Origin of the sequence: Pseudonocardia tropica (genome assembly GCF_040105315.1) — a bacterium.
GTDB classification, from domain to species: Bacteria; Actinomycetota; Actinomycetes; order Mycobacteriales; family Pseudonocardiaceae; genus Pseudonocardia; species Pseudonocardia alni.
Genome location: NZ_JBEDNP010000002.1, coordinates 57672 through 114138 on the forward strand (window position 1 = coordinate 57672; position 56467 = coordinate 114138).

General features: G+C 74.4%; 55 protein-coding genes (2 of these 55 only partly in view). 26 read left to right on the forward strand and 29 right to left on the reverse strand.

Annotation, left to right across the window (positions count from 1 at the left end):
* The 3 genes in view from gap to tpiA are tightly spaced (each overlapping or abutting the next) and all read left to right on the forward strand, a layout consistent with a single transcriptional unit that may run on beyond the window.
* Positions 1-697, forward strand: the 3' portion of a protein-coding gene (gene gap, locus WHI96_RS03525; protein WP_345646985.1) for a type I glyceraldehyde-3-phosphate dehydrogenase. 317 nt of this gene lie to the left of the window's left edge; the window shows 697 of its 1014 coding nt (coding positions 318-1014); its start codon lies beyond the left edge, outside the window; its stop codon occupies positions 695-697.
* Entirely contained in the window at positions 694-1884 is a 1191-nt protein-coding gene (locus WHI96_RS03530; protein ID WP_345646988.1) for a phosphoglycerate kinase, read from the forward strand. Before gap ends, WHI96_RS03530 begins: the two co-directional genes overlap by 4 nt.
* Positions 1884-2672 carry a triose-phosphate isomerase gene (gene tpiA / locus WHI96_RS03535; protein WP_345646991.1) on the forward strand — a complete coding sequence of 263 codons (789 nt, stop codon included), beginning with the start codon at positions 1884-1886 and terminating at the stop codon, positions 2670-2672. The genes WHI96_RS03530 and tpiA overlap by 1 nt, the downstream gene beginning before the upstream one ends.
* 79 nt (positions 2673-2751) lie before the next feature.
* On the opposite strand, the gene WHI96_RS03540 is transcribed toward tpiA, so the two are convergent.
* On the reverse strand, positions 2752-3162 hold the full coding sequence (locus WHI96_RS03540) for a hypothetical protein (RefSeq protein ID WP_345646994.1): 411 nt from the start codon (positions 3160-3162) through the stop codon (positions 2752-2754).
* Positions 3163-3498: 336 nt separating this feature from the next.
* Between WHI96_RS03540 and secG the strand changes: the two genes are divergently transcribed.
* The 3 genes from secG to WHI96_RS03555 all read left to right on the forward strand — a co-directional run bounded on the left by secG (position 3499) and on the right by WHI96_RS03555 (position 5420).
* The gene (secG, locus tag WHI96_RS03545; protein WP_020627703.1) at positions 3499-3732 is read left to right on the forward strand and encodes a preprotein translocase subunit SecG; all 234 of its coding nucleotides are present in this window, start codon (positions 3499-3501) and stop codon (positions 3730-3732) included.
* A 28-nt stretch (positions 3733-3760) separates the two neighbouring features.
* A complete protein-coding gene (locus tag WHI96_RS03550; protein WP_020627702.1) occupies positions 3761-4102 on the forward strand; it encodes an RNA polymerase-binding protein RbpA in 342 nt (113 codons plus the stop codon).
* A 61-nt stretch (positions 4103-4163) separates the two neighbouring features.
* Positions 4164-5420, forward strand: coding sequence for a TrpB-like pyridoxal phosphate-dependent enzyme (locus tag WHI96_RS03555; protein ID WP_345646999.1), 1257 nt, complete (start codon positions 4164-4166; stop codon positions 5418-5420).
* A 65-nt stretch (positions 5421-5485) separates the two neighbouring features.
* Here the strand turns inward: WHI96_RS03555 and WHI96_RS03560 are convergent, their stop codons facing one another.
* Positions 5486-5911, reverse strand: a complete 426-nt coding sequence (locus WHI96_RS03560) for a DoxX family protein (protein WP_345647002.1) — start codon at positions 5909-5911, stop codon at positions 5486-5488.
* Between the two features lie 321 nt (positions 5912-6232).
* Between WHI96_RS03560 and WHI96_RS03565 the strand changes: the two genes are divergently transcribed.
* Both WHI96_RS03565 and WHI96_RS03570 read left to right on the forward strand, forming a co-directional pair.
* Positions 6233-7552 (forward strand): ammonium transporter, encoded by a 1320-nt coding sequence (locus WHI96_RS03565; protein ID WP_425571629.1) that lies wholly within the window; start codon positions 6233-6235, stop codon positions 7550-7552.
* Complete coding sequence (locus WHI96_RS03570) at positions 7549-7887, forward strand: P-II family nitrogen regulator (RefSeq protein ID WP_345647007.1); 339 nt, start codon at positions 7549-7551, stop codon at positions 7885-7887. Before WHI96_RS03565 ends, WHI96_RS03570 begins: the two co-directional genes overlap by 4 nt.
* 4 nt (positions 7888-7891) lie before the next feature.
* Here WHI96_RS03570 and WHI96_RS03575 read toward each other — a convergent pair whose 3' ends face one another.
* From WHI96_RS03575 to tkt, 9 genes are all read right to left on the reverse strand, one after another.
* Positions 7892-9121, reverse strand: a complete 1230-nt coding sequence (locus tag WHI96_RS03575; RefSeq protein WP_345647010.1) for a patatin-like phospholipase family protein — start codon at positions 9119-9121, stop codon at positions 7892-7894.
* 9 nt (positions 9122-9130) lie between these two features.
* On the reverse strand, positions 9131-9604 hold the full coding sequence (locus WHI96_RS03580; RefSeq protein ID WP_345647013.1) for a VOC family protein: 474 nt from the start codon (positions 9602-9604) through the stop codon (positions 9131-9133).
* A 111-nt stretch (positions 9605-9715) separates the two neighbouring features.
* Positions 9716-10897: a formate-dependent phosphoribosylglycinamide formyltransferase gene (purT, locus tag WHI96_RS03585; protein ID WP_345647016.1), complete on the reverse strand. Its 1182-nt coding sequence runs from the start codon at positions 10895-10897 to the stop codon at positions 9716-9718.
* Between the two features lie 75 nt (positions 10898-10972).
* The gene (gene pgl, locus WHI96_RS03590) at positions 10973-11764 is read right to left on the reverse strand and encodes a 6-phosphogluconolactonase (protein WP_345647019.1); all 792 of its coding nucleotides are present in this window, start codon (positions 11762-11764) and stop codon (positions 10973-10975) included.
* A complete protein-coding gene (gene opcA, locus WHI96_RS03595) occupies positions 11761-12711 on the reverse strand; it encodes a glucose-6-phosphate dehydrogenase assembly protein OpcA (protein ID WP_345647021.1) in 951 nt (316 codons plus the stop codon). Before opcA ends, pgl begins: the two co-directional genes overlap by 4 nt.
* A 40-nt stretch (positions 12712-12751) precedes the next feature.
* On the reverse strand, positions 12752-14296 hold the full coding sequence (gene zwf / locus WHI96_RS03600; protein WP_345647024.1) for a glucose-6-phosphate dehydrogenase: 1545 nt from the start codon (positions 14294-14296) through the stop codon (positions 12752-12754).
* Between the two features lie 44 nt (positions 14297-14340).
* Positions 14341-16029, reverse strand: coding sequence for a hypothetical protein (locus WHI96_RS03605; protein ID WP_345647027.1), 1689 nt, complete (start codon positions 16027-16029; stop codon positions 14341-14343).
* Positions 16030-17139: a transaldolase gene (gene tal, locus WHI96_RS03610; protein ID WP_345647030.1), complete on the reverse strand. Its 1110-nt coding sequence runs from the start codon at positions 17137-17139 to the stop codon at positions 16030-16032.
* Between the two features lie 31 nt (positions 17140-17170).
* Positions 17171-19297: a transketolase gene (tkt, locus tag WHI96_RS03615; protein WP_345647033.1), complete on the reverse strand. Its 2127-nt coding sequence runs from the start codon at positions 19295-19297 to the stop codon at positions 17171-17173.
* A 512-nt stretch (positions 19298-19809) separates the two neighbouring features.
* Here tkt and WHI96_RS03620 point away from each other — a divergent pair.
* A complete protein-coding gene (locus tag WHI96_RS03620; protein WP_345647287.1) occupies positions 19810-20730 on the forward strand; it encodes a heme o synthase in 921 nt (306 codons plus the stop codon).
* A gap of 30 nt (positions 20731-20760) precedes the next feature.
* Here WHI96_RS03620 and WHI96_RS03625 read toward each other — a convergent pair whose 3' ends face one another.
* The 9 genes from WHI96_RS03625 to mptB are packed head-to-tail and all read right to left on the reverse strand — an operon-like array spanning position 20761 to position 31175.
* Entirely contained in the window at positions 20761-22785 is a 2025-nt protein-coding gene (locus WHI96_RS03625; protein WP_345647036.1) for a S9 family peptidase, read from the reverse strand.
* Positions 22786-22837: 52 nt separating this feature from the next.
* Positions 22838-23809 carry a quinone oxidoreductase family protein gene (locus WHI96_RS03630; RefSeq protein WP_345647039.1) on the reverse strand — a complete coding sequence of 324 codons (972 nt, stop codon included), beginning with the start codon at positions 23807-23809 and terminating at the stop codon, positions 22838-22840.
* A 45-nt stretch (positions 23810-23854) separates the two neighbouring features.
* Complete coding sequence (locus WHI96_RS03635) at positions 23855-24703, reverse strand: ABC transporter permease (protein ID WP_345647042.1); 849 nt, start codon at positions 24701-24703, stop codon at positions 23855-23857.
* Positions 24700-25668 carry an ABC transporter ATP-binding protein gene (locus WHI96_RS03640; protein WP_425571624.1) on the reverse strand — a complete coding sequence of 323 codons (969 nt, stop codon included), beginning with the start codon at positions 25666-25668 and terminating at the stop codon, positions 24700-24702. Before WHI96_RS03640 ends, WHI96_RS03635 begins: the two co-directional genes overlap by 4 nt.
* The gene (locus tag WHI96_RS03645; protein ID WP_345647046.1) at positions 25665-26723 is read right to left on the reverse strand and encodes a LolA family protein; all 1059 of its coding nucleotides are present in this window, start codon (positions 26721-26723) and stop codon (positions 25665-25667) included. Before WHI96_RS03645 ends, WHI96_RS03640 begins: the two co-directional genes overlap by 4 nt.
* A 53-nt stretch (positions 26724-26776) precedes the next feature.
* On the reverse strand, positions 26777-27763 hold the full coding sequence (locus WHI96_RS03650; protein ID WP_425571625.1) for a COX15/CtaA family protein: 987 nt from the start codon (positions 27761-27763) through the stop codon (positions 26777-26779).
* Between the two features lie 15 nt (positions 27764-27778).
* Positions 27779-28534 (reverse strand): ABC transporter permease, encoded by a 756-nt coding sequence (locus WHI96_RS03655; RefSeq protein ID WP_345647293.1) that lies wholly within the window; start codon positions 28532-28534, stop codon positions 27779-27781.
* Between the two features lie 35 nt (positions 28535-28569).
* Entirely contained in the window at positions 28570-29481 is a 912-nt protein-coding gene (locus WHI96_RS03660) for an ABC transporter ATP-binding protein (RefSeq protein ID WP_345647052.1), read from the reverse strand.
* Positions 29478-31175, reverse strand: coding sequence for a polyprenol phosphomannose-dependent alpha 1,6 mannosyltransferase MptB (gene mptB / locus WHI96_RS03665; protein ID WP_345647055.1), 1698 nt, complete (start codon positions 31173-31175; stop codon positions 29478-29480). Before mptB ends, WHI96_RS03660 begins: the two co-directional genes overlap by 4 nt.
* Positions 31176-31376: 201 nt before the next feature.
* Between mptB and WHI96_RS03670 the strand changes: the two genes are divergently transcribed.
* From WHI96_RS03670 to WHI96_RS03700, 7 genes are read left to right on the forward strand one after another with little or no spacing between them, the layout of a single operon-like run.
* Positions 31377-32198 carry a helix-turn-helix transcriptional regulator gene (locus WHI96_RS03670; RefSeq protein ID WP_345647296.1) on the forward strand — a complete coding sequence of 274 codons (822 nt, stop codon included), beginning with the start codon at positions 31377-31379 and terminating at the stop codon, positions 32196-32198.
* Positions 32182-33618: a Fe-S cluster assembly protein SufB gene (sufB, locus tag WHI96_RS03675; protein WP_062395386.1), complete on the forward strand. Its 1437-nt coding sequence runs from the start codon at positions 32182-32184 to the stop codon at positions 33616-33618. Before WHI96_RS03670 ends, sufB begins: the two co-directional genes overlap by 17 nt.
* Entirely contained in the window at positions 33615-34805 is a 1191-nt protein-coding gene (gene sufD, locus WHI96_RS03680; protein WP_224402333.1) for a Fe-S cluster assembly protein SufD, read from the forward strand. Before sufB ends, sufD begins: the two co-directional genes overlap by 4 nt.
* Before the next feature lie 54 nt (positions 34806-34859).
* Entirely contained in the window at positions 34860-35645 is a 786-nt protein-coding gene (sufC, locus tag WHI96_RS03685) for a Fe-S cluster assembly ATPase SufC (RefSeq protein ID WP_251782405.1), read from the forward strand.
* A 2-nt stretch (positions 35646-35647) separates the two neighbouring features.
* A complete protein-coding gene (locus WHI96_RS03690; RefSeq protein WP_345647060.1) occupies positions 35648-36985 on the forward strand; it encodes a cysteine desulfurase in 1338 nt (445 codons plus the stop codon).
* Position 36986: 1 nt separating this feature from the next.
* Positions 36987-37451, forward strand: a complete 465-nt coding sequence (gene sufU, locus WHI96_RS03695) for a Fe-S cluster assembly sulfur transfer protein SufU (RefSeq protein WP_062395379.1) — start codon at positions 36987-36989, stop codon at positions 37449-37451.
* Positions 37448-37861 (forward strand): metal-sulfur cluster assembly factor, encoded by a 414-nt coding sequence (locus tag WHI96_RS03700; RefSeq protein WP_020624271.1) that lies wholly within the window; start codon positions 37448-37450, stop codon positions 37859-37861. The genes sufU and WHI96_RS03700 overlap by 4 nt, the downstream gene beginning before the upstream one ends.
* Positions 37862-37921: 60 nt before the next feature.
* Here WHI96_RS03700 and WHI96_RS03705 read toward each other — a convergent pair whose 3' ends face one another.
* The 5 genes from WHI96_RS03705 to WHI96_RS03725 all read right to left on the reverse strand — a co-directional run bounded on the left by WHI96_RS03705 (position 37922) and on the right by WHI96_RS03725 (position 42484).
* The gene (locus tag WHI96_RS03705) at positions 37922-38749 is read right to left on the reverse strand and encodes an arylamine N-acetyltransferase family protein (RefSeq protein ID WP_345647064.1); all 828 of its coding nucleotides are present in this window, start codon (positions 38747-38749) and stop codon (positions 37922-37924) included.
* Between the two features lie 42 nt (positions 38750-38791).
* Positions 38792-39802, reverse strand: a complete 1011-nt coding sequence (locus WHI96_RS03710; protein WP_349302342.1) for an adenylate/guanylate cyclase domain-containing protein — start codon at positions 39800-39802, stop codon at positions 38792-38794.
* Positions 39803-39836: 34 nt separating this feature from the next.
* Positions 39837-40286, reverse strand: a complete 450-nt coding sequence (locus WHI96_RS03715) for a universal stress protein (RefSeq protein ID WP_345647068.1) — start codon at positions 40284-40286, stop codon at positions 39837-39839.
* Positions 40287-40394: 108 nt separating this feature from the next.
* A complete protein-coding gene (locus tag WHI96_RS03720) occupies positions 40395-41696 on the reverse strand; it encodes a lycopene cyclase family protein (protein WP_345647071.1) in 1302 nt (433 codons plus the stop codon).
* The gene (locus WHI96_RS03725) at positions 41693-42484 is read right to left on the reverse strand and encodes an SDR family oxidoreductase (RefSeq protein WP_345647074.1); all 792 of its coding nucleotides are present in this window, start codon (positions 42482-42484) and stop codon (positions 41693-41695) included. The genes WHI96_RS03720 and WHI96_RS03725 overlap by 4 nt, the downstream gene beginning before the upstream one ends.
* A 148-nt stretch (positions 42485-42632) precedes the next feature.
* On the opposite strand from WHI96_RS03725, the gene WHI96_RS03730 reads away from it, so the two are divergent.
* The 3 genes from WHI96_RS03730 to WHI96_RS03740 all read left to right on the forward strand — a co-directional run bounded on the left by WHI96_RS03730 (position 42633) and on the right by WHI96_RS03740 (position 46825).
* Complete coding sequence (locus WHI96_RS03730) at positions 42633-44255, forward strand: ABC-F family ATP-binding cassette domain-containing protein (protein WP_345647077.1); 1623 nt, start codon at positions 42633-42635, stop codon at positions 44253-44255.
* A gap of 302 nt (positions 44256-44557) precedes the next feature.
* A complete protein-coding gene (locus WHI96_RS03735) occupies positions 44558-44767 on the forward strand; it encodes a helix-turn-helix domain-containing protein (protein ID WP_010240451.1) in 210 nt (69 codons plus the stop codon).
* Positions 44768-44932: 165 nt separating this feature from the next.
* The gene (locus WHI96_RS03740; RefSeq protein WP_425571626.1) at positions 44933-46825 is read left to right on the forward strand and encodes an ABC transporter ATP-binding protein; all 1893 of its coding nucleotides are present in this window, start codon (positions 44933-44935) and stop codon (positions 46823-46825) included.
* Positions 46826-46844: 19 nt separating this feature from the next.
* On the opposite strand, the gene WHI96_RS03745 is transcribed toward WHI96_RS03740, so the two are convergent.
* The 3 genes from WHI96_RS03745 to WHI96_RS03755 are packed head-to-tail and all read right to left on the reverse strand — an operon-like array spanning position 46845 to position 49072.
* Entirely contained in the window at positions 46845-47471 is a 627-nt protein-coding gene (locus WHI96_RS03745) for a DAK2 domain-containing protein (RefSeq protein WP_345647080.1), read from the reverse strand.
* Positions 47468-48472 (reverse strand): dihydroxyacetone kinase subunit DhaK, encoded by a 1005-nt coding sequence (locus tag WHI96_RS03750; protein WP_345647083.1) that lies wholly within the window; start codon positions 48470-48472, stop codon positions 47468-47470. The genes WHI96_RS03745 and WHI96_RS03750 overlap by 4 nt, the downstream gene beginning before the upstream one ends.
* A 27-nt stretch (positions 48473-48499) precedes the next feature.
* The gene (locus WHI96_RS03755) at positions 48500-49072 is read right to left on the reverse strand and encodes a TetR/AcrR family transcriptional regulator (RefSeq protein ID WP_345647088.1); all 573 of its coding nucleotides are present in this window, start codon (positions 49070-49072) and stop codon (positions 48500-48502) included.
* 124 nt (positions 49073-49196) lie between these two features.
* On the opposite strand from WHI96_RS03755, the gene egtA reads away from it, so the two are divergent.
* The 6 genes from egtA (at position 49197) to WHI96_RS03785 (ending at position 55233) form a co-directional block, all read left to right on the forward strand.
* Positions 49197-50624 (forward strand): ergothioneine biosynthesis glutamate--cysteine ligase EgtA, encoded by a 1428-nt coding sequence (gene egtA, locus WHI96_RS03760; protein WP_345647091.1) that lies wholly within the window; start codon positions 49197-49199, stop codon positions 50622-50624.
* A 68-nt stretch (positions 50625-50692) separates the two neighbouring features.
* Positions 50693-51982 carry an ergothioneine biosynthesis protein EgtB gene (gene egtB, locus WHI96_RS03765; RefSeq protein ID WP_425571630.1) on the forward strand — a complete coding sequence of 430 codons (1290 nt, stop codon included), beginning with the start codon at positions 50693-50695 and terminating at the stop codon, positions 51980-51982.
* The gene (gene egtC, locus WHI96_RS03770; protein WP_345647097.1) at positions 51975-52724 is read left to right on the forward strand and encodes an ergothioneine biosynthesis protein EgtC; all 750 of its coding nucleotides are present in this window, start codon (positions 51975-51977) and stop codon (positions 52722-52724) included. Before egtB ends, egtC begins: the two co-directional genes overlap by 8 nt.
* A complete protein-coding gene (gene egtD, locus WHI96_RS03775) occupies positions 52721-53710 on the forward strand; it encodes an L-histidine N(alpha)-methyltransferase (protein WP_345647100.1) in 990 nt (329 codons plus the stop codon). The genes egtC and egtD overlap by 4 nt, the downstream gene beginning before the upstream one ends.
* A gap of 387 nt (positions 53711-54097) precedes the next feature.
* Entirely contained in the window at positions 54098-54670 is a 573-nt protein-coding gene (locus WHI96_RS03780; RefSeq protein WP_345647103.1) for a class I SAM-dependent methyltransferase, read from the forward strand.
* Positions 54671-54729: 59 nt separating this feature from the next.
* Positions 54730-55233: a cupin domain-containing protein gene (locus tag WHI96_RS03785; protein ID WP_345647106.1), complete on the forward strand. Its 504-nt coding sequence runs from the start codon at positions 54730-54732 to the stop codon at positions 55231-55233.
* Here WHI96_RS03785 and WHI96_RS03790 read toward each other — a convergent pair.
* Positions 55192-55581, reverse strand: coding sequence for a hypothetical protein (locus tag WHI96_RS03790; RefSeq protein ID WP_345647110.1), 390 nt, complete (start codon positions 55579-55581; stop codon positions 55192-55194). The genes WHI96_RS03785 and WHI96_RS03790 overlap by 42 nt on opposite strands.
* Before the next feature lie 314 nt (positions 55582-55895).
* On the opposite strand from WHI96_RS03790, the gene WHI96_RS03795 reads away from it, so the two are divergent.
* Positions 55896-56467, forward strand: the start of a protein-coding gene (locus tag WHI96_RS03795; RefSeq protein ID WP_345647113.1) for a reverse transcriptase family protein. Its footprint extends 700 nt past the window's final position; only the first 572 of its 1272 coding nucleotides appear in the window; it begins with the start codon at positions 55896-55898; its stop codon lies beyond the right edge, outside the window.

Here is a 56467-nt window from a genome sequence, read left to right on the forward strand (position 1 = left end):
CAAGCGCGACGCCGCGGCCAAGCACCTCGACGCCGGCGCCAAGAAGGTCGTCATCTCCGCCCCGGCGACCGACGAGGACATCACCATCGTCAAGGGCGTCAACGACGGCGACTACGACGGCTCGCAGAACGTGATCTCGAACGCGTCCTGCACGACGAACTGCCTCGCGCCGCTGGCCAAGGTCCTCGACGACCTGCTGGGGATCGAGAAGGGTCTGATGACCACGATCCACGCCTACACCCAGGACCAGAACCTGCAGGACGGTCCGCACAAGGACCTGCGCCGGGCCCGCGCGGCCGCGCTGAACGTCGTCCCCACCTCGACCGGCGCCGCCAAGGCGATCTCGCTGGTCATGCCGCACCTCAAGGGCAAGCTCGACGGCTACGCGCTGCGGGTGCCGATCCCCACCGGCTCGGCCACCGACCTCACCGTCGAGGTCCGCAAGGAGGCGACGGTCGAGGAGATCAACGCCGCGTTCAGGGCGGCCGCCGAGGGCCCGCTCAAGGGGATCCTGTCCTACACCGAGGACCCGATCGTCTCCTCCGACATCGTGACCGACCCGCACTCGACGATCTTCGACTCGGGTCTGACGAAGGTCATCGGCAACCAGGTCAAGGTCGTCGGCTGGTACGACAACGAGTGGGGCTACTCCAACCGCCTGGTCGACATCACCGGTCTGGTGGCGTCGACGCTGTGAGGACCCTCGACGACCTCCTGAACGAGGGGGCCGAGGGCGTGCAGGGCCGGACCGTGCTGGTCCGCTCCGATCTGAACGTTCCCCTCGACGACGACCGGAACATCACCGACGACGGCCGCATCCGCGCCTCGGTGCCGACGATCCGGGCGCTGTCCGGTGCGGGCGCGCAGGTCGTCGTCACCGCGCACCTCGGTCGTCCGAAGAACGGGCCGGAGGAGAGGTTCTCCCTGGCCCCGGCGGCCCAGCGGCTCGGCGAGCTGCTCGGCGCCCCGGTGCGCCTGGTCGAGCTCGGCACGCCGCTGCCGTCGATGGCCGCCGGTGACGTCGTGATGCTGGAGAACATCCGGTTCGACGCCCGCGAGACCAGCTCCGACGACGCCGAGCGCGGCGCGTTCGCCGACGAGCTCGTCGCCCTGGTCGGCGACGACGCGGCGTTCGTCTCCGACGGGTTCGGCGTGGTGCACCGCGAGCAGGCGTCGGTCTACGACGTCGCGCAGCGGCTCGACGCCTACGCCGGCGGGCTCGTCCTGTCCGAGGTCGAGGTGCTGCGCACACTCACCGGGAACCCGGAGCGGCCCTACGCGGTCGTGCTCGGCGGGTCCAAGGTCTCGGACAAGCTGGCCGTGATCGAGGCGCTGCTGCCCAAGGTCGACACGCTGCTCGTCGGCGGCGGGATGTGCTTCACGTTCCTGGCCGCCCAGGGCCACGGCGTCGGCTCCTCGCTGCTGGAGTCCGACCAGGTCGAGACCTGCCGGAAGCTCCTGGAGTCCGGCAAGATCGTCCTGCCGACCGACGTCGTCGTCGCCGACGCGTTCTCCGCGGACGCGACCACCCGGACCGTCGCCGTCGACGGCATCGACGACGGCTGGCTGGGCCTCGACATCGGGCCCGAGTCGGTCCGCGAGTTCGCCGCCCGCATCGAGGACGCGAAGACGATCTTCTGGAACGGCCCGATGGGCGTGTTCGAGCTGGCGCCGTTCGCCGAGGGCACCCGCGGTGTCGCGCAGGCGATCGCCGACGGTGACGCCTTCTCGGTCGTCGGTGGCGGGGACTCCGCCGCCGCGGTCCGGGCGCTCGGCATCGCCGAGGACGCGTTCTCCCACATCTCCACCGGGGGCGGCGCGTCCCTGGAGTTCCTGGAGGGCGCGACCCTGCCGGGCGTCGCCGTGCTGGAGGAGGACGCCTGATGGCCACCCGCAAGCCCCTCATCGCGGGCAACTGGAAGATGAACCTCCACCACCTCGAGGCCATCGCGGTGGTGCAGAAGCTCGCCTTCGCCCTGCCCGACCGGTACCTCGACAAGGTCGAGGTGGCCGTCCTGCCGCCGTTCACCGACATCCGCAGCGTGCAGACGCTGATCGACGGCGACAAGCTGCGCCTCGTGCACGGCGCCCAGGACCTGTCCCCGCACGACTCCGGTGCCTACACCGGGGACGTGTCGGGCGGCATGCTGGCCAAGCTGGGCTGCACCTACGTCGCCGTCGGGCACTCCGAGCGCCGCGAGATCCACGGCGAGGACGACGCGGTCGTCAACGCCAAGGTGCTCGCGGCGCTCAGGCACGGGATCACCCCGATCCTGTGCGTCGGCGAGGGCCTGGACGTCCGCGAGGCGGGCACCCACGTGCAGCACTGCACCGACCAGCTGCGCGCGGCCCTGAAGGGTGTCACCGCCGAGCAGGCGGCCGGTCTCGTGCTCGCCTACGAGCCGGTCTGGGCCATCGGCACCGGCAAGGTGGCGGGCCCGGCCGACGCGCAGGAGGTCTGCGCCGCGCTGCGTGCGACGCTGGCCGAGCTGTACTCCGACGACGTCGCAGGGACGGTCCGCGTCCTCTACGGCGGCTCGGTGAAGTCGTCGAACGTGGGCGAGATCGTGGCCGGGACCGACGTCGACGGCGCGCTCGTCGGCGGCGCCAGCCTGGACGCCGAGGAGTTCGCGAAGCTGTCGGCGGTCGCCGCGGGTGGTCCGTTGCCGTGAGGTAGTGCGACGAGCCCTCGCATCGGGCCCGGTCCGAGTCGACTCGGACCGGGCCCGACGTCGTCCCGAGCCCGAGCGCTCAGAACCAGCCCAGCATCAGCACCGCAGGGAACACGAAGACGAGGACCACCCCGGTGGGTGCGACCGTGGACGAGGTGAGCCGAGCCGCGAGAGCGAGAGCAACGAGCAGCGCCGCCGCGGAGATCCCCGCTGCCGACGCCCCGGTCACCGGACCACCTGGTCCCCCGATCAGCCCGCGAACCGATGCGAACAAGCCGAGCAGGCTGAAGCCGAGAAGGGGCAGGATCAGCACCTGGTCGAGTCCGTCCTGCCACATCGGACGATGGGGGAGAAACGCCTCCAGAACCACGGCGATGATCAGTGTGGCGATGATCTGCGATGTGGTCGCGTAGAAGTCCGACTCGGGACGCGGCCAACGCTGTCCGGCCGACACCCCGATCAGCAGGGGGATCGACAACAGGAGAACCACGGTGATCTGCGGTGTGTGTCGTACGATCAGCCGCCCCGGCCGTCGTGGAGGCGGTTCCGGTCTAGTTGCTCCGGATGATGAATCCAATGACCACTCCTACCGCCATCACGATGAGCCCGAGAATCCCCCATCCGGCAAACGCCTCGGCGTTCTCGATGATCACGCGCACCATTGCGACCTCCCCGAAGCAGTCCGACGGATTCCGGTCCGACTCGCCCCGTCGCACCTCCGCGTTACCGAACGGCGTCGTAGCGCGGATGCCCCGCTCCGGGACATCGGGCGAGACGGGGGTATCGTCGGCGCTTCCGGCGAGCGACCACTGATGGGGAAGCGCACGTGATCCTGACCCTCCAGATCATCCTGATCGTGACCAGCCTCCTGCTGATCGCGATGGTCCTGCTGCAGCGCAGCAAGGGTGGTGGTCTGACCAGTCTCTTCGGTGGCGGCGTGCAGTCGAGCCTCTCGGGCTCGGCGGCGGCGGACCGCAACATCGCTCGCTACACGGTCTTCGTCGGCCTCATCTGGCTCATCGCGGTGGTCGGCAACGGCCTGCTGCTGGCCACCGGCTGACGGTCGGACGGACGAGAGGGAGCGGGACATGGCAGGCGGCAACGCGATCCGCGGTACTCGGGTCGGTGCGGGACCGATGGGCGAGAACGAGCGGGGCGAGACCGCCCCGCGCGAGCGCATCCCGTTCTACTGCGCGAACGGGCACGTCAACAACACCTGGTTCGCCGCGGAGGCCGAGGTCCCCGAGACCTGGGACTGCCCGCGCTGCGGGCTGCCGGGCGGACGCGACGCGGAGAACCCGCCCGCCGCGCCCCGCACCGAGCCGTACAAGACGCATCTGGCGTACGTGAAGGAGCGGCGCAGCGACGCCGACGGCGAGGCCATCCTCGAGGAGGCCCTGGGTCGGCTGCGGGCCTCCCGGGAGCTCTGACCCGGTCCCACGGCGCGCCCGGGTCGTGACCGGGCGCACGTGCGGGTTAGATTCGGTGGTCATGAGCCGCTGGACGCTGCCCCCGGACCGGATCCCCTCGGCATGGTTCAACGTCGTGCCGCACCTGCCGACGCCGCCGCAGCCGCCCCTGCACCCCGGGACCCGCGAGCCGGTCGTCCCCGAGGACCTGGCGCCGCTGTTCCCGACCGCCCTGATCGAGCAGGAGGTCAGCGCCGAGCCGTGGGTCGACGTCCCCGGCGAGGTCCTCGACATCCTGAGGCTGTGGCGGCCCACGCCGCTGGTCCGCGCGACCCGGCTGGAGAAGGCGCTCGGCACCCCGGCGCGGATCTACTTCAAGGACGAGTCGATCTCGCCCTCGGGCAGCCACAAGACCAACACGGCCGTGGCCCAGGCGTTCTACAACGCCCGGGAGGGCACCACCCGGCTCACCACCGAGACCGGCGCCGGCCAGTGGGGGACCGCGTTGTCGTTCGCCGCGGCCCAGTTCGACCTGGACCTGAAGGTCTACATGGTGCGGGCGTCCTACGGGCAGAAGCCCTACCGGCGGATCGCGATCGAGACCTGGGGCGGCGAGGTCGTGCCGTCCCCGGTCGACGAGCCCGACCACCCCGGCTCACTGGGCTCGGCCATCTCCGACGCGGTGCGCGACTGCGTCGGCCGCTCCGACACCCACTACGCGCTCGGCTCGGTGCTCAACCACGTGCTGCTGCACCAGACCATGATCGGCCTGGAAGCCAAGGAGCAGCTGGCGCTGGCGGGGGAGCGGCTGCCCGACGTCGTCATCGCGCCGTGCGGGGGCGGCTCGAACCTGGGCGGGATCGCCTTCCCGTTCGTGCCGGACTCCGGCGTGCGGCTGCTCGCCGTCGAGCCGCTGTCGTGCCCGACGCTGACCCAGGGCCGCTACGACTACGACTTCGGCGACACGGCGGGTCTCACCCCGCTGATGCCGATGTACACCCTGGGCCACGACTTCGTGCCGCCGTCGATCCACGCCGGCGGGCTGCGCTACCACGGTGACTCGCCGCTGGTGTCCTCACTGGTCAAGGACGAGCGGATGGAGGCCGTCGCCTACCCGCAGGGGAAGGTGTTCGAGGCCGCCATCCAGTTCGCGCGGACCGAGGGCAAGATCCCGGCGCCGGAGTGCGGGCACGCCATCGCGGCCACCATCGACGAGGCGCTCGCCGCGAAGGAGACGGGGGAGGAGAAGGTGATCCTGTTCAACTACTGCGGTCACGGCTTCCTCGACCTCGCCGCCTACGACGACTACACGAACGGCCGGCTCGACGAGATCGGCTGAGCCCCGCCCGCACCACGACGGCCCGTCCCCCGGACCATGTGGACGGGCCGTCGTCGTGCGGGCGGTCAGCGGCGCAGGCCGCGCAGCAGGGCCGCGGTGTCGCGGCGGCGGGCCCACGCGACCACACAGACCGCCACCAGGGTCAGCGCCGGGAAGGCGACCATCGCGGGCATCAGCACCACGGTGACCGCGGTGGCCCCGACCATCAGCGCGACCTGGCAGACGGCGGCGAGCCCGCACAGCCGCGGGACCAGCAGGGCGACCGCGCCGGCCAGCTCCAGCCAGCCGACCACGACCATGCCGACGGTCCCCAGGCCCAGCAGGTCGAACCCGGCGACCGCGACCGGGTCGGCGGTCACCTTCGGCACCGCCGCCATCACGAAGACCCCCGCCAGCAGCACCTGCAGCACCCACAGGCCGACGGTGGCGGCACGCGGGCGACGGGTGGCGGAGGTGGCGGACGCGGTCCCGGTACGGGTGGTGCTGGTCATGGCGGGCTCCCTCGGTGCTCGCGGTCCCGGGTCGGGGCCGCCGTTGCAGGGGAGACCCGGGCCGTCGCCGGAACTCATCGGTGCGCCCCGGTCCGGGTTCGGACCGTCGGTCCCGGCTGCGTCGTTTGTCGCGTCGGGGGCGTCTGCGCGGGGCCGTGCCGGATGCCCGGACCCGACACCCACCGGAAACCACACCCGGTTGCTCCACGAAACACCGCGGGCGAACCATCCCTGCCGGGGTCGGGGAACTGCGACGACGGAGGACGCGTGGGCGTGAATGCGGGAGACACCGCGTGGGTGCTGGTCAGCGCCGCGCTGGTGATGTTGATGACGCCGGGACTGGCGTTCTTCTACGGCGGGATGACCCGCAGCAAGTCCGTGCTCAACATGCTGATGATGAGCACCATCTGCCTGGCCGTGGTCAGCGTCCTGTGGGCGCTGTACGGCTACAGCTGGGCCTTCGGCGACGACGTGGGCGGTGGCCTGCTCGGCGGCGGGGAGTTCGCCGGGCTGGCGAACACCGTCGGCGCGATGGTCGGTGTCGGCAGCGACGCGGCCCCGTGGCCGGGCACCGACGCCCTGCCCGCGCCGGCGTTCGTGATGTTCCAGCTCATGTTCGCGGTCATCACCCCGGCGCTGATCTCCGGCGCCGTCGCGGACCGCACGAAGTTCTGGGGCTGGACCGCGTTCGTCGTGCTGTGGGTGAGCATCGTGTACTTCCCGGTCGCGCACTGGGTGTTCGCCTTCGACGGCTTCACCGGCCCGGACAACGTCGGCGGCTGGATCGCCAACACCCTCAAGGCCGAGGACTTCGCCGGCGGCACCGCGGTGCACATCAACGCCGGTGCCGCGGCGCTCGCGCTGGCGATCGTGCTCGGCAAGCGGCGCGGCTGGCCGCGCGAACCGATGCGCCCGCACAACCTGCCCTTCGTGCTGCTGGGCATGGCGCTGCTGTGGTTCGGCTGGTTCGGCTTCAACGCCGGTTCCGCGCTCGCCGCCGGTGACCTCGCCGCGACGGCGTTCACCAACACCATGCTCGCCACCGCCACCGCGCTGATCGGGTGGCTGCTCGTGGAGCAGTTCCGCGACGGCCACCCCACCACCCTCGGCGCGGCCTCCGGTGCCGTCGCCGGGCTGGTCGCGATCACCCCGGCCTGCGGGTTCGTGCAGCCGGTCGGGGCGCTGGCCGTCGGGCTCATCGTCGGCGTGGTGTGCGCGCTGGCCGTCGGGCTGAAGTTCCGCTTCGGCCTCGACGACTCCCTCGACGTCGTCGGCGTCCACCTCGTCGGCGGCATCGTGGGCACCCTGCTCATCGGCTTCTTCGGCGACAACAGCGTCAACTCCGCCGCCGTCGGCGACAACGGACTGTTCTACGGCGGCGGTCTGGTCCAGCTGGGTCGCCAGGCCCTCGCCGCGGGCGCGGTGCTGCTGTACTCCTTCGTCGTCGCACTGGTCCTCGGCTACCTGATCAAGGTGACCATCGGGTTCCGCGTCGACGAGGAGAACGAGGCGACCGGCGTCGACGAGACCGAGCACGCCGAGACCGCCTACGACTTCTCGTCGCTGGGCACCCGCGCGCTCGCCGGGGCCTCCCGTCCCGCGACGCCGGCCACCCGCGAGTCCGTGGGGGAGACCCGATGAAGCTCGTCACCGCCGTCGTCAAGCCGTTCGCGCTGGAGGACGTCCGCGGTGCGCTCGAACACCTCGCCGTGCTCGGGCTGACCGTCGGGGAGGTCCGCGGGCACGGCAGGCAGAAGGGGCACACCGAGATCTACCGCGGCGCGGAGTACTCGGTGGACTACGTGCCGAAGGTGCGCATCGAGACCGTCGTCGACGACGAGATCGCCGACAAGGTCGTCGACGCCATCGTCGAGGCGTCCCGCACCGGCAAGATCGGCGACGGGAAGATCTGGGTGCAGCCGGTCGAGACCATCGTGCGGGTCCGCACGGGCGAACGCGGAACCGACGCCGTCTGAGCCGTCAGCGCGTCGCCGGACGGGCCGTCCGGCGGCGCGCCGCCCCGCCCTCGGGGGCGACGGCACCCGCGGCGTGCGCCGCACCCAGCTCCGCCGCCGCGGCGGCGAACACCGGGTCGAAGAACAGGAAGCTGAGCAGCTCCGCGCCGTGGGTGGTGTCGGCATCCGGCACCGCGCCGCCCACCAGCCGTTCCAGCACCGCCAGCGACGGGTTCCGCAGCGCGCGCAGCCCGCCGTACTCGCGGCGGCGCACCGCGTCGGCCAGCTCCGCCAGCTCGGTGGCCCGGTCGCCGGGCGGTCCGGCGAACCAGGTGTCGATCCGGCGGTGCCGCCGGTCCTCGCCGCGGTCGACCAACACGTTGACCGCACGCAGGGTCCGCAGGTCCTCGGTCACCCCGGCGCCCAGCACGATGCGCAGCGCCAGCGCGGCGACCGCGTACACGTCGGGGACCCGGTCGGCCGGGGACAGCGCCGCGGCCGACTCGCCGAACGGGACGTCCGGAGTCGTCGCGACGACACCGACCCGGTCCGCGCCCAGGCGCAGCGCGGGCTTGAGCGGGGTGTTGAGCCGGACACCGCCGTCGAGGTACCAGCCGGGCGCCTCGCCCTCGATCCGGCGCGGCGCGAACAGCACCGGCACCGAGGCCGAGGCCAGCAGGTGGTCCGGGCCCAGCCGGGCGTCGACGTAGCGGATGTCGCGCCCCGGGTCGTACGGCGGCAGCGCCACGTCCGGCCCGCGCTCGACGAACACGGTGGTCCCGCCGGTCCCGGCCGCGGTGCACGCCACCCCGACGGCGTCGACCCGGCCGCGGGCGACGGCGTCGTGCAGCCGGTCCCAGTCGACGACCCGGTCCACCACCGGTCGCAGCCGGTCGGCGTCGAGGAGGCGGGTCACCCGGTCCGGCACCAGCAGCAGCCTGCGCAGCCACGACGGGACCCCGGCGAGGTCCCCCAGGTAGGCCGCCGTCACCTCCACCGCCGACGACGGCAGCGCCACGACCTCGTCGGTGCGCACCGAGGACCAGCGGGCGACGAGCTCGGCGGCCGCGGCGTCCGGGGCGACGTCGGACAGCCCGGCCAGCGCGGCCACGTTCAGCGCCCCCGCACTCGTACCGACCAGCACCGACGGCGCCGACCACCGCCGCGCCATCCGCGGCAGGAGCTCGGTCAGCGTGCCCGCCTCGTAGGCCCCGCGCGCCCCGGCGCCGGCCACGACGAGTCCGGTCCGAGCCACGCGGCCAGGCTACCCGCGGTAGGCCTTCTCCAGGACGACGGCGTCGAGCTTGCCGTGGGTGGCGTACACGGCCCGTGCGACCCGGGACCGGGCGTCGGTGTCCGGCGAGGTCAGCCACTCCCGCACGCCGGGCGGGATCACCTGCCAGGACACCCCGAAGCGGTCCTTGAGCCACCCGCACGGCTGCTCGACACCGCCGTCGACGAGGGCGTCCCAGTAGCGGTCGACCTCCTCGACGGACTCGCAGTGCACCTCCATCGAGATCGCCTCCGACAGGGTGAACACCGGACCGCCGTTCAGCGCGGTGTAGGGCTGGCCGTTGATCCGGAACCCCACGGTCAGGACCCGGCCCTCCTGGTCGGGGACCTCCGGGCCGTAGTGCACGACGGTGTCGATGCCCGAGTCCGGGAAGATGCCGGTGTAGAACCGTGCCGCCTCCTCGGCGACGCCGTCGAACCACAGGCACGGCGTGATCGGCTTCATGGGGGTCTCCTCTCCGTGCCACCCCGGGCGGAGGCGGCGTGTCAGAGAAGACCGGCCGGGCGCGCCGTTCTCATCGCACCGTCGGGGCCGGCACCGTCGGGACCTGCGCCGTCAGGACCGCGGCACCGGCCGGACGTGACCGGCGGCGCGGGTCGCGCGCTCCCGGGCCGTGTCGACGTCGTCGGCGTAGGCGACCGCGACGCCCATCCGGCGCCGCTCGGTCGCGGTCGGCTTGCCGAACAGCCGCAGGTCCGCGCCCTCGACCGCGAGCGCCTCGGCCACGCCTTCGTAGGCCGGGGCGTCCAGCTCCTTGCCGCCGTAGACCACCGCCGACGCACCGGAGGTGCGCAGCGTGGTGTCCACCGGCAGACCCAGCACCGCACGGGCGTGCAGCTCGAACTCCGAGAGCCGCTGGGTCGCCAGGGTGACCAGGCCGGTGTCGTGCGGGCGCGGGCTGACCTCGGAGAACAGCACCTCGTCGCCGCGGACGAACAGCTCCACCCCGAACAGCCCCCACCCGCCGAGCGCCTCGGTGATCCGGGCGGAGACGTCCCGGGCGGCGGCCAGCGCGGCGTCGGACATGGGCTGGGGCTGCCAGGACTCGACGTAGTCGCCGTTCTCCTGGCGGTGCCCGATCGGCTCGCAGAACGCGGTGCCGCCGGCGTGCCGGACGGTGAGCTGGGTGATCTCGTAGTCGAACTCGACGAAGCCCTCGACGATCACCCGCGGGTTCGACACCCGGGCTCCGGTGCGGGCGTACTCCCAGGCCGCCTCGGCGTCGTCGGCGCTCGTGAGCACCGACTGCCCCTTGCCCGACGACGACATCACCGGCTTGAGCACGCACGGCAGCCCGACCGTCGCGACGGCCTCGCGGACCTCGTCGAGGGTGTCGGCGAAGACGTACGGGGAGGTGGGCAGGCCCAGCTCCTCGGCGGCGAGGCGCCGGATGCCCTCACGGTCCATGGTCAGCTTCGCGGCCCGCGCGGTGGGCACCACGGTCGTCCCGGCCGCCTCGATCTGCAGCAGGGCGCCGGTGGCGATGGCCTCGATCTCGGGGATGACGAGGTCGGGCGCCTCCTGCTCGATGAGCGTCGCCAGCGTCACCGGGTCGGTCATGTCGATCGCGTGCCAGCGGTGCGCCACCTGGTGGGCGGGGGCGTGCGGGTAGCGGTCGACGGCGACGACCTCCACGCCCAGGCGTTGGAACGCGATCGCGACCTCCTTGCCCAGCTCACCCGAGCCGAGCAGCAGCACGCGGGTGGGGTCCGGGCCGAGCGGGGTGCCGATACGCATGACGGGGACCCTAACCGCAGGTCCACGCGCGACACCCCGCCCGGGCGCGGCATCTCACATCCGCGGGGCCACCCGTCAGGAGACCCGGGCGACGAACCCGTCGGGCAGGTCCGCGGCGGCCTCGGTGTCGAGCAGCCAGCGGGTCGTGACGGTGCCGCGGGCCCCACCGACCGGCAGCTCGGTCTCCGGCGTGCCGGTCAGCGCGCCCGCGACGGCCGGGGCCTTGCCCGCGCCCGCGGCCACCACCCAGACCTCCCGGGAGCGGCGCGCCGCGGCCAGGGTCAGCGAGATCCGGGTCGGCGGCGGCTTCGGGCAGTCGAACACCGCGACGACCGTCGCCGCCTGCTCGTGCACGGCGGGGGAGTCGGGGAACACCGACAGGGTGTGGCCCTCCTCGCCCATCCCGACCAGGGTGACGTCGAACGCGGGGACGCCGTCGTCGTCGGGACCGGCCAGGTCGTCGAGCAGCCGGGAGTAGTCGGCGGCCGCGGCGAGGGCGTCGTCACGGGTGCCGCCGCCCGCCGGGGCCGCGGGCATCGGGTGCACCCGCGCCGGGTCCAGCGCCACCGCGTCGAGCAGGGCCTCGCGGGCCTGCCGGTCGTTGCGCTCGTCGTCGTCGGCGGGGACGAAGCGCTCGTCGCCCCAGAACAGGTCCACCCGGGCCCAGTCGACGGCGTCGCGCGCCGGGGAGGCGGCGACGTCGCGCAGCAGCTGGATCCCGACCCCGCCGCCGGTGAGCACCAGCCGCGGGACGGTGCCCGCGGCCTGCAGGTCCACCAGCGCGGTGACCAGCCGGGCCGCGGTCGCCGCGGCGAGTGCATCCTTGTCCGGGTGCACCGCGACCTGCACCTGCGTCGCGGCGCTCACGCGCGCACCTTCACCGGGGTACGGCCGCGGGTCACCTTCGCCACCCCGGCGAGGGCCTCGGCGTAGACCTCGTCCGGGTCGAGCCTGCGCAGCTCCTCGGCGAGACAGTCCGACACGTGCCGACGGGCCAGCGCGATCAGCCGTTCCGGCTGGCCGGGCTGGGTCAGCCGGGCGGTCTTGCCGTCCGGGCGGGCCAGCTCGACGTCACCGGACGGGCGCGTCAGCCGGACCAGCGAGAGCCCGTTGTCCCTCTCCGACGGAGAGCGCTTCACCTTCACCCCCAGGCTCGCGGCGAGCCAGCCCGCGATCAGCTCGGTGGACGGCGACACCGCCTCCCCGGCGACGACCGCGGCGCTGATGTTCTCGTACGGCGGCACGTCCAGCGCGGCCGCCAGCTGGGCCCGCCACTGCGTGAGCCGGGTCCAGGTCAGGTCGGTGTCGCCGGGCGCGTAGTCCTTGCGGCGCGCCTCGAACGCCTTCACCGGGTTCTTCGACGACAGCGCGTCGGTGATGCGGCGCTGCGCGAGGCGGCCCACCGCGTCCTCCGACGGCGAGGCGGGCGCCTCGTTCGGCCACCACGCGACGACCGGGGCGTCCGGCAGCAGCAGCGGCATGACCATGCCCGCGCCCGCCTCCTCGGCCGCCAGCGGGCCGTAGCCGCGCAGCACGATGACCTCGCTGGCGCCGGCGTCGCCGCCCACCCGGATCTGGGCGTCGAGCCGCGGCGAGGCCCGCCGCTGCCCGCGGGCCAGGACGATCACCCGGCACGGGTGCTCGCGGCTGGCCGCGTTGGCGGCGTCGACGGCGCGCTCCAGCTCGGGCCCGTCGTCGGTGACGACGACCAGGGTCAGCACCCGGCCCAGCGCGAACACCCCGCCGGACTCGCGGAGCTCGACGAGCTTGCGGTTGACCGCCGAGGTGGTGCTCGACGGGAGATCGATGATCACGATGGGGTCTCCGTCTTCTCCGCGACTGCCGTCCGTGCGCTCACGGCCGCCTCCAGTGGCGCCCGGTGCGGGCCAGCATCTCCTCGGCCGACACCGGGCCCCAGGACCCGGCGGGGTAGGAGTCCGGGCCGCGCGCGGCGCCGGCCCAGTGCTCCAGGACCGGGTCGAGGATCTCCCAGGACCGCTCGACCTCCTCGTTCACCGGGAACAACGACGGCTCGCCGAGCAGCACGTCGAGGATGAGCCGCTCGTAGGCCTCGGGGGAGGCCTCGGTGAAGGCGTTGCCGTAGCCGAAGTCCATCGTGACGTCGCGGACCTCCATCTGGCTGCCCGGCACCTTGGACCCGAAGCGCATGGTGACGCCCTCGTCCGGCTGCACCCGGATGACCAGGGCGTTCTGGCCCAGCTCCTCGGTCATGGTCGCGTCGAAGGGCAGGTGCGGGGCCCGCTTGAACACCACGGCGATCTCGGTGACGCGGCGGCCCAGGCGCTTGCCGGTGCGCAGGTAGAACGGCACCCCGGCCCAGCGGCGGTTCTCGACCTCGCAGGTGATCGCGGCGAAGGTCTCGGTGGTCGAGTCCGGGTCGAAGCCCTCCTCCTGGGCCAGGCCGGGCACCTCCTCCCCGCCCTGCCAGCCGCCCTCGTACTGGCCGCGGGCGGTGGTGGCGTCGAGCGGGTGCGCGAGCCTGACCGCCTTGAGGACCTTGATCTTCTCGGCGCGCAGCTCGTCGGAGGAGAACGACGTGGGCTCCTCCATCGCGGTGAACGCCAGCAGCTGCAGCAGGTGGTTCTGGATGACGTCGCGGGCGGCGCCGATGCCGTCGTAGTAGCCGGCACGACCGCCCAGACCGATGTCCTCGGCCATGGTGATCTGGACGTGGTCGACGTAGTTGGCGTTCCAGATCGGCTCGAACAGCTGGTTGGCGAACCGCAGCGCGAGCACGTTCTGGACGGTCTCCTTGCCGAGGTAGTGGTCGATGCGGAACACCGAGTCCTCGGGGAAGACGTCGTTGACGATCGCGTTCAGCTCGACGGCCGAGGCGAGGTCGTGGCCGAACGGCTTCTCGATGACGACCCGGCGCCACACGTCCGGGTCCTCCTGCGCGGACAGCCCCGAGCGGGCGAGCTGCTTGCAGACCACCGGGAACGCGCCGGGCGGGATCGACAGGTAGAACGCGTGGTTGCCGCCGGTCCCGCGCTTCTCGTCCAGCTCGCGGACGGTGCGCTCCAGCTCGTCGAAGGCGGCGTCGTCGTCGAAGGAGCCCTGGACGAACCGCAGCCCCTCGGCGAGGCGGTCCCACACCTCCTGCCGGAACGGGGTCCGGGCGTGCTCGCGCACGGCCTCGTAGACGACCTGGCCGAAGTCCTCGCTGTCCCAGTCGCGGCGGGCGAACCCGGTGAGGGCGAAGCCCGGCGGCAGCAGCCCCCGGTTGGCGAGGTCGTAGATCGCGGGCATGAGCTTCTTGCGGGACAGGTCCCCGGTCACTCCGAAGATCACCAGTCCGCAGGGGCCGGCGATCCGGGGGAGCCGCTTGTCACGGGGGTCGCGCAGCGGGTTGGTCCGTCCGCCGTTCGCGGTGGGCATCGCCCCTCCTAGTACTGGTGTTCTCGTGATCGGGGCACCGGGGGTCACGGCTCTGTCGAGGGCCCTGTCGACGTCTGTGTCGATGTCACCGCCCTGGCCAGGGTGACCAGCCCGGCGAGCCGGTCGGTCAGGTGCAGCCGGAGCACCGGACGTCCCCGGCGTCGCTGGTCGTCGACTACCGCCCGGGCCTGTGCCGCGTGCAGGCTATCCAGTCCCGGCCCGGGCGGCACGGTGCCCGCGCCGACGGACCCCGGGAGGTCGGCGCCTGGTCCGTCCCCGGTCAGGTGACAGTGCACCGCCACGTCCGGTGCGCCGGTGTCGCCGCTGCGGCACGCCGGGGCCCAGCCGAACGCGACGGGCAGCCCGAGCCGGGCCACCAGCGGCCCGCGCAGCACCGCGACCGAGGCGTCGGACTCCGGGTCCAGCCAGGCCGAGACGACCGCCGGGGCCCCGTCGGCGACGGCGGCCAGCGCGTCGAGCGCACCGGCGACCGTGCGGGTGCCGGGCGGCAGCCAGTCCCCGGCGTGCACGGCGATCCCGCCGTCGACGAACGACGGCTCGGGGTCGGGACCGTCGGCGGGCGCGGGCGGCGCGGGCGCGAACGGGTCGGTGTCGAGGACCCGCCCGGCCAGCGCCGCGGCGGCCTGCCACAGCACCACCGCGGCACCCGGGCCCGCGTCGAGGCGCACCGCGCCGTGGCCCGGTCCGGGCCGCGGACCGGTGCCGTCGGCGTGCACGTCCACGACGCCCGCGGGTGCGGTGGGCTCCTGCGGGCCGGGGCCCGCGCCGACCGGCTCGTCGGGCGGCACCGGCACGACGGTGAGCCCGGCGGCGGTGAGCAGCGGGGCCAGCCAGCCGGTGAGGGCGGGCGAGCGCTCGGCGTCGCGCAGGGCCAGCAGCGAGCCACGGCCCGCGGCCAGCGCGCCGGCCAGCAGCAGCGCCGGGTTGTCCGGGTCGTCGGCGGCCAGCGCGCGCTCGGCGGCCACGGCGTCACCCAGGACGGCGGGCACGTCCGCCCCGGCGAGCCCCGCGGGGACCAGCCCGAGCGGGCCCAGCACGCCGAAGCGGCCCGGCACGTCGGCGTCGAGGGTGACCACGACCGGGCCGGGGTCGCCGGGGACGTCCAGCGGCGAGCCGGGCTCGGTCAGGTGCACGGTGCGCGCGGCGAGGGCGTCGGCACCGACCTCCTCGGCGATCGCGGCGGCGACCACCCGGGTCACGGCCGCGACGACCGGGTCGGTGCCCGCCGCGTCGGCGACGACGAGGACGGTCTCGGCGAGCTCCCCGGACAGCGCCTCCGCGACCTGCACCGGGTCCGCGGAGTCCAGCGCGGTCAGCCGGGTCCCGCCCGGGTCGGTGCCGGCGACGACGCGGGCCGCGGCGACCGCGTCGGGCGTGCCGACGAGCAGCACCCGGTGCGCACCGGCGACGGCGAACCGCTCGCGCAGCGCGGCGACCTGCCCGGCGAGGGGCCGGCTGCGGGCGGCGAGCCCGGTCCAGCCGGTACGGGGCGGGGCCCCCGCGGCGCGGGTCCCCCAGACGCTGGGGTCGGCGTCGGCGAGCCGGGAGGCGACGGTCTCGCCGGCCAGCTCGGCGGCGATCCGCCGGGCCGCTCCGGCGAACGGCTCACCGGCGAGCCGCACCCGCACCGGGGACGGTGCGGGTGCGGACGGGCCGCCGGTGGCGGCGGAGCCGAGGTCGGCCCCGTCGCCACCGGGAGTGGCCTCGTTCAACTACTTCGCGGAGTCGAGCTGGCCGCGGACGGTGTCCTGCAGCTCGGTCCAGGACTTCTCGAACTTCTCGACGCCCTCGTTCTCCAGGGTGAGGAACACGTCGTCGAGGTCGATGCCGAGGTCCTCCAGGTCGGTGAACACCGTCTGGGAGGCGCCCGCGGTGTCGCTGACCTTGTCCCCGTCGACCTCACCGTGGTCGGCGAAGGCCGTCAGGGTCTTCTCCGGCATGGTGTTGACGGTGTTGTCCACGACCAGCTCGGACACGTACAGCGTGTCGGGGTAGTCCGGGTTCTTCACCCCGGTGGAGGCCCACAGCGGGCGCTGGGCGCGCGCACCGTGAGCCGCGAGGGCGTCCCAGCGGGCGCCGGAGAACGCGTCGCGGTAGGCGGCGTAGGCCAGCCGCGAGTTCGCCACCGCCGCCCTGCCGCGCAGGCCGAGCGCGGCGTCGCCACCGATCTCCTCGAGCCTGCCGTCGATCTCGGCGTCCACCCGGGACACGAAGAACGAGCCGACGGAGTGGATGCGGGACAGGTCCTGCCCGTTCTCCCTCGCCTGCTCCAGGCCGGTCAGGTAGGCGTCCATGACGAGCTTGTAGCGCTCGACGGAGAAGATCAGCGTCACGTTCACGCTGATGCCCTCGGCGGTCGCCCGGGTGATGGCCGGCAGGCCCTCCTCGGTCGCCGGGATCTTCACCAGCAGGTTGGGCCGGTCGACGGCCTTCCACAGGTCCTGGGCCTGCGCGACGGTGCCCTCGGTGTCGTGCGCGAGGCGCGGGTCCACCTCCAGGGAGACCCGGCCGTCGACACCGCCGGTGCGCTCCCAGACCCCGGAGAACACGTCGCAGGCGTGCTGCACGTCGGCGACGGTGATCTCGCGGATCGCGGTGTCGATGTCGGCATCGCGGGCGGCCAGCTCACGGACCTGCTCGTCGTAGGCGGCGCCGTCGGCCAACGCACCGGCGAAGATCGTCGGGTTGGTGGTCACCCCGACGACGTGCTTGTCCTCGATCAGCTCGGCGAGGTTCCCGCTGGCCAGGCGCTCCCGGGACAGGTCGTCGAGCCAGATGGACACCCCGGCCGCGGACAGTGCGGCCAGTCGATCGTTGCTCATGGTTCTCTCCTTGCGATCGGGTGCCGTCGGTTCAGGAGGACTTCTCGGTCGCGGCGAGGGTCTCCCGCGCGGCCGTGGCGACGGTGTCGGCGGTGAAGCCGAACTTCTCGAACAGGGTGGCCTGGTCGGCGCTGGCACCGAAGTGCTCGATCGAGACCGACCGGCCGAGCTCGCCGACGTAGCGGTACCAGGGCATCGCGATGCCGGCCTCGACCGAGACACGGGCCCTGACCGCGGTCGGCAGCACCGACTCGCGGTACTGCTCGTCCTGGGCCTCGAACCACTCGACGCACGGCATCGAGACCACCCGGGTGCCGACGCCCTCGCCCTCGAGCTGCTCGCGGGCGGCCAGCGCCAGGTGCAGCTCGGAGCCGGTGGCGATGATGATCACCTGCGGGACGCCGGACGCGGCCTCGGCGATCACGTAGCCACCGCGGGCGACGCCCTCGGCGGAGGTACCGGCGACGGTCGGGACGTTCTGCCGGGTCAGCGCGAAGCCGATCGGGCCGCCGTCGGGCCGCTCCAGGGCGGCCTTCCAGGCGTGGGCGGTCTCGTTGGCGTCACCGGGGCGCACCATCGACAGGCCGGGGATGGCCCGCAGCGCGGCGAGGTGCTCGATCGGCTGGTGGGTGGGGCCGTCCTCGCCCAGGCCGATCGAGTCGTGCGTCCACACGTAGATCGGGTTCGTCCTCATCAGCGCGGCCAGCCGCACGGCCGGGCGCATGTAGTCGGAGAAGACCAGGAAGGTACCGCCGTAGACCCGGGTCGGGCCGTGCAGCGAGATGCCGTTGAGCACCGCGCCCATGGCGTGCTCGCGGACACCGAAGTGCAGCGTGCGGCCGTAGGGGGAGGTGGTCCACATGCTCGTCGACGCCGACTTGGGCCCGAACGAGTCGACGCCCTTCATCGTGGTGTTGTTCGACTCGGCCAGGTCGGCCGAGCCGCCCCACAGCTCGGGCAGCACCTCGGCCAGCGCACCGAGCACGGCGCCGGAGGCCTTGCGGGTCGCCATGCCCTTCTCGTCGATGTCCCAGTGCGGGAGGGACGCCTCCCAGCCGTCGGGCAGCCGGCCGGCCTGCAGCCGCTCCAGGAGCTCCTTGCGCGCGGGCTCACGCTGCTCCCACTCGTCGAAGGTGCCCTGCCAGGAGTCGTGCCGGGCGCGGGAACGCTCACCGATGGCGCGGGTGTGGGCCAGCACCTCGGCGTCGACGTCGAACTCCTTGTCCGGGTCGAAGCCCAGGACCCGCTTGACCTCGCGCACCTCGTCGTCGCCCAGCGCGGAGCCGTGCGAGGCCCCGGTGTTCATCTTGTTCGGTGACGGGTAGCCGATCACCGTCCGCAGGATGATGATCGACGGGCGCTCGGTCTCGGCCCTGGCGGCCTCCAGCGCGGCGAGGATGCCGGTGACGTTCTCGCCGCCCTCGACGACCTGGACGTGCCAGTTGTAGGCCTCGTAGCGCTTGGCCGTGTCCTCGTTGAGGGCGATGTTGGTGTCGTCCTCGATGGAGATCTCGTTCGCGTCGTAGATCACCGTGAGGTTGCCCAGCTCCTGGCGACCGGCCAGCGACGACGCCTCGGAGGTGACGCCCTCCTCGATGTCGCCGTCGGAGGCGATCACGTAGATCTGGTGGTCGAACGGCGAGGAACCCTCGGGGGCGTCCGGGTCGAACAGGCCGCGCTCGCGGCGGGCCGCGATCGCCATGCCGACCGCCGAGGACAGACCCTGGCCCAGGGGCCCGGTGGTCATCTCGACGCCGCGGGTGTGGCCCCACTCCGGGTGGCCCGGGGTCAGCGAGCCCCACGTCCGCAGCTGCTCCAGGTCCTCGCGCTCCAGGCCGTAGCCAGCGAGGTAGAGCTGGATGTAAAGGGTGAGGCTGGAGTGCCCGGCCGAGAGCACGAACCGGTCACGGCCCATCCAGTCCGGGTCGGCCGGGTCGTGGCGCATGACGCGCTGGAACAGCGTGTAGGCCAGCGGGGCGAGGCTCATCGCGGTGCCGGGGTGTCCGCTGCCGCACTTCTGGACCGCGTCCGCGGCCAGAACTCGGACGGTGTCCACGGCCTTGCGGTCGAGGTCGGTCCAGTCGTCGGGGACGTGCGCGCGGGTGAGCGCGGCGACGGCGCTGTCCCCGGCGTGGGGGGACGTAGCGGTCTCGGACAAGGCGATGGCTCCTGTACTCGCGTCGACGAAGGTCGGTCTGCCGGTCGTGGATCCGGATGCCCGCCCGGTGGTCGCGGCCACTCCGGTGGCGGCGACGTCGGCGGGTGTCGTGGTGCGACCCGGATCACCTGGCGGCGCCGTCGCCGCCCCGACGCGGGACACCCTACTGCTCACGCCCGCGGCCTGCGGCTTTGCGCCTCCCGGCGATCGGCGGCCGGGACCGCCGGGGGCCGTGTACCCGGCGGGCCCGCGACGCATGCCACCGGTTAGCATCGACGCGCTGTAGAACTAGGGTGGTCGTCACCGCGGCGACCACCCCGTGTCCACGGCACCGAGCCGGTGCGGCCCCTCGGGCGGCGCGGCACGGGATCACTACGTCGAACCGAGCGAGGTACGGACAGGTGAGCGCACCCGCGTCAGGGCGGAGCCGGGCCGACGAGGCCGGGGTCCCGGCCGAGCACGTCCCGGCCGGACCGGACGCCGCGCCGGCGGCGACGCCCCCCGCGACGACCGTGGTGGTGCCTGCGGCACCGACCGGGCGTCTCGCCCGCGTCCGCGCCACGGTGGCGGCCTATCTGGGCCTCACCAAGACGCGGATCATCGAGCAGCTGCTCGTGGTCACCGTGCCCGCGATGTTCCTCGCCCAGCGCGGCGTGCCCTCGCTGTGGCTGATCGCGGCCACCCTGGTCGGCGGTGCCACCGCCGCGGCCGCGGCGCACGCGCTGAACTGCGTCGTCGACGCCGACATCGACCAGAAGATGGCGCGCACCGCGCGCCGTCCGCTGGCCAAGGGGCAGGTCCCCACCCGCAACGCGCTGGTGTTCGGCCTGGTCCTGTCCGCGTTGAGCTCGGTGTGGCTGGGGCTGACCACCAACTGGCTGGCCGCCGCGCTGTCGCTGGCCGCGATCGCGTTCTACGTGCTCGTGTACACGATGCTGCTCAAGCGGCGGACCTCGCAGAACATCGTCTGGGGCGGGGCCGCGGGCTGCATGCCGGTGGTGATCGGCTGGGCCGCGGTGACCGGCACCGTCGAGTGGCCCGCGCTGGTCATGTTCGGTGTGATCTTCTTCTGGACGCCGCCGCACTTCTGGGCGCTGGCGATGCGCTACCGCGAGGACTACGCCGCCGCCGGGGTGCCGATGCTCCCGGTCGTCGCGCCCGCGCCCGCGGTGTCGGTGCGGATCGTGGTCTACAGCTGGGTGATGGTGGCGTGGAGCCTGCTCCTGCTGCCGGCGACGTCGTGGGTGTACCTGGCGGTGGCGCTGCTCGGCGGGGCGTACTTCGTGTTCCGGGCGCACCGGCTGCACCACCAGGTGAAGGAGCGCGGCGAGGTCTCCCCGATGCCGCTGTTCCACCTGTCGAACATCTACCTGTGCGTGCTGTTCGCGGCGATCGCCGTCGACGCCGCGCTGGGGCTGCCGGTCCTGTTCTGAACCCGGCACCGGCAGCCCCGGTGGCCGCGCTCAGCGCAACAGGTGCGGGGTCTCCCACTGCGCGTCCAGCACGTGGTGGTCCAGGAACGCCCAGACCGTGCGGTACCAGATCTTCGCGTGGTTCGGCGCGAGGACCCAGTGGTTCTCGTCGGGGAAGTACAGGAACCGGTGCGGGTTGGCCCCCGGGTCGGCCTGCCGGGACACCAGGTCCCACCACAGCCGCAGCCCCTCGCCGATCGGGACCCGGTGGTCGCGGTCGCCGTGGATCACCAGCATCGGGGTGACGATCGCGTCGGCGTGGTGGTGCGGGCTGTTGGCCTGCGCCATCGCCGGGGTCATCTCGGTGAGCCAGTACTCGGCGTGGTCGGTCGTCGGCCCGAACTGGTCGAGCGCCCACAGGCTCGCGTGGGTGACCACGGCGGCGAACCGGTCGGTGTGCCCGGCCACCCAGTTGGCCATGTAGCCGCCGAAGGAGCCGCCCATCGCCGCGGTGCGGGTCCCGTCGATCTCCGCCCGGGCGACGGCGGCGTCGGTGGCGGCCATCAGGTCGGTGAACGGCGCGCCGCCCCAGGCACCCCAGCCGCGCTGGACGAAGTCCTGGCCGTAGCCGGTCGACAGCGCCGGGTCGGGCAGCAGCACGGCCCAGCCCCGCGCGGCCATCAGCCACGGGTTCCACCGCCACGACCAGGCGTTCCAGCTGGCCAGCGGGCCGCCGTGGATCCACAGCAGCAGCGGCGCCGGGTGCTCGGCGTCGGCGCCGTCGGGCAGGACCAGCCAGGCGCGGACCCGGGTGCCGTCGACCGCGGTGGTCTCCAGCTCGGTGAGCGTGCCGGGCAGCACGGGCGCCGCGGCCGGGGCGGGCAGGAGCTCGGGGTCGGCGTCGCGGCCGTCGGCGGGGACGCGGACCGGGGCCGGGGGCGCGTCGTAGGCGTGGCGCAGCGCGTAGACCCACCGCCCGTCCGGCGACGGGCACGGGTCGGCGTAGGTGCCGTGGTCGCCGGTGAGCCGGGTGACGGTGTCGTCCTCCGGGGTCGCACCCAGGTCGATCCGGAACAGCGGGCCGCGGCCGTTCTCGTCGGCGGTCACCACCAGCGCCGACCCGTCGCGCGTCCAGCGGGCCGCGGTCGGCCAGCGGTCCCAGCCCGGTGCCACCGGGCGTGGCGCGCCACCGGCGAGCGGCACCAGGACCAGGTCGATCCGCGGCGCCACCTCCGGGGTGGAGACGCGTTCGCGCAGCGCGACGACCCTCCGCCCGTCCGGGCTGATCCGGGGCGCGCCGTACTCGTGGCCGTCGTCGTCGGTCAGGTCGCGGTGCTCCCCGGTCGCGGTGTCGACCACGACCAGGCCGGGCCGCCAGGTTCCGTGGCCGTGCGCGCGGTACCAGCCGGTCACCACCGAGCCGCCGTCGGGGGAGACGTCGAACGCGGTCTCGTCCAGCGCGCGGCCGGGCGCCGGCGTGAGGTCCGTCCACGGGTCCGTGTCCTCCGGACGGGCCAGGAGCAGCCGTTCCTCGGCCGGTCCGAGGTCGTGGTCCCAGTGCCGCACCGGGTAGCCGGTGTGCAGGATCGCGGTGACCTTGCCCTCGGTGCGCGCGGTGCGGCGCTGCTCGTCGTCGTCGGTCGTCACCGCGCCGGGCAGCGTGGGGGAGGACACGACGACCGTCCCCGCGTCGGCGGCGACGGCGACCGCGGAGATCCCGCCGGGCCGCGACCCGGCGGGCTCGGCCTCACCGCCGGCCGCGGGCAGCCGCCACAGCGCGGTCGGCGGCTCGGTCTCCCCGCCGGCGTCGGGGTCCGGGCGGGCCGACCGGAACAGCAGATCGCCGTCGGGGGTGAAGACCGGCCCCGACTCGCCGGCCGCGCCCCGGGTCAGCCGCCGCGCCGGGGCCTCGCCCGCGGGGTCGACCTCCCACAGCGCGGTCCGGTAGCGGGTGCCGTCGGCGTCGAGCTCGGCGACCCCGGTGACCAGGCGCCTGCCGTCGGGGGACAGGGCGAGCCCGCCGAGGCGGGGGAGTGCGACGTAGACGTCGAGGTCGTGGAACGGGGTGTCGGTCACGCCGTCGGTTCTACCGCACCCCGCGCGGCGGACCGACCCCGTTCCGGAGCCCTCAGGGGACGAGCAGCACCTTGCCGGTGGTGCGGCGGCCCTGCAGGTCGTCGTGCGCGGTGCGGGCGTCCGCCAGGTCGTAGCGGTGCCCGATCCGCACGTCGAGGCGGCCCGCGGCGACCTCGCCGTAGACGGCGGCGGCGCGGGTGCGGAGCTCGTCGGTGGTGGCGATGTAGTCGAACAGCTTCGGGCGGGTCAGATACAGCGACCCGGCCGCGTTGAGCCGCTGCGGGTCGAACGGCTCGACCGGGCCGGACGCGGCGCCGTAGAGCACCAGCGTGCCGCGCGGGCGCACCGAGGCGAGGCTCGCGTCGAAGGTGCTGCGCCCGACCGAGTCGAACGCGGCGTGCACGCCCGCGCCGCCGGTGAGGTCGCGGACGGCGGCGGCCAGGTCGTCGACGGCGGTGTAGTCGATCACCTCGTCGGCGCCGGCGCCGCGGGCCAGCTCGGCCTTCTCCGGCGTCGACGTCGTCGCGATCACCCGGGCGCCCTTCGCGACGGCCAGCTGGGTGAGCAGCAGCCCGACGCCACCGGCGGCGGCGTGCAGCAGGATCGTCTCCCCGCCGCGCAGGGCGACACAGTCGTTGACCAGGAAGTGCGCGGTCATGCCCTGCAGCGCCGCACCGACCGCGACGTCGTCGGCGACGCCCTCGGGCACCGGGACGGCCTTCGCCCAGGGCACGGCGACCTGCTCGGCGTAGCTGCCCAGGGTGTTGGCCCAGGCGATCCGGTCCCCGACCGCGACACCGTCGACGTCCGCGCCCAGGGCGGTGACCCGGCCCGCACCCTCCAGCCCGGCGACGTAGGGCGTCTCCATCGGGTAGACGCCCTCGCGCTGGTAGGTGTCGATGAAGTTCACCCCGGCCGCGGCGACCTCCACCAGCACCTCGCCCGGACCCGGGACCGGGGCGTCGGTGTCGACGACCTCCAGCACCTCGGACCCGCCGGGCCTGCTCACCCGTACCGCACGCATGTGTCCTCCTCGTCGCTCGCCGCTGCTGACGGGCCGATCATGCCCTCACGCGTCGCGGCGGAGCATCCGGGAGACGAGCACGACCGCGGCGACGGCGAACCAGCCCGCCGCGAGCCCGGTGCTCGACACGAGCCCGTCGGTCGGGAGCGGGTCGCGCAGCACGTCGACCCCGGCGGCCCAGCCGTCGGTGAGCAGGAACGGGCGGATCGGCTCCAGCGCGGGGATCGCCCCCAGCACCCCGGACAAGATGATCCCGCCGAGCACCGAGGACAGCACGACCAGCGGGTGCTCGGTGAACGACGACACCGCCAGCGCCACCGCGCCGACCGCGGCGAGCTGCCCCAGCGTCCACAGCGCGACCAGGGCGATCCGGCCGGCCGCGGAGGTCAGGTCCAGCACCGAGCCGGACATCGTCAGCAGCGCGCCGCCGTCGCCGACCACGGCGGGGGGCCCGATCAGCGCCCACCCCGCCACCAGCCCGACCACGCAGACCACCGCGACCGCGACCGCGGCCACCACCAGCACCCCGAACGCCTTCATGGCGACCAGCCGCAGCCGCCCCACCGGGGCCAGCAGCAGCCCGCGCAGGGTGCCGTGCTGGGCCTCCCCGGCGATCGCGTCCGCCGCCGCGACGGTGACCACCAGCGGCAGCAGCAGCGCCATCAGCAGGGTCAGCGCCGCGACGGGCAGGGTCAGCCCGTTGCCGACGACCTCGGAGAGCAGGCCGCGGCGCGGCCCCTCGGCCAGGACCAGCCCGACCGCCATCAGGACCGGCACCGCGCCGAGCAGGGCGACCATCACCCAGGTCCGGGGCCTGCGCAGCACCCAGCGCAGCTCGGCGCCCAGCAGCCGCCGCCACGACACCGGCCGGGGCGGGGCGGGCGGGGCGCTCACGCGTCGCCCTCGGTGATCCGGGTGAACAGCTCCTCCAGGCCGGTGCGTCGCCGGGCCAGCCCGTGCACCGCCACCCCGGCCCCGACGAGGCCGGCGAACAGCCGCGGCCCGTCGGCGTCGGCGGCCAGGACGACGGCCGCGCCCTCGGCCCGGGCGTCGGCGCCCGCGGCCCCGAGCTCCCGCAGCGCCGCCGCCGGGTCGGTGGTCGCGATCTCCCAGTCGCCGTCGGCCGCGCCGAGCAGCCGGTCCAGCGGTCCCGCCGCGAGCAGCGTGCCCTGCTTGAGCACGGCCACGTGCGTGCACACCGCCTCGACCTCCGACAGCAGGTGCGACGACAGCAGCACCGTCGCCCCGCCCGCCCGCAGCTCGGCGACGATCGTCCGGATCTCCCGCGTCCCGGCCGGGTCGAGGCCGTTGGTGGGTTCGTCGAGCACGACGAGCCGCCGCGGGACGAGCAGCGCCGCGGCCAGCCCGAGGCGCTGCTTCATCCCGAGGGAGTAGCCGCGGAACCGGCGCCCGGCGGCCGCGTCCAGACCGACCCGCTCCAGGGCCGCCTCCACCGCGGGCCGCACCTCGCCCGGCGCGAGCCGCGGCTCGGTCGCGGCGACCCGGCGCAGGTTCTCCCGCCCGGACAGGAAGGGGTGGAACCCCGGCCCCTCGACCAGCGCGCCGACGTCGGGCAGCGTCGTGGCGAGCCCGCCCGGCACCGGGAGCCCGAGCAGCTCGACGCCGCCCGAGGTCGGCGTGGTCAGCCCGAGCAGCATCCGGATCAGCGTCGTCTTGCCCGACCCGTTGGGGCCGAGCATCCCGAACACCGACCCGGCCGGGACGTCGAGGTCCACGCCGTCGACGGCGGTGACCCGCCCGAACACCTTGCGCAGGTCCCGGACGCGGGCGGCCGGGAGCTGCTCGTCCGCGGCCCCGTCCGCCACGTGGCCGGCGGGGGCGGAGCGGGTGGTCGTCACCGGGCCAGGGCCTCGCCGAGGACGTCCGGGCCGACGGCACCGGCGGCGACGCGGCCGTCGTCGCTCAGGATCGCCGAGCCCGCGTTCGTGGTGATCTCGCGGCCGGCGCCCCACGGTCCGGACACCGGGATGCCGAGCGCGGACAGGTCCGGGCCCCGCTGGTCGCCGGAGCGCTGCGGGACGCGGCCGACGACCACGGTGTCCCAGCCCTCGCCGACGACGGTCGGCGCGGCGGCCCGTGGGGGCGTGCCGCCGGGACCCCCGGGGCCGGGCTGCTCCACCGTCCCGGCGGTGCCGTCGCGGACGGTGGCACCGGGCGGCGGGGTGAAGGTGAACAGGGCCGGGTCCTGCGGGCCGAACGTGACGTCGTCGAAGCCGATCCGCAGCACCGGGTCGGCGCCGGCGCCGAGGACGGTCAGCTCCAGCGGGGTCCGGGTCTGCGCGTCGACGGCGGCGCGGACCTCGCGCAGCACGGTGCGCTCACCGGGCTTCGGCGCCAGGACCAGGGTGTACGCGGGGCGGCCGGCGACCTCGGTGGTGCCGTCGACCCGCAGCACGCTGGTGGCGCTCAGCCGCGCGACGACCGTCCGGGCGACCTCGGCCGGGTCCTTCGCGGCGTCGGCGTCGGGGGCGTGCCCCCGACTCGGGAACCGGGTCGCGGTGCGGTCGGTGGAGTCGTAGGCCCAGGTCGTGGCGCCGTCGCGGACGTAGGTGCGCTCGCCGTCGTCGCTCGGGACGGCGAGGCGGCCGTCGCCCTTCCCGTCGGACCAGACCCGCGCGGTGGAGGTGCCGTCGGTCAGCCCCTCGGCGGGCACGCCCGGCACGGCGGGTAGCCCGAGCCGGTTGTCGACGGCGACGGTGCCGGCCAGCGCGACCGGCTCCGCCGCGACGACCGACGCGACGAGCTGCTCCGGGGTGACGGGCGGCAGCTCGGGGGCGGCGGAGGCCCGCGTGGTGAGCAGGCCCACCGACAGCGACACGATGAGGGCGACGGCGAGGGCGGCCGCGAGGACCACGGCGATCCCGCCGCGTCGCAACCGGGATGCGGAGGTCATGGCTCCAGAGTGCCCGAGTGTCACCCGATCGTGCAGCGGCCGGTCGGACCGACTCAGACCGACGCGGCGGCGGGCTCCGGCGCGGCGGTGTCCGCCGGGTCGCCGGTCGGTGTGGCGCGGGGGTCGACGGCGGCCGGGCGGGTCGCGGTCCCGGCCCACACCCAGGCGGCCGCGGCGGCGGTCAGACCGGCGCCGAGCACGTGCAGCGACACCAGCAGCTCCGGGACCCCGAGGGCGTACTGGACCCCGCCGAGCGCGCCCTGGGCGAGAACGACCACGACGAGCACCCGGAAGCGGCGCAGCAGCGACCGCGGGGCGGACACCGCGTGCAGCAGGAACCCGAGCCCGACCAGGGTGCCGAGGTAGAGGAACAGGGTGTCGACGTGCAGCTGTGCGAGCGCGGGGATCGGCACGTCCAGGCGCGGGGTCTCCGGGTCGCCGCCGTGCGGACCCGCCGCGGTGACCAGGGTCCCCGCGACGAGCAGGACGCCCAGCACGGCGGTGGAGAACAGCACCAGGCCACGCCCGGCGACGGGCACGGTGCGGGTGACCGGGCCGTCGGCCTCGCCGGCGGCGCCGACGAGCAGCACCGCGAACCAGACCAGCACCATCGAGGCCAGGAAGTGCAGCATCACCGTCCACCAGGCCAGCCCGAGCAGCACGGTGATCCCGCCGATGACGGCCTGCGCGACGACGCCGAGCGGCATCGCCAGCGCCAGCCCGGTGAGCCGGCGACGCCGCGGCCGGGTGTACAGCGCGCCGAGCAGCGCCGCGCCCGCGGTGAGCACCACCAGGATGCCGAGCAGCCGGTTGGAGAACTCGATCCACATGTGCAGCGGCGCGATCTCGGCGTGGTCGACCGGGATCATGCTGCCCGGCTCGCACTGCGGCCAGGTCGAGCAGCCGAGGCCGGAGCCGGTCACCCGGACCACCGAGCCGGTCACCCCGATCCCGATCTGGGCGACGAGGTTCGCGATCGCCAGCCGGCGCATCAGCACCGGCGGGGTGGAGGGCACGCGCGACAGCAGCACACTACGCATCGTAGAAGACGGGGCTCAGGTCCAGCGCACCAGCCGCGACGCCGCCACCCCGGCGACGACGGCCCAGCCGGTCAGCACCAGCAGCGGCCCGGCCGGGGGGAACTCGCCCGCGCCGAGGGCCGAGCGCAGTGCCTCGGCCAGCGCCCCGGAGGGCAGCCACGGCGCGAGCGCCGCCAGCGGCCCCGGCAGGTCGGCCACCGGCACGACGATCCCGCCGGCCAGCAGCAGCGCGAACCACACCAGGTTGGCGACGGCGAGCACGATCTCCGCGCGCAGCGTCCCGCCCAGCAGGATGCCCAGCGCCCCGAACGCCGCCGCACCCAGCAGTACCGCCAGCACGGCGCCGTCGAGCCGGGCACCGGCGGGGGACCAGCCCAGCAGCGCCGCCAGCACGCCGAGCAGCACCACCTGGATCACGACGACGGCGGCGACCGCGGCCAGCCGCCCGCACACCAGCAGCCAGCGGGGCAGCGCCGTCGCGGCCAGCCTGCGCAGCGCGCCGTAGCGGCGGTCGAAGCCGAGCGCGATGGCCTGGCTGGTGAACGCCGAGCTCATCACGGCCAGTGCCAGCATGGAGGCGAACAGCCACGCCACCCGCGGCTCCGGGGCGGGCACCGCGGGCACGAGCGTGAGCCCGGCCAGCAGGGCCGCCGGGATGAGCAGGGTCAGCAGCACCTGCTCGGCGTTGCGCAGCGCGAGCCGGGTCTCCAGGCCGCCCTGGGCCCGCAGCATCCTCAGCACCCGGCCGCGGCCGGGTGCGGGGGTGAACATGCCGTCGGGGAACGGCGGGGTCGTCCGCGGGGTCGTCACGGTCGCAGCTCCCGTCCGGTGAGGTCGAGGAAGACGTCCTCCAGGCTGCGGCGCACGACCTGGACGTCGTCGGCGAGCACGCCCTGGTCGGCGCACCACGAGGTGATGGCGGCGAGCGCGCCCGGGTCGATCCGGCCGCGGACCCGGTAGCGGCCGGGGGAGGTCTCGCAGCTGGTGTAGCCGGCGGGCAGCCGGGCGTCGAGACCGGCGACGTCCATCCCGGGCCGGGCGCGGAAGCGCAGCTCGGTCTGGTCGCCCGCGGTGAGCTGGGCGGGCGAGCCGTGCGCGACGACACGGCCGTGGTCGATGATCACGACGTCGTCGGCGAGCTGCTCGGCCTCGTCCATCAGGTGGGTGGTCAGCAGCACCCCGACGCCGTCGCGGCGCAGCGCCCGGACCAGGTCCCACACCAGGTGGCGGGCCTGCGGGTCCAGACCGGCGGTCGGCTCGTCGAGGAACACCAGCTCCGGGCGCCCGACCACGGCGCACGCCAGCGCCAGGCGCTGCTGCTCCCCGCCGGACAGCCGCTTGTACGGGGTGCCCGCCCGCGGGCGCAGGCCGAGCACGTCGATGAGCATGTCCACGTCGAGCGGGTGCGCGGCGCAGTCGGCGACCAGGTGCAGCATCTCCCCGGTCCGCACGGCCGGGTAGGCGCCGCCGCCCTGCGGCATGACGCCCACCCGGGGGCGGACGGCCTCGTCGGCCGGGTCGTGGCCGAGGACCCGCACCCGTCCGGCCGAGGGCGCCCGGAACCCGGTGCACACCTCGACCGTCGAGGACTTCCCGGCGCCGTTCGGGCCGAGCAGGGCGAGCACCTCGCCGCGGGCGAGGTCGAGGTCGATCCCGTCGACGGCGGTCGTGGCGCCGTAGCGCACGACGAGGCCGCGGATCTCCAGGGCGGCGCTCACCGGGCGGGCTCCGGGTCCGACGGCGCGCGGGTCCCGGCGCCGGCGTCGCCCGGGGTGCCGGTTCCGTCCGTGCCGTCGTCCGGGCGGATCGGGTCACCGGCGTCGACGGTGTCGCCGGGGGACCGGATCAGCCGGGCGACCACGTACAGCGCGAGGGTGTACATGGCGGCGCCCGCGGTGATGGCCAGCGGCAGCTGGAACCCGCGGAAGAAGAAGTCGGCGCCGGTGGGCGGCACGACCAGCGCGAGCACGACCGACAGCAGCAGCAGGCCACGGCGGTAGAACGGCATCGCCCGGGTCGCGACCAGCGGCAGCAGCGCCCAGAACAGGTACCAGGGGTGCACGACGGGGCCGAGCAGCACGACGGCGCCGAGCCCGAGGCCGGTGCCGGTGACCGGGTCGACCCTCCCGCGCAGGCAGCCGAGCAGCAGCACGACCACGATCACCGCGATCGGCAGCACGAACAGGCTGCGCATCAGGCCCATCGTGGTCTCGGTGTGGTCGCCGAGCCCGGCGAGCCTGCCGACCTGCCCGGCGAGCAGCCCCAGGTTGGTGCTGATCGACATGGGCGAGATGAGCACGCTGGGCGCGGAGAGCCCGCGCACCCAGTTGAAGCCCAGCCCGGTGGCCAGGCTGAAGAAGGTGAGCACGGCCGCGGCGATCGCGGACAGCCAGGCCGTCATCACGGCCCAGTCGACGAGCCTGCCGCCGCGCCTGCGGACCAGGTACACGCCGACGAAGCCCAGGGCGAGCAGCGCCGGGAGCTTCACCGAGGCCGCGGCGACGACCAGCGCGGCACCGCCGGTGATCCGCCACCACGGCTGGACGGTGTCGTCGCGCCCGAGCATCACCCAGAGCCCGAGCAGCAGCAGCGGCAGCATGATCGATTCGTTGTGGATGCCGCTGACCATGTGGAACAGCACCAGCGGGTTCGCCGCGCCGAGCCACAGGACCAGGCCGGCGTCGAGGTCGAACCGGGAGGCCAGCCGGGGCAGCACCCACACCATCAGCGCGACGCCGACCAGCGCGAGCAGCCGGTGCTCGAGGATGCCGAGTACCACGTTCTCCCCGGACAGCGCGGTGATCCCGCGCCCGAGGCCGAGGAACAGCGGACCGTAGGGCGCCGGGGTGTCGCGCCAGACCGTCGGGATGCCGCGGACCAGCGGGTCGTCGATGCCGAGCGCCTGCGCGGGGCCGATCGAGTACGGGTCGATCCTGCGGGCGAGCGTCGCGCTCTGGGCGAGGTAGCTGTAGATGTCCTTGGAGAACATCGGCGGCGCCAGCGCCAGCGGCACCCCCCACAGGATCGCGGTGCGGCCGAGCTCGCGGCGCTCGGGCGCGGGGTGGTGGGCCCCGCGGGTGGTGAGCATCCGGGCGATCCACAGCCAGGCCGTGACCACCATGAGCATGCCCGCGTAGGTGACGGCGATCGCGAGGGTGACGTTGCGCGAGGGCAGCCCGATCACGCGCAGCCCGTTGAGCGGGTTCGGCACCGGGAAGGCCCCGGAGCCCAGCGCGCTGATCCCCATCAGGAGCGCGCCGGTCAGGCCGAGGATCCGCGCGATCCGGGCCTGTTCGCGCAGGCCGCGCCGTGCCCGGTGCCCGGTCGACGGCGGTGCGGCGGGGGGATCGGACGGCGCCGCACGCGTCGGGGGGTCGTCGCGCCCGGGCGGGGCGACCTCGGGCGTCACCATGGGAGAAGAGGCTAATGGTGCGGCCACGGGGGGGCCGGAACCGGCCCTCACCTGCGTGTGGAGTGAGCCCGGTCACCACGGTGGGGGGTCTGTTTTGCCGTACCGACCGATATACGCAACACTGATGTTGTGAAAACGGACCGGACAGCGCCGCGGCGCCTCGACGACCCTGCCTGTGGGCACGGCGTCGGCGGCGACGTCGTGGTGCCCGCCGGTTCCGCGACGGGTACCCGCGCCCTCGTGGCGCGGGTGCTCATGGAGCAGGGTCCGGTCACGGCCGCCGTCGTGGCGGCCGAGCTGGAGCTCACCGAGGCCGCCGTGCGCCGGCATCTCGACGCGCTGATCGCCGACGGCGAGGCGGAGGTCCGGGCCCCGGTCCGGTCCGCCCGTCCGCGCGGCCGCGGCCGTCCGGCCCGGGAGTACCTGCTCACCGACACGGGCCGGGTCCGGTTCGGGCACGGGTACGACGACCTGGCCACCCAGGCACTGCGCTTCCTCGCCGAGACGGCGGGGGAGGAGGCGGTCGACGCCTTCGCGCGGCACCGGGTGCGCGAGCTGCTCGGGTCCGACCTCGATGCGGTGACCGCCCCGGCGGAGCCCGCAGAACGCGTCGAAGCGCTGGCCCGGGTGCTCAGTGCCCGCGGCTACGCTGCGCAGGCCCGCCACGGCGGCTTCGGGGTGCAGCTGTGCCAGCACCACTGCCCGGTGGCCCACGTGGCCACCGAGTTCCCGGAACTCTGCGAGGCCGAGACGCGTGCGTTCGCCGAGCTGCTGGGTACGCACGTGCAGCGGCTGGCCACCATCGCCCGCGGCGACGCCGCGTGCACCACACACGTCCCGCTCGAGGATCCCGAACTCCTCGCGCGGGCGAGAGGTAAGAAGCAAGGCCGTTCCGTCACCGTGAGTGGGAGACCCACTGCGCAGGTGCGGCAGGTGCAAGAAGAAGGGGGCTCCGCCGACGGCGGGACCCTCTCCCACCACGGTCCCCGAAAGGGAGGCAGTCCTTATGACGACCACTCCTGATGTGCGCACCGAGCTCACGCAGGAGGAGACGATCGCGGCGCTCGGCCGGTACGACTTCGGCTGGGCCGACTCCGACGAGGCGGGCTCCATCGCGAAGCGTGGCCTGTCCTCCGAGGTCGTCGCCGACATCTCCCGCCTGAAGAGCGAGCCCGAGTGGATGCTGGAGTTCCGGCAGAAGGCGCTCGACATCTTCGGCAAGAAGCCGATGCCGCGCTGGGGCTCCGACCTGTCCGGGATCGACTTCGACAACATCAAGTACTTCGTGCGCTCCTCGGAGAAGCAGGCAGCCACCTGGGACGACCTGCCCGAGGACATCAAGAACACCTACGACAAGCTGGGGATCCCGGAGGCCGAGAAGGCCCGCCTGGTCTCCGGTGTCGCGGCGCAGTACGAGTCCGAGGTCGTCTACCACTCGATCCGCGAGGACCTCGAGCAGCAGGGCGTCATCTTCCTGGACACCGACACCGCGCTGAAGGAACACCCGGAGCTGTTCCGGGAGTACTTCGGCTCGGTCATCCCGTCCGGTGACAACAAGTTCTCCGCCCTGAACTCCGCGGTCTGGTCCGGTGGCTCGTTCATCTACGTGCCGCCGGGCGTGCACGTGGACATCCCGCTGCAGGCCTACTTCCGGATCAACACCGAGAACATGGGCCAGTTCGAGCGGACGCTGATCATCGTCGACGAGGGTGCCTACGTGCACTACGTCGAGGGCTGCACCGCGCCGATCTACAAGACCGACTCGCTGCACTCGGCCGTCGTCGAGATCGTGGTCAAGAAGGGCGGCCGCTGCCGCTACACCACGATCCAGAACTGGTCGAACAACGTCTACAACCTGGTCACCAAGCGCGCCAAGGCCGAGGAGGGCGCGACCATGGAGTGGGTCGACGGCAACCTCGGCTCCAAGGTGACCATGAAGTACCCGGCCGTGTGGCTGATGGGTGAGCACGCCAAGGGCGAGGTCCTCTCGATCGCGTTCGCGGGCGAGGGCCAGCACCAGGACGCCGGCGCCAAGATGGTCCACCTCGCGCCCAACACCTCCTCGACGATCGTGTCGAAGTCGGTGGCGCGCGGCGGCGGGCGCACGTCCTACCGCGGCCTGATCCAGGTCAACCCGCGGGCGCGCAACTCCCGCTCGACGGTGAAGTGCGACGCGCTGCTGGTCGACACGATCTCGCGCTCGGACACCTACCCCTATGTCGACATCCGCAACGACGACGTGTCGATGGGGCACGAGGCCACCGTCTCCAAGGTCTCCGACGACCAGCTCTTCTACCTGATGAGCCGTGGTCTGACCGAGGACGAGGCCATGGCCATGGTCGTGCGCGGGTTCGTCGAGCCCATCGCGCGCGAGCTGCCGATGGAGTACGCGCTGGAGCTGAACCGGCTGATCGAGCTGCAGATGGAGGGTTCCGTCGGATGACGACGAGTGACGTTGCCGGCCTCGCGCCCGAGCTGAAGGGCGCCAAGGAGGGGCAGGGCGAGGTCCCGATCGCCTCGGCCGGCGAGCGCTTCCAGTCCTTCGACGTGGAGGCGTTCGAGGTACCCGGTGGCCGCGAGGAGAACTGGCGGTTCACCCCGCTGCGCCGGCTCAAGGGCCTGCACGACGGCAGTGCCGCGTTCGAGGGCACCGCGCCGGTCTCGGTCACCGAGGCCGCCGGGGTGACCGTCGAGAAGGTCGGCCGCGACGACGCCCGGATCGGCGAGGGCGGTGTCCCGTTCGACCGGGTCGCCGCCGCGGCCTGGTCCGGGTTCGGCGAGGCCACCCTGGTCACCCTGGACGGGGAGAAGCTCGATCCGGTGACCGTCACCGTGGACGGCCCCGGCGAGGGCGTCACGGCGGCCGGCCACCTGCACATCCGCACCACCCCGCACACGCAGGCCACGGTCGTCGTCGTGCACCGGGGGTCGGGCGTGCTGGCCGACAACACCGAGGTCGTCCTGGGCGACGGCTCGCAGCTCACGCTGGTCGTGACCGAGGAGTGGGCCGACGACGCCGTGCACGTGGGCGCCGAGCACTACTCGATCGGGCGCGACGCCACCCTGCGGGCCACCACGGTCCAGCTGGGCGGTGACCTGGTCCGGGTCTCCTCGACCGTGCGCTACGCCGGCCCCGGCGGCGACGCCGAGCTCGTCGGGCTCGGCTTCACCGACGCCGGCCAGCACCTCGAGCAGCGGCTGCTGGTGGACCACGCGGTGCCGAACTGCAAGTCCAACGTGCTCTACAAGAACGCGCTGCAGAGCCTGACGAAGGACTCCTCGCACGTGGTGTGGATCGGCGACGTGCTGATCCGGGCCGCCGCCGAGAACACCGAGACCTTCGAGTTCAACCGGAACCTGGTGCTCACCGAGCACTGCCGCGCCGACTCCGTGCCCAACCTGGAGATCGAGACCGGCGAGATCGTGAGCGCGGGCCACGCCAGCGCCACCGGCCGGTTCGACGACGAGCAGCTGTTCTACCTGCGCAGCCGCGGCATCCCCGAGGACCAGGCGCGTCGCCTGGTCGTCCGCGGGTTCTTCGGCGAGGTCCTGAACAAGATCACGCTGCCGGAGCTCAAGGAGCGCCTCGAGGCGGCCGTCGAGGCCGAGCTCGCGCTCACCGGCGTCTGAGCGCAGCTCGGCACCGATTCCGCACACTTCCCGAATACGGAGCGACCACCACCGATGTCCACTCTGGAGATCAAGGACCTGCACGCCTCGGTCGAGACCGAGGACGGCCCCAAGGAGATCCTGCGCGGTGTGAACCTCACCGTCCGCGCGGGCGAGACGCACGCGATCATGGGGCCGAACGGCTCCGGCAAGTCCACGCTGGCCTACGCCATCGCCGGGCACCCGAAGTACACCGTCACCGGTGGCGAGGTGCTGCTGGACGGCGAGAACGTCCTGGAGATGTCGGTCGACGAGCGGGCGCGGGCCGGGCTGTTCCTGGCCATGCAGTACCCGGTCGAGGTCCCGGGCGTGTCGATGGCGAACTTCCTGCGCTCGGCGGCCACCGCCACCCGCGGCGAGGCGCCGAAGCTGCGGACCTGGGTCAAGGAGGTCAAGGAGGCCATGGCCGGCCTCGACATCTCCCCGGAGTTCGCCGACCGCTCGGTCAACGAGGGCTTCTCCGGCGGTGAGAAGAAGCGCCACGAGGTGCTCCAGCTCGAGCTGCTGAACCCGAAGTTCGCCGTGCTCGACGAGACCGACTCCGGCCTCGACGTCGACGCCCTGCGCGTCGTGTCCGAGGGCGTGAACCGGTACCGGTCGAGCGGCGAGACCGGCGTCCTGCTGATCACGCACTACACGCGGATCCTGAACCACATCAAGCCGGACCGCGTGCACGTGTTCTCCGGCGGCCGTGTCGTCGAGTCCGGCGGCCCCGAGCTGGCCGACGAGCTGGAGAAGAACGGCTACGTCCGGTTCACCCAGGCCGACAAGGCGGCGGCGGACCAGAAGGCACTGGCCTGACCATGACCCTCACCCACGGAACCGGGACCACGGCCGGCCACAGTGCCGATGCTCGTTCCGCCGGCGCTGCTCTCGGTGCCGACGCCGTGGCCCGGATCCGGGCGGACTTCCCGATCCTCGCGCGCACCGTGCGCGAGGAGAAGCCGCTGGTCTACCTCGACTCCGGTGCGACCTCCCAGCGGCCGCGCCAGGTGCTCGACGCCGAGCGCACGTTCCTGGAGCGGCACAACGCGGCCGTCCACCGGGGCGCGCACCAGCTCGCCGAGGAGGCCACCGACGCCTACGAGTCCGCCCGGGCACGCATCGCGGCGTTCGTCGGTGCGAACGACGACGAGGTCGTGTTCGTCAAGAACGCGACCGAGGGCATCAACCTGGTCGCCTACGGCCTGGGCAACGCCTCGGTCCGGACCGGGCTCGACGCCGCCTCCGAACGGTTCGCGCTCGGCCCCGGTGACGAGGTCGTCGTCACCGAGCTGGAGCACCACGCGAACCTCATCCCGTGGCAGGAGCTGTGCCGGCGGACCGGCGCGACCCTGCGCTGGTACTCCGTCACCGACGACGGCCGGATCGACCTCGACTCGCTCGAGCTCACCGACCGGACGCGGGTCGTGGCGTTCACCCACCAGTCGAACGTCACCGGCGCCGTCGCGCCGGTCGCGCAGCTGGTGGAGCGGACCGCCGCGGTCGGCGCGCTGACCGTGCTCGACGCCTGCCAGTCGGTGCCGCACATGCCGGTCGACCTGCACCGGCTCGGGGTGGACTTCGCGGTCTTCTCCGGGCACAAGATGCTCGGGCCCTCCGGGGTCGGCGTCCTCTACGGCCGCCGGGAGCTCCTCGAGGCGCTCCCGCCGTTCCTCACCGGTGGCTCGATGATCGAGACCGTCCGGATGGAGGGCGCGACCTGGGCGCCGCCGCCGCAGAAGTTCGAGGCCGGGGTGCCGATGACGTCGCAGGCCGTCGGCCTCGGCGCCGCGGTCGACTACCTCGGGGCGATCGGGATGGACACCGTCGCCGCGCACGAGGCGTCGCTGACCGCGGCCGCGCTCGAGCAGCTGTCCGCGATCGACGGGCTGCGCATCGTCGGCCCGCCCGGGGCGGAGCTGCGCGGGGGAGCGGTGTCGTTCGTCGTGGACGGCATCCACGCCCACGACCTGTCCCAGGTGCTCGACGACGCCGGTGTCGCCATCCGCGTGGGTCACCACTGCGCCTGGCCGCTGCACCGGCGCTTCGGCATCGTGGCCAGCGCCCGGGCGTCGTTCGCGGTGTACAACACCCTGGACGAGGTCACCGCGCTGGCCGACGGGGTGCGCGCCGCCCAGACGTTCTTCGGGACGGTGTGACGTGCAGCTCCAGCAGATGTACCAGGAGATCATCCTGGACCACTACCGCGACCCGCACGGTGCCGGTCTGCGCGAGCCCTACGACGCCGAGACCCACCACGTGAACCCCACCTGCGGGGACGAGGTCACGCTGCGGGTCAAGGTCGACGGGGACGTGGTCACCGACGTGTCCTACGAGACGCTGGGCTGTTCGATCAGCCAGGCGTCGGTGTCGGTGCTGCACGACCTCGTCGCAGGCAAGCCGGTCGGCGAGGCGTGGAAGATCATGGCGTCGTTCCAGGAGATGGCCCAGGGACGCGGCAGGGTCGAGCCCGACGAGGACGTCATCGGCGACGGCGTGGCCTTCGCCGGCGTCGCCAAGTACCCGGCGCGGGTCAAGTGTGCTCTCCTGGGCTGGATGGCATTCAAGGACGCGGTGAGCCGCACCGACGCCCGCATCGAGAACTCCGAGGGGAGTCCGGCATGAGCGAGACCACCGAACAGAGCACCTCCGAGGACGTGGTGCGCGGCGCGGCGGGCATGCCCGAGCCGCCCGCCCGGGCCGACGCCGGTGACGGCGCGACACTCGAGGCCCTGGAGGAGGCGATGAAGGACGTCGTCGACCCCGAGCTGGGCATCAACGTCGTCGACCTCGGCCTCGTCTACGGCATCGACCGGGACGGCGGAACCGCCGTCATCGACATGACGCTGACCTCGGCGGCCTGCCCGCTGACCGACGTGATCGAGGAGCAGACCCGCTCCGCGCTCACCGCCGGTCCCGACGGCGGCCTCGTCGACGACGTCCGGATCAACTGGGTCTGGATGCCGCCGTGGGGCCCCGAGAAGATCACCGAGGACGGCCGCGAGCAGCTGCGGGCCCTCGGCTTCCGGGTCTGACGACCCCGCACCGCCCCCGACGGGCCGGATCCCCACCAGGGGGTCCGGCCCGTCGTCGTCTCACGGGAAGTAGACCTCCCGCAGCCGGTCCTCCAGCCCCGCGACGGCGCCGGTGTCGACACCGAGGTGCTCCTCCAGCGCGTCCCGGACCCGGGCGGGGGAGGTGAGGTCGTGCCGCGCCACGTCGCCGTCGGCGGTGCGCACGGTGAGCCGGGTCCCGTCGAGGGTGGTCCGGTGCTCCGGGGTGGTGCGCGCGGCGACGAGCCCGGTCCGGAAGTGCGACGCCGGGTGGTGGGTCAGGTACCAGGAGCCCAACGCGAAGTCGACGTCCGGGGTGGGGGCCAGGTCGAAGACGTACTGGTCGGCCCAGTCACCGCTGCCGCGCCGCTGCAGGACCCAGGCGCCGTGGTCGTCGCGGGCGTAGCGGTAGGTCGCCTGCGGGGTGGGCTGCTCCAGTCCGGCGACGAGGCGCAGCGCGGTGGTCGGCACCGTCGAGCCGAACCCGGCGTCGACGGTGAAGCGGCCCTCCGTGGTGTCGACGAGGGTGAGCCGGTGGGTGCGCGACGTCGGCGGGTCCGCCGGGGCCAGGCCGAGGCGGACCCGGCCGACGAGCGGGGTGACCTGGTACCCCACCGCGGCCAGCACGTCGTACAGCAGGCGGTTGTGCTCGAAGCACCAGCCGCCGCGACGGCCGTGCACCAGCTTCGCCGCGACGCCGTCGGAGGTGGTCGGCGGCTCGACACCGGTGAACGGGTCGAGGTTCTCGAACGGGATGGTCGCGTTGTGCGCGGTCACGACCCGGTCGAGCAGCGCCCGGTCCGGTGTCGCCCGGTCGACCGCGAGGAGGTCGAGGTACGCGGCGGCGGAGGTGGTCACCGTGCTCGTCATGGTGCCCGAGGCTGTCACCTCGACCCGGGTTCAGGTCAAGGATCAGCGTTCGCGGGCGCCGCGCAGCGCCCACGCCCGCAGGTGGGAGTAGCCGCGGGTGTGCAGTGTCGCGATCCGCCGCAGGTCGAAGCGCGGGTCGTCGCGCAGCGACTCGAACATCTCCTTGTCGACCAGCACCGTGTCCGGGCGGGCCTCGGAGGTGAGCCGGGCCGCGACGTTGACGACCTCGCCGTAGACGTCGCCGTAGCGGGCCAGCACCATGCCGTGGGCGAGGCCGATCCGCAGCTGCGGCAGCGCCGGCTCGGTCCGGACCCGGTCGCGCAGGCCGAGCGCGATGGCGGCGGCGTCGGCGGGGTGCTCGGTGACGTAGAGGACCTCGTCGCCGACGGTCTTGATCACACGGCCCCGGCCGTTCGCGATGACCTCGGTCGTCACCGAGCCGAACCGCTCGATCATCTCGCCGAGCTCGTCCATCGAACGGCGGCGGGTGGTGCGGGTGAAGCCGACCATGTCGGCGAACCCGACCGACAGCGGCCAGGTGTCGGCCGCGATGTCCGCGGCGTCCATCCGCTGCGCCCCCGCGACCCAGCGCGACGCGGTCGCCGCGAGGTGGCGGCGCCACACGTAGGACTGCAGCGACTCCAGCTCGGGCAGCACGTCGGCGGCGAGCCGGGCCGCGTCGCGCGGGGTCAGCTCGCCGATGTGTGCGGCGGCGACCTGGACGAGCATGCCGATCTGCCACTCGGCCAGCCGCGACAGCGACTGCGCGACCGCGCGGGCGACGGCCTCGCGGGCGTTCTTGTCGGGCAGCCAGTCCCGGGTCAGCCGGGCGACGATGCTGGCAGCCTCCAGGTCGGCGCAGGTGTAGACGCGGTCCTCCGGGTCGGAGTCCGCGAACCCGAGTGCCCGCCAGAGCCGCCCCGACTCCTCCGGGTCGAGCCCGGCGGCCTCCACGAGCTCGTCGCGGGTGAACGCGCGGGGCGCGCCCAGGATGAACTCGTCCAGCGCCCCGTCGTCGATCTCGCTCCAGTCGATCGAGGCGGGGTCGGCCATCGGACGGGGCGGTCCGGGTTCGGACGTCACGCGATCACGTGGTGTGCACGACGAGCACGTCCACGCCGGCACGGCGGGTCGCGTCGGCGGGCACCGAGCCGAGCAGCCGCCCGGAGAAGGTGTTCAGACCGCGGTTGCCGACCACGAGCAGGTCGGCGCCGTGCTCCTTGACGGCCTTGCGGAGCACGTCGACCGGCGCACCGTCCTCGGCGAAGGTCGAGACGTCCTTCGCGCCGGCGGCGGCGGCCCGGTCGGAGGCCTCGCGCAGCGCCTCCTCGGCGGGGGTCCAGCCGGTGACGAGGAAGGCCTCGTCCTTCAGCGCGTCCTCCGCGGCCGCGGTGTCCTCGCGGCCGGCCGGGGTGTAGGCGGAGACGATGACCAGTGTCGCGCCGCTGTCCGCGGCCACCCCGGCCGCGCGCTCGACGGCCGCGAACGACGTCGACGAGCCGTCGGTACCGACGACGATGGTCTTGTATGCGGACACAGGTGCCTCCCGGGGAGCGGTCGCGCGTCGCCGGGCCTGCGGCCGGCGTCACCGCGTGCGACGACGCTACTACGTGGTATCCGAACAACGTGTCCCGACTCCCTCCCGTCATCGCCCTTTCGAGTGAAATGCGGCGGCCGATCGCAGCATGTGCGCTCGGACGGGTGGCGGAGCGGCCCGGAACACGCCGGCCATCCCGGTGAGGGTGCCGGTCAGATCGTCGCGGCCGGTGAGGAACGCGCGGCCGCTGCTGCCGGCGAAGAACGCGTCGAAGAAGTCCGGCACCAGCTGCGGCGGCATCTCCAGCACGGTGCGCAGCCCGTGCCGGCGCAGCCGGTGCACCGCGCGGGCCGACCGGGGCCAGAGCAGCCGGCGGGCCGCCGTCGTCGCGGCGGCGGGGTCGTGCGGCAGGTGCCGGGCCAGCTCCGCGGCCAGCCGCGGGGCCAGCCCGAGCGCGGGGGCGACGCTGAACCCGGTCGCGGGGTGCACCAGCGGGGTCGCCGCACCGAACCCGACGGGGTGCCGCGGGCCGCGGGGGGTGTCGACCGGGAAGCGCACCCGCTCGACGGGGGCGTCGTCGGGCACGGTGACGCCCGCCCCGGCGAGCCGGACCGCGAGCCGGGCGCGCAGCTCGGGCAGCCCCAGCCCAGGCCGTCGCGCCAGCGAGGTCTCCTCGAGCAGGACGGTCCCGTCGCCGTAGGGGACGGCGTAGAGGAACGTCGGCCAGTCCGTCCACCCCGGGCGGTGCGGGCCGGGGGAGCGCCAGTCCATGAAGACGGCCTCGCCGGGCCCCACCACCGGGGCGGCCACCCGCTCGTCGACGACGACGCCCCACGCGGTCTGCTCGGTCCCGCCCGCCGGGCCGGGGCGCAGCCGCGACGGCGCTCCCGTCGCGTCGACGACCAGGGCCGCGTCGACGACCCGCGCCGCGTCGACCCCCGGGGCCCCGCCGTCGCCGCCGCTCCCGGTCCGGCCGCCCGGAGGGTGCAGCCGCACCCGGTACCGGTGGCCGTCGGATCGGACGTCGTCGGCGGCGGCGCGCCCGGGCAGGACCGTGACCCCGGCGAGCCGGACGTCGAGGTGGGCGCGCAGCCCGGCCGTGTCGAGCACCGCGTACGGGCCCAGCGCGCGGGTGCGACCGCCGGGCAGCACGGCCACCGCCTCCGGGCGGGTCGCGACCATCGCCGCCGGCAGGTGCGGGGGCAGCTCCTCGGGCCACGCGCAGTAGGTCGCCGTCCACGCCCGCTCCGGGGCGGGATCGGCGAGCGTGGTGCGCAGCCCGGTCTCCGCGCACGCCGCCGCGAGCGCCCGACCGGCCGGCCCACCGCCGAGTACCAGCACGTCGGCCACCGTCGTGCCGCGGGCACCCGACCGGCTCGACGACGCCGTCCCGCTCGTCGTCCCGGTCATCGCGGGCCCGGCCGGTGCCGGCCGGCGGACAGGCTGCCGCCGTCGATCCGCAGGGTCGCCCCGGTGACCCAGGACGCGGCGTCGGAGACGAGGAACGCGACCGCCTCGGCGACGTCGGAGGGCTCGCCGAGGCGGCCCAGCGGGTAGCCCGCGACGACGGACGCCTCGTCGCGGGCGTAGAGCGCCTCGGCGAACCTCGTCCGCACCACGGCCGGGGCGACCGCGTTGACCCGGACGCCGGGACCGAGCTGGCCGGCCAGCTCCTCGGTCAGGGTGAGCAGCGCCGCCTTCGACGCCCCGTAGGCCCCGATGACGCCGGTGGGCCGCAGCGCCGCGACGGAGGCGACGTTGACGACCGCGCCGCCGTGCGCACCCATCCACACCCGGTGCGCCTGCTGGACGAACCCGAGCGCGGCGACCACGTTGACGTCGAGGATCTTGCGGACCGCGTCGAGGTCGGCCTCGACCAGCGGTCCGTGCTGGGGGTTGATCCCCGCGTTGTTGACCAGCACGTCCAGCGAGCCGAACGCGGCCACCGTCGCCTCCGCCGCGGCGGCCCGGTGCGCCGCGTCCCCGACGTTGCCGGCGACGGCGAGCACCCGGCCGGTGCCGTGCCCCGCGGCGGCCGCGAGCTCCGCCGCCGCCGCGTCGAGCTCCGGGGCGCGCCGGCCGGTGATCGTCACCGACGCGCCGCGCGCCAGCAGCGCGGCGGCGACGCCGTACCCGATGCCCCGCGAGGCGCCGGTGACCAGCGCCGCCCGGCCGGCCAGGGAGGTGAGATCGGTCATGGGGCCCGACCCTACGTGGGGGATCGGGTGGACCCGGCCGGTAGTCTGGTCGCGTGATCCTGATCGAGTAGACCGCTCCCCGGGTACGGCTGTGCCCGCATCGGTCCTCTCAGCGTCACTCCTCGTCCTCCGTCTGGAGCTCTTCCACGTGATCACCACGACCGACCTCGAACTGCGCGCCGGATCCCGCATCCTGCTCTCCGGTGCCACCCTGCGGGTGCAGCCCGGCGACCGGATCGGCCTGGTCGGGCGCAACGGCGCGGGCAAGACCACCTCGATGCGGGTGCTGGCCGGCGAGGGCGAGCCGTACTCCGGGCAGCGGAGCGCGAACTCCCCGGTCGGCTATCTGCCGCAGGACCCGCGCGAGGGTGACCTGTCGGTCACGGCGAAGGACCGGGTGCTCTCGGCCCGCGGCCTGGACGTGCTGATGGCGAAGATGGAGAAGGCGCAGACGGCGATGGCCGAGCTGGCCGACCCGGCCGCGAACGACAAGGCGGTCCGTGAGTACGGACGGCTCGAGGAGCGGTTCTCCGCTCTCGGCGGCTACGCCGCGGAGTCCGAGGCCGCGCGGATCTGCACGCACCTGGGCCTGCCCGAGCGGGTGCTGGCCCAGCCGATGCGCACGCTCTCGGGCGGCCAGCGCCGGCGCGTGGAGCTGGCCCGGATCCTGTTCGCCGCCTCCGACGGCGGGTCGCAGTCGGCGACCACGCTGCTGCTCGACGAGCCCACCAACCACCTCGACGCCGACTCGATCACCTGGCTGCGCGGGTTCCTGCAGCAGCACGAGGGCGGTCTGGTCGTCATCAGCCACGACACCGACCTGCTGGCCGCGGTGGTGAACAAGGTCTGGTTCCTCGACGCGACCCGCGGCGAGGCCGACCAGTACAACATGGACTGGAAGCGGTACCTGGAGGCGCGCTCCACCGACGAGAAGCGTCGTCGCCGCGAGCGGGCCAACGCCGAGAAGAAGGCGTCCGCGCTGCACGTCCAGGCCGCCAAGATGGGCGCGAAGGCCACCAAGGCCGTCGCCGCCAAGAACATGGCCCGCCGGGCCGACGCACTGCTCGCCGGTCTCGACGACGAGCGCCAGGCCGACCGCGTCGCGCACATCCGCTTCCCGACCCCGGCGCCCTGCGGGCGCACCCCGCTCACCGCGGAGAACCTGTCCAAGGCCTACGGGTCGCTGGAGGTGTTCACCGGGGTGGACCTCGCGGTGGACCGCGGGTCGAAGGTCGTGGTGCTGGGCTTCAACGGCGCGGGCAAGACGACGCTGCTGCGGATCCTGGCCGGCACCGAGGAGTCCGACTCCGGCGGGGTCGTCCCCGGACACGGGCTGCGACGGGGCTACTTCGCCCAGGAGCACGACACGCTCGACATGGACGCCTCGGTCTGGGACAACATCCGCCACGCCAGCCCGGACGCCGCCGAGCAGCAGCTGCGGACCCTGCTCGGGTCGTTCATGTTCTCCGGGGAGCAGCTCGAGCAGCCCGCCGGGACGCTGTCCGGCGGTGAGCGGACCCGGCTCGCCCTGGCCGGCCTGGTGTCGTCGGCCGCGAACGTGCTGCTGCTCGACGAGCCCACGAACAACCTGGACCCGGCCAGCCGCGAGCAGGTGCTCGACGCGCTGCGCCGCTTCGAGGGCGCCGTCGTGCTCGTCACCCACGACCCGGGTGCGGTCGAGGCGCTGGAGCCGGACCGGGTGATCGTGCTGCCCGACGGCACCGAGGATCACTGGTCGGCCGACTACCTGGAACTCGTCCAGCTCGCGTGACCGGTCGCCGCACGCCGCGGTGATCACCCGACCGGACCACCAAGATCATCGGCCGTGCCCGGCCGTAGCGCGGGCGGCTGCCGGAATCGTGCACGACCCGTTCCGAGGGGGTAATGCATTGCGCTGCCCGACGGATGACGATTCCGAACGGTACTCGCGGCGCTGCGCCGTTCGGGGTAACCGTTCGCCGATCGCGTTTTCCGCGTTCTGGTCATAAATCGTCAACTGGATCATCATGGCCTGATCGTCGCGCCTGATGCGGCGGTCCGCGGGGGCATCCGCGGAGGGGATGAGGAGGGCCGATGGCCGAGCTCAAGAAGGGCGCCCGGATCACCGGGACTCAGCGGGGCAAACTCGCTGCCGACCTGAAGAAGAAGTACGAGAAGGGCGCCAGCATCCGTTCGCTGGCCGAGCAGACCGGGCGGTCGTACGGATTCGTCCACCGGGTCCTGTCCGAGACGGGTGTGACGCTGCGCGGTCGCGGCGGCGCCACCCGCACCAAGAAGAAGTAGTCCTCTCGTCGGCGCCGCCGACCGGGTCGAGAAGCGAGCCCGGCGCGGCGCCGTCGTGTGTCCGGGGTGCGGTGCGGGTGCCGCGCACTCCGACCACCGCGCCCGCCCGCCGTACGCGCCGTAACGTGAACCCTCGCCGTCCACCACCGGCGAAGGGGAACACCGTTGGATCGCCCGCTCGCCCTGATGCGCGGGGTCATCCGGGGGGCGGACTCGACGTCCGTCCGCCGTGGCTCCATCGCGCGGGGCACCTGGCCCCGGATCTGGGGCTTCGTCCGGCCCTACCGCCGCTGGCTCCTGTCCTACCTGGCCCTGACCACCGTCACCGCGGTGATCGGGGTCGCGACACCGGTGCTGGCCGGGCGCGTGGTCAACACGATCGTCGCGGCGAACGACCTGCCCGACGCCGCCCGCGTCGTGATGGTGATCGCCGGGGCGATCGCCGGGATGGCCGTCCTGGAGGCGGTGGTCGGGCTCGCCGGCCGTTGGTTCTCCGCGCGGCTCGGTGAGGGCCTCATCGAGGACCTGCGGGTGGCGGTGTTCCGCCACGTCCAGTCGATGCCGCTGGCGTTCTTCTCCCGCACCCGGACCGGGGCGCTGGTCAGCAGGCTCAACAACGACGTGATCGGCGCCCAGACCGCCATCACCGGCACCCTGTCCACGGTGCTGTCCAACAGCATCCAGCTCGTGCTCGCCATCGCGGTCATGATCGGTCTGGCCTGGCAGGTCACCGTGCTGGCGATGCTGCTGCTGCCGGTGTTCGTGCTCCCGGCCCGGCGGATGGGGACCTGGCTCGCCGAGCTGCGCCGCGAGGCCGCCGAGCTCAACGCCACCATGGGCAACCAGATGACCGAGCGGTTCTCCGCGCCCGGCGCCACCCTGGTGAAGCTGTTCGGCGACCCCGACTCCGAGGCCGCCGTCTTCCGCGGCCAGGTGTCGCGGGTGCGCGACATCGGTGTCCGGTCGGCGATGGTGTCGCGGCTGTTCGTCACCGCGCTGCAGCTGGTGTCGGCGCTGGCCCAGGCCATGATCTACGGACTCGGCGGCTACCTCGCGGTGACCGGGGCGATCCCGGCGGGCACCGTCGTCGCCCTCGGGCTGCTGCTGACCCGGCTCTACACACCGATGACGGCGCTGGCCAACGCCCGCGTCGACGTGATGACCGCGCTGGTCGCCTTCGAGCGGGTGTTCGAGGTGCTCGACCTGCGCCCGATGCTGACCGAGCGGCCCGACCCGGCCGCGCTGCCCGACGGCCCCGTCGACGTCGCCCTGCGCGGGGTCCGGTTCACCTACCCCAGCGCCACCGACGTCTCCCTGGCCTCGCTGGAGGAGGTCGCGGTGCTCGACCAGCGGGTCAACGCCGAGGTGCTGCACGGCGTCGACCTGCACGTCCACGGCGGCGGGCTGCTGGCCCTGGTCGGCTCGTCCGGGGCCGGGAAGTCCACGCTCGCCTCGCTGGTCCCACGCCTCTACGACGTCGACGCCGGCTCGGTCGAGCTGTCCGGGGTGGACGTGCGGGACCTGTCGTTCGCCACGCTGCGTGGGGTCGTCGGCATGGTCACCCAGGACGGGCACCTGTTCCACGACACCATCGCCGGGAACCTGCGCTACGCCTCGCCCGCCGCCACCGACGACGAGATGGTCGACGTGCTGCGCCGCGCCCGGCTCGGCGACCTGCTCGACACGCTGCCCGACGGCCTCGACACCGTGGTGGGGGAGCGCGGCTACCGCCTGTCCGGCGGCGAGCGCCAGCGACTGACCATCGCCCGGTTGCTGCTGGCCCGCCCGCGGGTGGTGATCCTCGACGAGGCCACCGCCCACCTGGACTCCGAGTCCGAGGCCGCGGTGCAGGAGGCGCTGGCCGAGGCGCTGGTGGGGCGGACCGCGATCGTCATCGCGCACCGGCTGTCGACCGTGCGGGCGGCCGACCGGATCGCGGTGCTGGAGGGCGGGCAGGTCGTCGAGTCCGGCACCCACGACGCGCTGCTGGCCGCCGACGGGCGCTACGCCACGCTCTACCGCACCCAGTTCCTCCCGGCGGCGACGACCGCGGGCTGAGCCCCCGACGGGCCGGGGTTCAGACCCGGCCCGCCAGCGGGTCCGCCACCTCGGCGCCGGGCTCGGCGACCGCGGCGACCGCGGCGAACAGCAGCGCGACGCCGACCGCGCCGGGGTCCGGCGCGCCCTTCGCACGGTCGCCGACGTAGGACGCGCGGCCGTGCCGGGCCGCGAGCTCCGCGGTCCGCTCGGCGCCGTCGAGGGCCGCGGCCGCCGCGGCGGCGTACCCCGCCCGGTCGAGCGCGGTCAGGGCCGGGGCCAGCGCGTCGACCATCGTCCGGTCGCCCACCTCGGCCTCGCCGACCCGCTGGATCGCGGTCAGCCCGGCCCGGGCGCCCGCGGCGAACGCGGCCGTGCCGGCCGAGCCGTAGGACAGCGCGCGGGCGATCTCGGAGAACAGCAGTCCCAGCAGCGGGCCGCTGGTGCCGCCGACCTCGTCGAGGAAGACCTCGCCGAGCGCGCCGAACCCGCGCTGCGGTCCGCGGTCGGCCAGCGCGACGGCCAGCCGGACCCCGGCGCGCAGGTTGTCGCCGTAGTCGCCGTCGCCGGAGTGCTGGTCGAGGTCGGTGAGCACGCCGTGGCCGTCCTCGACGGCCCGGGCGAAGCGGGCCAGCACGGCGTCCTGGTCGAGGGGGTGGCCGGTCATGAGGTCTCCGTCCGGGGGAAGGCGGTCGTCTGCGCCGGCGCGGCCCACAGGCCCGTCCACTCCGGGCTCATCCGGGTCAGGGTGAACGAGAACCCGGCCATGTCCAGGGCGGGCACGAACGTGCCGACGAGCAGGCCCACCCGCTCCAGCCCGCGTGCCTCCAGCCCGGCGGCGGCCAGCTCGGCGAGCACGTAGAGCTCCAGCAGCGCCGTGCCCCCCATGCCGTTGACGACCAGGACGACCTGGTCGGGTCCGTCGGGCAGGCCCGCGACGACCTCGTCGAGCATCCGGTCGACGAGCTCCTCGGTGGGCGGCCGGTCGACCGAGCGCCGGGCCCGCTCGCCGTGGATGCCGACGCCGTAGTCGAGCCGCCCGTCGAGGGCGAAGGCGGGTTCCCCGGTGCGCATCGAGGTCTGCGCGCGGGAGGCGACGGCGAGGCTGCGCGAGGCGGCGGCGACGTCCGCACCGAGTGTCGCGAGCTCGGCCAGCCCGGCGCCGGTGTCCGCGGCGGCGCCGAGGATCTTCTCGACGACGACGGTCGCCCCGGTCCCGCGCCGCCCGGTCGCGGTGTCGAGCCCGTCGGTGGCCAGGTCGTCGTCGACGAGGGCCCGGGCGACGTCGACGCCCTCCATCCGCAGCCGCTCGGCGGCGATGCCGAAGTTGATCCGGTCCCCGGTGTAGTTCTTCACGACGTGGACCACCCCGCCCGGGCCCGCGGCGGCCCGGGACGCGTGCAGCACGGCCTTGTTGTGCGGGGAGGTGAACACCGGGCCGGGGGCGACGGCGTCGAGCATCCCGCGGCCGAGGAACCCGGCGTGCAGCGGCTCGTGGCCGGAACCCCCGCCGGAGACCAGCCCGACCCGCCTGCCCGGCGCCCGGTGGCGCGCGACCAGGTGGATCGGGTCCTCGTGCAGCACGACGAGGTCGGCGTGGGCCCGGGCGAACCCGCGGACGGCGGCCGGGACGGGGTCGTCACCCGCCGGGTGGAAGGGGAACGGCATGGCGCCGATCATGCTGGCCGGGGGCGGTCAGCGCATCAACGGCGCGCGGACGGCGTTCTCGACGAGGTCGAGCACCGGCCCGAGGTCGTCGGCGGGCAGGCCCATCGCCAGGTGCGAGACCAGCCCCTCCAGGACCAGCTCCAGGTACTGGGCGAGCACCGGGACCGGCACGTCGTCGCGCAGCGCGCCGGCCGCGGCCTGGCGTTCCAGCCGGGCCCGGGTCGCGGCGGTCAGCGCGCCGGAGTGCTCCTGCCAGCGGGCCTGGAACTCCGGCTCGGTGCGCAGCCGCCGGGAGACCTCCAGGCGGGTGCCCAGCCAGCTGCGGTCCGAGCCGCCGCGCAGCAGGTCGCGCATGACCTGCACCAGGCCCTGCTCGGCGACGACGTCGGCCATCCGGGTGGCGTCCTGCTCGGCCAGGGCCAGGAACAGCGCCTCCTTGTCGCGGAAGTAGTGGAAGATCGCGCCACGGGACAGCCCGGTGTACTCCTCGAGCCGCCGGACGGTGGCGCCCTCGTAGCCGTGGTCGGCGAAGCAGGTCCGGGCACCGGTGAGGATCTGCTGCCGGCGTGCGGCGAGCTGGTCGGTGCTGACACGGGGCATGCGCCACAGTATTCCGTACGCTTGTCCTGCATGTGGGGACGGTCGTGTCGCCGGTCACCTGAGGTACCGAGGACCACGATTTCATCGCGTGCGGGTGTCACACGGCGGGGGTAGCGTCGACGTGGTGACCCCAAACGACCAGAGCACCGACGGTGTGCTCCGCAGCGTGGGGGAGGCCGAGGCCTACGTGGCCTCGGTCTGCTTCAAACACGGCCCCCCGACCCTGGCCGGTGTCGAGATCGAATGGATGCTCCACCGACCCGGTCGACCGGCCGACCCGGTCGACCTCGACGCCGTGCGTGCCGCTCTCGGCCCACACCGCCCGGCCTCTCTGGACCCCGCCTCGCACGCGGCCCCGCTCCCCGCGGGCGGCACCGTGACCGTCGAGCCGGGCGGCCAGATCGAGATCTCCAGCGCTCCCGCTGACTCGCTCGAGGCCCTCCTCGGCGCCCTCGGCGCCGACGCAGCCCACCTCCACGGTCTGCTCGCCGAGCAGGGCCTGCGGCCGCACGACCGCGCCGCCGACCCGGTCCGGCCCGCCCGGCGGCTGCTGGACCTGCCGCGCTACGCGGCCATGGAGTGCGTGTTCGACGGCGTCGGCCCGCACGGGCGCAGTGGCATGTGCTCCACCGCCGCGGTGCAGGTCTGCCTCGACGCCGGCCCGGCCGCCGGGATCGCCGACCGCTGGGCGGCCCTGCACGAGCTGGGCCCGGTGCTCGTGGCGGCGTTCGCGAACTCGCCGGTCCAGCACGGCAGACGCACCGGCTGGAAGTCCTCCCGCCAGGCGTGCTGGCTCAGCCTCGACCCGGCCCGCACCGCACCGCCGCCGACCGCGGAACCCGGGCAGGACGCCGCGGGGGTCTGGGCCCGCCGGGTGCTGCACACCCCGCTGCTGTGCGTGCGCGGCACCGGGACCTGGTCGGTCCCGGTCGGGGTCACCTTCGCCGACTGGGTGTCCGGCCGCGCCCGCGGCGGGGTCCTCGACCGGCCCCCGACACTGGCCGACCTCGACTACCACGTCTCGACCCTGTTCCCGCCGGTCCGCCCGCACGGGCACCTCGAGGTGCGCTACGTCGACGGCCAGGCCGGCGACGACTGGGCGCTGCCCACCGCGGTGCTGCTGGCGCTCACCTCCCCGGGCCCGGTCGTCGACCGGGTCCGCGAGCTGTGCGAGCCGGTCCGCGACGAGTGGGTCGCCGCCGCGCGCGACGGGCTGGAGCACCCCGGTCTCGCCGCCGCGGCCGCCGGCCTGTTCCCGCTGGCCTGCGACGTGCTGGCCGCCGCGGAGCACCCGCTGACCACCGTGCCGGGCCCGCTTCTGGCCCGGCTGCGCGAGGTCACCGAGCGGCGCGTGCTGCAGGGGCGCTGCCCCGCCGATGACATCGACCCCGCCGAGCAGGGTGCGGGCCCGACCGCCGATCCGTTCCCGCCGGGGCTCCATCTGGGTTCCGCCCTGCCCGGCGCGCCCGCCGCACGAGAGGTGACCGGTCGAGAACCCGGCCGGTCCGCCGTCGACACCGCCGACCAGGCTGCCCAGGAGGACGTGGCATGACCGCCGATCCCGCCGTTCCCGCCGGACCGCTGACCGGCCCCGCGACCCCGGGGGAGAGCCCGGAGACGATGCGTACCCGCGTCGCCGCCCTGCTGGGCCGCTCCCGCGAGCGCAGCACCGCGCTCACCGCCCTCGACGACGGCGAGCTGGCCGCCCAGCACTCGCCGCTGATGTCGCCGCTGGTCTGGGACCTCGCGCACATCGGGTCGATGGAGGAGCTGTGGCTCGTCCGCGACGTGGGCGGCCGCGAGCCGCTGCGCCCGGAGATCGACGGCCTCTACGACGCGTTCCAGCACTCCCGTTCCTCGCGGGTCGAGCTGCCGCTGCTCACCCCGGCCGAGGCCCGCGGCTACGTCGCCGAGGTGCGGGACAAGGCGCTCGACGCGCTGCACCGCAGCCCGCTGCGTGGTCGCCCGTTGGAGGCCGAGGGCTTCGCGTTCGGGATGATCGTGCAGCACGAGCAGCAGCACGACGAGACCATGCTCGCCACCCACCAGCTGCGCTCCGGGCGGCCGGTGCTCGACGCCGCCCCGCCGCCCCGTCCGGCCGGTGCGGTCGACCCGGCCGCGGAGGTGCTCGTCCCGGCGGGCCCGTTCGAGATGGGCACCTCGGCCGAGCCGTGGGCGCTGGACAACGAGCGGCCCGCGCATGTCGTGGACCTGCCCGCGTTCCGGATCGACGTGCACCCGGTGACCAACGGCGCCTTCGCCGCGTTCGTCGACGCGGGCGGCTACGACGACCCGCGGCTGTGGACCGACGCCGGGTGGGCGCACCGCACCGAGGAGGGACTGGTCGCGCCGCGGTTCTGGTCCCGCGACAGCGACGGCACCTGGTGGCGGCGCCGGTTCGGCGTCGTCGAGCGGGTGCCCGACGACGAGCCCGTCGTGCACGTGTCCTTCCACGAGGCGCAGGCCTACGCCCGCTGGGCCGGCAAGCGGCTGCCCACCGAGGCGGAGTGGGAGAAGGCCGCCCGCCACGACCCGGCGACCGGCCGCTCGCGGCGCTTCCCCTGGGGCGACGACAAGCCGCGCCCCGAGCACGCCAACCTCGGACAGCGCCACCTCCAGCCCGCCCCGATCGGCTCCTACCCGGCGGGCGCGTCCGCGTTCGGCGTGCAGCAGATGGTCGGCGACGTCTGGGAGTGGTGCGACTCCGGCTGGCACCCCTACCCGGGGTTCAGTGTGTTCCCGTACCCCGAGTACTCCGAGGTGTTCTTCGGCGGGGACTACGCGGTGCTGCGCGGCGGGTCGTTCGGCACCGACCCGGCGGCGATCCGGGCGACGTTCCGCAACTGGGACCACCCGATCCGCCGGCAGATCTTCGCCGGGTTCCGGCTGGTCCGCGACGCCGGTGTGTAGGCACCTCGCGTACCTGGGGGAGCCGGCCACACTGGCGTCGCTGGTCCTGGAGCCGGAGCACGGGCTGCTCGCGCAGTCCTACGCACCGGCCGACATGCGCGGCGGCGGCACGATCAACGCCGACGGCCACGGCACCGGCTGGTACCCGCCCGGCAGCACGACGCCGGTGCGCGTCCGGTCGGCGTCGCCGCTGTGGGCCGACACCTCCTACGCCGCGCTGGCCGGGGCGACGACGTCGGGCGCCGTGCTCGCCGCCGTCCGCTCGGCGACGGTCGGGATGCCGGTGACGGCGACCGCCGCCGCCCCCTTCACCGACGGGCGGTGGCTGTTCAGCCACAACGGCGTCGTCCGCGGCTGGCCGGACTCCCTCGCGGCCGTCGCGGCGGCGCTGCCCGTCACCGACCTGATGACCCTCGACGCCCCCACCGACGCCGCGCTGCTGTGGGCGGTGGTCCGGCGCGGTCTCGCCGACGGCGCCGACCCCGCCGACCTGCTGGCCCGGGTCTGCGCCGACACCGAGCGGAGCGCACCCGGCTCGCGGCTGAACCTGCTGCTGACCGACGGCACGACGATCTGGGCCACGGCCTGGCGGCACGCACTCGCCGTCCGGGCCGGACCGGCGGGCGTCACCGTCGCCTCCGAACCCACCCATGCGTTCCCCGACTGGATCCGGGTGCCCGACCGGCACCTGGTGGTGGCCCGACCGGGCCACCACGAGAGTCATGACCTAGGAGCTCCGTGAGCACTCCCGGCGCCATCCAGCTGGACGTCCACCTCTCCGACACCGATGCCGACACCGCGCTGCGGTCCGACGTGCGCCGCGGCCTCGCCGCGTCGCCGAAGGAGCTGCCGCCGAAGTGGTTCTACGACGCCCGGGGGTCCGAGCTGTTCGAGCGGATCACCGAGCTGCCCGAGTACTACCCGTTCCGCACCGAGCGGGCACTGCTCACCGACTCCGCGGACGACATCGCCCGGTCCTCGGGCGCCGACACCGTCGTCGAGCTGGGATCCGGGTCGTCGACCAAGACCCGGCTGCTGCTCGACGCGTTCGCCCGTGCCGGGACGTTGCGCCGCTACGTTCCGCAGGACGTCAGCGAGTCGGCCCTGCGCGGCGCGATCGACGAGCTGCACCGCGACTACCCGGAGCTGGAGCTGCACGGGGTGGTCGGTGACTTCACCCGCGACCTGGACCGGCTGCCCGGCGCCGACCCCGGCGGGAAGCGGATGATCGCCTTCCTCGGCGGCACGATCGGCAACCTGATGCCCGGCCCGCGCCACGACTTCCTGGTCCACGTCCGCTCGGTGCTGCAGCCCGGTGAGCAGCTCCTGCTCGGCACCGGCCTGGCCACCGACCCGGCTGTGATGGTCCCCGCCTACGACGACGCCGCCGGGGTCACCGCGGAGTTCAACCGCAACGTGCTGCACGTGCTCAACCGGGAGCTCGACGCGACCTTCGACGTCGACGCGTTCGACCACGTCGCCGTCTGGGACGCGGAGAACTCGTGGATCGAGATGCGGCTGCGCGCCACCCGCGACATGCGGGTCCGGATCGCCGACCTCGACCTCGACGTCGTGTTCGCCGCGGGGGAGGAGCTCGCCACCGAGATCTCGGCGAAGTTCACCCCCGCGACGGTCGACGCGTTCGCCGCCGCCGCCGGGTTCGCCACGACGCGGCGCTGGGTCGACCCCGACGCGCGGTTCGCGCTGACCCTGCTCACCGCCGCCTGAGGTCCGGCGGTGCTGCCCCGGCCGGGCGCAGCACCGCCGACGGCGTGGTCCCGGTCTCCCGGCGGAACGCCGCGACGAACGCCGAGGGCGTCGCGTAGCCGACGTGCCGGGCGGCCCGCGGCCGGCTGCCCCAGCGACCCGCATCCGCACGGCGCCCGCCACCGGCCCGGGCCCACCCCGGGCCCACCCCGGTCCCGGCCCGGGACAGCCGGGCAGGGTGCTTTCCCCCGCCCCGACGGCCCGCTCCCGGGCGGCGGTGTCCGGGGCGTCGGCGGTGTCGTCAAGCAGGGCCGGGGCGACCCGGCGGGCCCTCGGGTCGGCGGGCAGGACGAGCCCCGTCCGCCGGACGGCTCCCGGGCACCGCGGCCGGCGCCTAGCGTCGAGGGCATGGCGATGAACGCGCTGCACCGACGGATCTGCCGCTCCGACTCCTGGGCCGACCGGATGCACGGGACGACACTGCCCTGGGCCACCCGCGACGTCGACCTCACCGGTGAGGTCCTGGAGATCGGCCCCGGCTACGGCGTCACCACCCGCTGGCTCGCGCCGCGCACCGGGGCGCTGACCGCGCTGGAGGTGGATCCGGTGCTGGCCGCGGACCTGCGCGCGGGCCTCGGGGGCGAGCTCGGCGTCGACGTCCGGCACGGCGACGGCGCCGCTCTGCCCTTCCCGGACGGCAGCTTCGACGCCGTCGTCTGCTTCACGATGCTCCACCACGTCCCGACGCCCGGCGAGCAGGACCGGCTCTTCGCCGAGGCCGCGCGGGTACTGCGTCCCGGCGGCACGTTCGCCGGCATCGACTCCCGGATGACGCTGCGGTTCCGGACGATCCACATCGGGGACACCCTGACCGCGGTCGACCCGGTGACGCTGCCGCGGCGGCTCGGGGCGGCCGGGCTCGCACGGCCGGAGACCGAGCTGGGTGCGCGGTCGTTCCGGTTCCGGGCCGGCCGCGGCTAGGGCCGAGGGGCACGAGCACCGACTGGCGCCACGACGGCGTCCGGGTCGTCCCCGGCGACATGCTCGACGCCGACACCCCGCAGACGCCGGGCATGCACCGCGCCGCCGCCGTCACCGGGGACCGGGTCGGCGCGCAGCGGCTGTGGGCGGGGACGGTGACCATCCACCCCGGCGCCCGCACCGGCGCGCACCACCACGGGGAGCTGGAGAGCGTCATCTACGTCGTCCGCGGCCGGGCCCGGATGAAGTGGGGCGAGAACCTCGAGTCCACCGCCGAGGCGGGCCCGGGCGGGTTCATCGTCGTGCCGCCGTTCGTGCCGCACCAGGAGATCAACGCCCTCGACGACGAGCCGCTGGAGTGCGTGCTGACCCGCTCCGGTCAGGAGCCGATCGTGGTCGACCTCGACATCACCGGGGTGTCCGATCCCGAGCACGTCCCCTGGGGCGACCCCCTGCACCCACGGCACCGAGCAGCGTCACCGCGAGGGCGAGGGCCAGCAGCGTCCCCAGCACGACGTCGATCACCGGCCACGCCCGCACCGGCGGGTCCAGCCCCAGGGTGAACACGGCCAGCGGGTCCACCAGCCGCCCGCGGTAGGCGAGCAGCGTCGCCGGGCCCAGTGCGAGCAGCAGCCCCACGACCCGGCCCACGGTGCCCGACGTCCCGGGTGTCGGCGCCCCCACAGCGCCGAGAGCGCGAGCAGCACGAGCCCCGCCAGGATCAGCGGGAGCCAGGCCCGCCACAGCCCGACCGGCAGCACCGGGACCGGCGTCCCCTGCCGGAAGACCAGGCCCGGAACCTGCTGGAGGACCACCAGGACGGCGACCACCGCGGCGACGACCGGCGTCGCCCGGGACGGCCCTCCGGACGGCTTCCCGCCGGGCGGCTCCTCGGACGGCACGGCGCTCACGGTGGCCGACGATACGGGGCCGTCCCGGCCGTCCGGCCGTCACCGCGTCGGGTGGGCGCCCGCGGGGCGGTCCGACCGGTAGCGTCGGTGCCGATGCGGCGGCGGACGGACGAGCAGGCGGCCGCCCCGGTTCCGGCCGGGGCCCGCGACTCCGGGGCAACCCCGGGGTGCACCGGCACGATGCAGCACGGCGTCCCGCGCGCGGGTGGCAGGACGGCGCTGCCGGCGGCGCGCGGCGGACGGAGAACACCGGTCGACCCCCGCCGCCGCATCACCCCGCGGTCCTGGGGCCGCCGCACGGCGCGGGGCCGCTGATGGCACCGGACCCGGCGGCGATCGCCGCGGCCGCCTGCGCCGGGCGCTGGGGCACGGACCCGCTGACCGAGCGGCTCGCCCGGCTCGGCGGCTGGTCGGGCCCCGACGAGCTGGCCGGCGTCGTGGGCGCGCTCGTCGCCCGGCGGCGCCGCGCCCCGCGCGGATCCCAGGCCGGTGTCGAGGCCGAGGTCGCCGCGCTGCTGGCGGGGCCGCGCCGGCACCGGCCGGTCGTCCAGCCCGACCCGGTGTGGCGCCTGCCGGTGCCGCGCTGGACGGACCTGCCCGCGCTGGCCGCCGCCCTGCACCTCGACGACGGCGAGCTCGCCTGGTTCGCCGACCCCGGCGGCTGGCTGCGCCGCGCCCCGGACGGCCCGCTGACCCACTACCGGCGGCACTGGACGCCGTCGCGTTCCGGGACGCCGCGCCTGGTCGAGGCACCCGCCCCGCGGCTGGCCGAGCTGCAGCGCCGGATCGTGCGCAGCGTGCTCGACCGGATCCCGGTGCACCCGGCCGCGCACGGCCACGTCCGCGGCCGCGGCCCGCACACCCTCGCCGCGGAGCACCGGGCCCG

What these genes read in the sequence shown, in the direction of transcription:
- purT (WP_345647016.1), bottom strand. Translation starts at nt 10,897, where the DNA reads ATGCGTATCGGCACCCCGCTCGGCCCGGACCCCACCCGCGTGCTGCTG.
- WHI96_RS03645 (WP_345647046.1), bottom strand. Translation starts at nt 26,723, where the DNA reads ATGACCTCCGCATCCCGGTTGCGACGCGGCGGGATCGCCGTGGTCCTC.
- WHI96_RS03705 (WP_345647064.1), bottom strand. Translation starts at nt 38,749, where the DNA reads ATGACGAGCACGGTGACCACCTCCGCCGCCGCGTACCTCGACCTCCTC.
- WHI96_RS03745 (WP_345647080.1), bottom strand. Translation starts at nt 47,471, where the DNA reads ATGACCGGCCACCCCCTCGACCAGGACGCCGTGCTGGCCCGCTTCGCC.
- tpiA (WP_345646991.1), top strand. Translation starts at nt 1,884, where the DNA reads ATGGCCACCCGCAAGCCCCTCATCGCGGGCAACTGGAAGATGAACCTC.
- WHI96_RS03570 (WP_345647007.1), top strand. Translation starts at nt 7,549, where the DNA reads ATGAAGCTCGTCACCGCCGTCGTCAAGCCGTTCGCGCTGGAGGACGTC.
- WHI96_RS03655 (WP_345647293.1), bottom strand. Translation starts at nt 28,534, where the DNA reads ATGTTCACCCCCGCACCCGGCCGCGGCCGGGTGCTGAGGATGCTGCGG.
- WHI96_RS03785 (WP_345647106.1), top strand. Translation starts at nt 54,730, where the DNA reads ATGCTCGACGCCGACACCCCGCAGACGCCGGGCATGCACCGCGCCGCC.
- WHI96_RS03725 (WP_345647074.1), bottom strand. Translation starts at nt 42,484, where the DNA reads ATGACCGATCTCACCTCCCTGGCCGGCCGGGCGGCGCTGGTCACCGGC.
- WHI96_RS03650 (WP_425571625.1), bottom strand. Translation starts at nt 27,763, where the DNA reads ATGCGTAGTGTGCTGCTGTCGCGCGTGCCCTCCACCCCGCCGGTGCTG.
- sufD (WP_224402333.1), top strand. Translation starts at nt 33,615, where the DNA reads ATGACGACGAGTGACGTTGCCGGCCTCGCGCCCGAGCTGAAGGGCGCC.
- WHI96_RS03755 (WP_345647088.1), bottom strand. Translation starts at nt 49,072, where the DNA reads ATGCCCCGTGTCAGCACCGACCAGCTCGCCGCACGCCGGCAGCAGATC.
- sufC (WP_251782405.1), top strand. Translation starts at nt 34,860, where the DNA reads ATGTCCACTCTGGAGATCAAGGACCTGCACGCCTCGGTCGAGACCGAG.
- WHI96_RS03710 (WP_349302342.1), bottom strand. Translation starts at nt 39,802, where the DNA reads ATGGCCGACCCCGCCTCGATCGACTGGAGCGAGATCGACGACGGGGCG.
- zwf (WP_345647024.1), bottom strand. Translation starts at nt 14,296, where the DNA reads ATGCCCACCGCGAACGGCGGACGGACCAACCCGCTGCGCGACCCCCGT.
- WHI96_RS03565 (WP_425571629.1), top strand. Translation starts at nt 6,233, where the DNA reads ATGTTGATGACGCCGGGACTGGCGTTCTTCTACGGCGGGATGACCCGC.
- WHI96_RS03560 (WP_345647002.1), bottom strand. Translation starts at nt 5,911, where the DNA reads ATGACCAGCACCACCCGTACCGGGACCGCGTCCGCCACCTCCGCCACC.
- WHI96_RS03555 (WP_345646999.1), top strand. Translation starts at nt 4,164, where the DNA reads ATGAGCCGCTGGACGCTGCCCCCGGACCGGATCCCCTCGGCATGGTTC.
- WHI96_RS03550 (WP_020627702.1), top strand. Translation starts at nt 3,761, where the DNA reads ATGGCAGGCGGCAACGCGATCCGCGGTACTCGGGTCGGTGCGGGACCG.
- sufB (WP_062395386.1), top strand. Translation starts at nt 32,182, where the DNA reads ATGACGACCACTCCTGATGTGCGCACCGAGCTCACGCAGGAGGAGACG.
- egtB (WP_425571630.1), top strand. Translation starts at nt 50,693, where the DNA reads ATGCGTACCCGCGTCGCCGCCCTGCTGGGCCGCTCCCGCGAGCGCAGC.
- WHI96_RS03720 (WP_345647071.1), bottom strand. Translation starts at nt 41,696, where the DNA reads ATGACCGGGACGACGAGCGGGACGGCGTCGTCGAGCCGGTCGGGTGCC.
- WHI96_RS03630 (WP_345647039.1), bottom strand. Translation starts at nt 23,809, where the DNA reads ATGCGTGCGGTACGGGTGAGCAGGCCCGGCGGGTCCGAGGTGCTGGAG.
- WHI96_RS03780 (WP_345647103.1), top strand. Translation starts at nt 54,098, where the DNA reads ATGGCGATGAACGCGCTGCACCGACGGATCTGCCGCTCCGACTCCTGG.
- WHI96_RS03690 (WP_345647060.1), top strand. Translation starts at nt 35,648, where the DNA reads ATGACCCTCACCCACGGAACCGGGACCACGGCCGGCCACAGTGCCGAT.
- mptB (WP_345647055.1), bottom strand. Translation starts at nt 31,175, where the DNA reads ATGGTGACGCCCGAGGTCGCCCCGCCCGGGCGCGACGACCCCCCGACG.
- WHI96_RS03750 (WP_345647083.1), bottom strand. Translation starts at nt 48,472, where the DNA reads ATGCCGTTCCCCTTCCACCCGGCGGGTGACGACCCCGTCCCGGCCGCC.
- WHI96_RS03735 (WP_010240451.1), top strand. Translation starts at nt 44,558, where the DNA reads ATGGCCGAGCTCAAGAAGGGCGCCCGGATCACCGGGACTCAGCGGGGC.
- WHI96_RS03700 (WP_020624271.1), top strand. Translation starts at nt 37,448, where the DNA reads ATGAGCGAGACCACCGAACAGAGCACCTCCGAGGACGTGGTGCGCGGC.
- WHI96_RS03580 (WP_345647013.1), bottom strand. Translation starts at nt 9,604, where the DNA reads ATGAAGCCGATCACGCCGTGCCTGTGGTTCGACGGCGTCGCCGAGGAG.
- tal (WP_345647030.1), bottom strand. Translation starts at nt 17,139, where the DNA reads ATGAGCAACGATCGACTGGCCGCACTGTCCGCGGCCGGGGTGTCCATC.